The sequence below is a fragment of the Cryobacterium algoricola genome, assembly GCF_004402485.1.
Taxonomy (GTDB): domain Bacteria; phylum Actinomycetota; class Actinomycetes; order Actinomycetales; family Microbacteriaceae; genus Cryobacterium; species Cryobacterium algoricola.
Genome location: NZ_SOFG01000022.1, coordinates 57672 through 111416, shown reverse-complemented (window position 1 = coordinate 111416; position 53745 = coordinate 57672). Strand labels below are relative to the sequence as shown.

Below are 53745 nucleotides of genomic sequence, written 5' to 3'. Positions count from 1 at the left end.
GGCTGCGCGCTCCCGTCGGCGTCGGACGTGCCAACCGGTGCGCCCGAGCCGCCGGGGCCTCCGGGGCCGCCGTGAGCGCCTGGAGCGCCGGGAGTGCCGGGGCCGCCGGGAGTGCCGGGAGTGCCAGGAGTGCTGGGTGCGCCCGAGCTTCCGTGACCGTCGGGAGCATTCGGAGCGCCGGGGGCGCTCGAGCCGCCGTGACCGCCGGGAGCGCGCGGACTGCCGGCAGAATGCGGCGCACCCGGGGAGCTGGCGGGGAGGGCGCCGTCGGGGAACAGCAGCAGCACCGCGTCGAGGTCCGCATCGTCCTGCCGCAGCCGGGCCGTGAGGTCACCGAGTCGCCGTTCGCTCTCGACGAGGGACCCGTCCGGGCCGGGCCGCGCGTACACCGCAGCCTGCAACCGGGGCAGCTCCGCGGCGGGATCCGGCCGCCCGCCCGGGGTCGCGGTGAGCGGGTGCGCCCGCCACCACAGGGCGTCGAGAACGTCGTGCCTGCCCCGGTAGGCGGCGCGGAGATCGGAGGCGAGGGCGGCATCCGCCGCGGCTGCGGCGTGCAGCCGTTGTGCCACAGACTCCGATGTCATCCCGCAGCTCCCAGCGGTCGAGGTGTGTCCACTGTAACGAGTCGGGAACCACGCGCGCGCGGCTCCGCCGGTCCGGTTCGATCTTGCGGGGTCGGGGCACAATGGGACCATGCCGAATCGTCTCGCCGATGCGATCAGCCCGTACCTGCGCTCCCACGCCGACAACCCGGTCGACTGGCACGGCTGGGGCGAGGAGGCCTTCGCCGAGGCCCGGAAACGTGACCTGCCGCTGCTCGTGTCGATCGGATACTCGACCTGCCACTGGTGCCACGTGATGGCGCGGGAGAGCTTCAGCGACCCCGAACTCGCCGCCTACCTCAACGCGCACTTCGTGAGCATCAAGGTCGACCGGGAGGAGCATCCCGAGGTCGACGCGACCTACCTCGCCTCGGCAAGCGCCTTCGTCGACGGTCTCGGCTGGCCGCTCAACGTCTTCGTCACCCCCGAGGGGCGCGCCTTCTACGCGGGCACCTACTTCCCGCCGATCGCCGTTCCCGGCCGACCGGCATTCCGGCAGGTGCTCGAAGCCGTCACGGATGCCTGGACCGTCCGCCGCGCCGAGGTCACCGAGACCGGTGCTCTCGTCGCAGACGCGCTCGCCGCGGCCGCCCGGCAGCAGGAGCTCGCCGATGCCGCCGTCGACGGTTTCCGGGGCGACGACCATGACGGCGGCGGCCACGACGGGGACGACCATGACGGCAGCGGCCACGACGGCGATGGGCACGTTGGCGGGCACGGCGTCGGCGGGAACGACGTCGGGGACCGCACGCTACGACGGCTGCCGCAGAGCAGGGTGCTGGACGGCATCGTCGAGGGCCTTGCCGCGACCGAGGACACCCGGTACGGCGGTTTCGGCGGCGCACCGAAGTTCCCCGTCGCCCCGGCCCTCGGGTTCCTGCTCGACCGCCCGGCCGGCCGCAGCCTCGCCCTGCGCACCCTCAAGCGGATGGGCGCCTCCCCGCTGCGGGACCCCGTGGAGGGCGGATTCTTCCGCTACGCGGTCAACCGGGACTGGAGCGAACCGCACTTCGAACGGATGCTCTACGACAACGCCCAGCTCCTCGATCTCTACACCCGGGCCTGGAGACTGACCGGTGAACAGTGGGCGCGCACGGTCGCAGAGGGCGTCGCCGGCTTCCTCCTCTCCGTGCTGCAACTGCCCGACGGCGGTTTCGCGAGCGCCCAGGATTCCGAGAGCACCGTCGCCGGACGCCGCGTCGAGGGCGGCTACTACGCCCTCGACATCGACGCCCGGCGCACGCAGCCCCGTCCCGCCCTCGACGAGAAGGTGCTCACAGGCTGGAACGGCCTCGCCATCGCCGCGCTCGCCCGGGCCGGGTTCGTCTTCGACGAACCCCGGTACACGGATGCCGCGCTCCGCGCCGCCGATTACCTGCTGTCCCGGCACCTCACCATGCCGTCGGCGGGGGACAGGCCGGAGCTCGCACGCGCCTCCATCGCCGGCCGCATGTCGACGGCGCGGGCCACTCTGGAGGACTACGGGATGTTCGCACAGGGACTCCTCGAACTGGCACTCGTGACGGGAGAGGAACGCTACGCGTCCGCGGCGCGCCTCCTGGTGGACAGCACGCTAGCGTCGCCGACCGACACGGCGGCGACCGACACGGCGGCGACCGACACGGCGGCGACAGACGCGGCGGCGACACGGTTCCGGGTCCCGGCCGGCTCCGATCCCGTGCTGGTCGGCCAGGGGCTCGCCCTCGAAGTCGACCCCTCTGAGGGCGCGTACCCGTCCGGGCGCTCCGCCGCCGCGGGCGCCGCGCAGCTGCTGTACCTGACGACGGGGGTGGACGGGTACCGGGATGCGGCCGTCACCGCCGTCGTCCCGTTCCTCGCCCGCGCCACCGAACGCCCGCTCGCGTTCGGTGCCGTGCTGCAGCTCTGCTCCGCACTGCTCGCTCCCGTGGAACAGCTGGTGATCGTTTCGCCAGACCCCGACCCCGGCCGGCGGGGGCCCGGCGACCCTGGCGACCTCGACGAGCCGGGGGAGCCCGACTTCTCGGCTGCACCCTTCTTCTTCGATCTGCCCGCTGCCGTGAGCCCGACGGCGCTCATGGACAGCGCGAGGCGGTGGGCCACCGGCCTCGTCGCATCCGTCACCGCGGCCCAGGCCCGGACGCTCGCGGCGGCGGGATTCGAGCTCTTCGCCGGCCGGGTGCCGCTCCGCGACCTGCCGACGGCCTACCTCTGCCGTGAGTTCGTCTGCCGAGTTCCGGCGACCGACCCCGCGGAGTTAACGATCGGGGAGACATCCGGGGAGACCGCTCCCGACGGGCTCGCTTCGCTCTAACATCGGAGCCATCCCCTCCGCCGCCGGCGGAATCAGCGAGAGGATCCCCCATGGTTCCCGAGATCAACATCTGGGCCGTACTCCTGGCCACCGCGTCGAGCATGGCCGTCGGGTCGATCTGGTATTCGCGGCGCGTCTTCGGCGCGTACTGGATGCGCGCGGTCGGCCACGATGAGGAGAGCATGCGCGCCAACGCGGTCGCGCCCCTCGTCATCACCGTGCTCGTCAGCTTCGTGACCGCCTGGGTGCTCGCCGGCGCCATCGCGATCACGCAGAACTTCTACGGCGGCAGCTTCCTCGCCAATGCGCTGCTGACCGCGCTGATCCTCTGGGCCGGCTTCACCGCGGCCCGGATGGTCACCCACGACGTCTTCGACCGGCGCCCCGCGGGGCTCACCGTGCTGAACCTCGCCCACGAACTCGTCACCCTCGAGGTGATGGCCCTCATCATCGGCCTGATCGGCATCAGCGCGCGCTGAGCCGCCTCCGGGAGCGGCGGGCGCCATCGGGGCCGGTCGCCGGGCAACGTAGACTGGAAGGAACGCTACCGCTTGCTGTCGGCTGCCGGTTCCCGGCTCAGACCGGGTCGCGGCCGCCGGCACGTACCGGACGCACTCTCCCCGGCAACACACGGTTGCCTCGTGGATGAGCGTTCCCAATTTCCCGAGGAGGACCATGGTTACCGTCGATCGTTCAGCCGCAGAGCAGCCGATCGTCCCGGTGACCCCGGCCGTCCCGGTGCTCTCGCTGAGCCAGGAACCCGAACTCGTGCTGCTATCCCCGGACGCCCGCACCCGCCGCTTCGACCGCGAAGACGTCGTCGTGCGCAAGGGTGAAATCGCCCTGATCAACGGCCACTTCACCCCGCACGAGTCCATGGTCAGGGACCTGCTCGCCGTGGCGCACGCCCTCGACGCCGCCGGCATCGACTTCCTGCTCGTCCGCGGCGACCACGACCGCCCGGTGCTCGCCGTCGACCGCAAGCGCCGCAAGCACATCACCCGCGCGCTCGCCGAGGCGTTCTCGAACGACCCCTTCTACGCGAAGCCCCTCGACGGGCACCTCACCCAGCCGCTCCTCCTCGCCGACGGCGCCCTCACCACCCTGCGCAAGTCATCCGTCTTCCGGGTCTACCGCCCGCGCATCGAACCGATCGGCCGCCTCCGGTACGGTGCCGAGACCGCATTCCAGTTCGAACTCTGGTTCTTCGGAGAAGACGAGATCGTCGCCCCGGTCGAGAATTCGCTGATGCGCAGGCGGATGCCGCGTGGCGAGGCCCGCGAGACCACGATCACCCTGTTCGGGCGCACCTGGCGCACTCTGCAGCACATGTTCGACGATCTCGCGAGTGACGTGAGCTTCGACATCGACATGGTCTTCTCCTGGGTCGACGGCTCCTCGAGCGACTTCCAGCGCGAACGTGCCAAGCGGATGAAGGCATACGTCGTCGGCAGCGGCGACGAGTCCGACGCCCGGTTCCGGCAGATCGACGAGCTCAAGTACGCCCTGCGCAGCGTCTACATGTTCGCACCCTGGGTGCGCCGCATCTTCATCGCGACCGACTCCCCGGCACCCGAGTGGCTCGCCGAGCACCCGCGCGTCACGATCATGCGGAGCGAGGACTTCTTCCCGGACCCGAGCGTGCTGCCGACCCACAACTCGCACGCCGTGGAAAGCCAGCTGCACCACATCCCCGGGCTCGCCGAGCACTTCCTGTACTCCAACGACGACATGTTCTTCGGCCGTCCGATTGGCCCGGAACTGTTCTTCTCGCCCGGCGGCGTCACCAAATTCATCGAGGCGGCCACCCGGATCGGCCTCGGCGAGAACGACCCGAGCCGCAGCGGGTTCGAGAACGCCGCCCGGGTCAACCGGGCGCTGCTCCGCGAGCGCTTCGGCAAGGTCACCACCCGTCACCTCGAGCACACGGCGGTGCCGATGCGGAAGAGCGTGCTGTTCGAGCTCGAGGCCGAGTTCCCGGAGGACTTCGCCCGGACCGCGGCGAGCCAGTTCCGTTCGGCGACCGACATCTCCGTGACGAACTCGCTGTACCACTACTACGCGCTGACCACCGGGCGCGCGGTCGAGCAAACCCAGGCGAGGTCGCTCTACATCGAGACGACGCTCAAACTCGCCCTGCGCCAGATGAACAAGCTTCGCAAGCGCCGCGACCAGGACATGTTCTGCCTCAACGACGGTAGCTTCCCCGAGATCTCCGACGACGTGCGCCGCGCGGCCGTGACCGAGTTCCTCGAGCAGTACTTCCCGATCGTCGCACCGTGGGAGCGCGAGGCGCAGGTCACGACGAGCGTCGCGCCCGCCGCGGCCGCCGCGGGCGCGACCGCGGTCAACGGCGGGGTCGGTGACGCCGGCGGTGCGCCCCGGACCGGCCCGTTTAGCGCAGAACCGGGATCGGCGTGGTCATCGGCGGCTCGCGGAGCGCTGGCAGAGTACCCGCGTCCATGATCGTGATGCCCGACTCGGCGAGGCGGCGGGCGCTCTCCTCCGGGTCGATGTAGTCGAGCGGAGCGTAACTGCCGAGCGGCACGACCGAGTGCAGCACGGTGTCGGGGTAGACGTGCACGAGGTTGAACGCGCGGGCGCCGTCGCGGCCGCGGGTGCCGCCGACGGGCACGTTGAGGTCCTGCGTGTAGCACGTGGCCGAGGCCACCGACACGGGGATGCCGGCGAACATCGCGGTCGAGGAATAGTGCAGGTGCCCGGCGAGGATGCTGCGGACATCCGTGCCGCGGAGCACCCTGGCGAGGCGGTCCTGGCCGCGGAGCTCGACGGAGACGGCGAGGTCGAGCACGCTCGGGACGGGCGGGTGGTGCATCGCGAGGATGGTGCCGTCGGGCGCGGGAACGCTCAGTTCCCCGGTGAGCCAGGCGAGCTGGGCATCGGTGACTGTGCCGTAGTGGTGGTGGGGCACCGAGGTGTCGAGCGTGATGATTCTGAGGCCGCCGATGTAGTCGACGCGGTCGATCGGTGCCGTCGACGAGGGCTGGTCGAGGAGTTCCGCGCGGAAGGCCGGGCGGCTGTCGTGGTTGCCCATCACCCAGATGACGCGGGCGCCGAGGCGAGCGGCGGCCGGCTCGACGATGCTTCGGACCAGGGCATAGGCATCCGCTTCACCCTTGTCGGCCAGATCGCCGGTGATGATGATGGCATCGGGGCGGCCAGACGAGGCTTCGACCTCGGCGAAGAGTTCGGCCAGGTGCCGGGCGCTGTCGACCCGGTCGTAGAGCCTGCCGCCATTGGCCAGAACGTGAGTGTCGCTGAGATGGAGCAGGAAATAGTCCGGCCTGGGGTATTCGGCCGTTCGCAGGTTCAAATGAACTTTCCATTCGTCGGGACTGTGTGGCACTCATCGTTGAGTCGACTGACTCTACTCCGAATATTCGACCAGCCGTTCTTGAACGGCCGGTGTACTCCAGACGAACAGGCCTGCGGACCCGGAGAAAAACCTCCGGGTCCGCAGTAGGCCGCACCGGGGTGCGCAGCGAGCGTCAGCCTGAAGTGACTCTCAGGCCGCTCGCAGCCGCGCGTTCACTTGGTGTCGGCCGGGTGCTCTCCCTCGTTGACCTGCAGCACGCGCTCGGCCTGCTCGCCGGAGCTCGTCACGGCGATCTTGCGGGGCTTGGCGGCCTCGCTCACCGGGATCGTCACGCTCAGCACCCCGTTGTTGTACGTCGCGCTGATGCGGTCGACGTCGAGACCCTGGCCGAGGTTGAGCTGGCGCAGGAACGAACCGGCCACACGCTCGCGGGTCAGCCACTTCACGTTCTCGTGGTTCGCCATCGTGCGTTCGCCGCGGATCGTGAGCAGCTGGCCGTCGACGTCGATATCGACCGAGCCCGGGTCGATGCCGGGCATGTCGGCGTTCAGCACGTAGTGGTCACCCTCCCGGAAGAGGTCCATCGGCATGACCCGGGGTCCCCGGTTGTCGATGAGGGCCGATGCCATGCGGTCGAGTTCGCGGAACGGATCGTAATTCATTGCCATGGTGTGTCCTTCCCTGTGGTCCGGTTCCGGGGATGTTCATCCATCGGGACATCGACCCGGAAGTCCGGATGATTCTCAGTTGATTCTCAATAGTTGAGTCGAACTGGCTCAACTATTGACAATGTATTCCCGTCCGCCGGGTCCCGCAATCGCCCGGGAGAGGCGGGTTCGGGTCGTTCGAGGGCAGCGAAAGCGCCCCGGCGACGCCGCCGCATTCGAGGGATGCCGGGGGTTGCGCGCCCTGAATAGGCTGGGCACATGGCTCGTTACGTGCGCTTCTCCGAATTCGGCGGCCCGGAAGTCCTCAGGGTGATCACCGGTGATCCGCCTGCGCCCGGCCGCGGCCAGGTGCGCGTACGGGTGCACGCCGCCGGAGTCAATCCCGTCGACTGGAAGATCCTGCGCGGCGGCCCGGCGGCCGGCGCCCATGGCGTCGAGCTGCCGAGCGGCAACGGCAACGACTTCTCCGGCGTCATCGACGAACTCGGTGCCGGCGTGACGAGCTGGGCCGTCGGCGACGCCGTGCTCGGCGGCCGGCGCATGTTCGCGCAGGCAGACTGGCTCGTCGTCGACGCATCCGCGATCATCCGCAAGCCGGATGCCCTCGGTTTCCTCGCCGCCGGAGCCCTCGATATCGCGGGCCGCGCCGCGGCCGCCTCGGTGCGCTCGCTCGGGCTGACGCGCGAGGACACCGTACTCGTCAGCGCCGCCGCCGGGGGAGTGGGCGTTCTCGCCGTCCAGCTCGCCCTGCGCACCGGCGCGACCGTGGTCGGGACCGCGAGCCCCGCCAACCACGACTTCCTCCGCAGCCTCGGCGTGATCCCGGTCGCCTACGGTGCGGGCCTCGCCGAGCGGGTGCGGGCACTCGTGCCGCGGGTGACGGCCGTGCTCGACTACAACGGTCCCGCCACGATCGACGCCGCCCTCGAGCTCGGGGTGTCCGGCGCCCGCATCAATACGATCGCGGCGCGCGGCCACCGAGCGGATGCCGGCATCACCGGCATCGGAGGGCAGGCGGCCCGCCCGGGCGACCTGGCCGCCCTCGCCAACCGGGTCGCGAGCGGGGACGTGGTGCTGCCGATCGACCGGGTGTTCCCGCTCGAGGAGGTCGCGGACGCCTACCGGTACCTGATGCGCGGCCACGTGCGCGGCAAGGTCGTGCTCGGTCTGGTCTGAGCCCCGCGGTTGGTGCGGCCGACGCCGACCGGGCCGGACGCATCCGCTGCCTGGCAGGCTGGAACTCGGCGCCCAGCCCGCAGCGTCTGACCGGAGGGTCAGGGGTGGGTCAGGCCCTCGATGGTGCCGGGGAGGGTGGGCCGGGTCACGGTGTCCTGCTCGTAGGGCTCGGTGGGCTCGGCCGCGGCGTTCGCGGCCCTCCGGCGTTCCTCCTCGAAGTCGCCCTCGAGTCCGCTGAAACCCTCGACACCCGCCGCCCGGGCGCCCGGGGTCTTGCCTCCGCGCGCGGGATGGTCTTTGTCGGCGGCGTGCCGACCGTGGTGTGCAGCGAACATGCCAGTCACCGTACGCCGAGTGCCCGCCGAGTCAAGGGGTAGCGCGCGGAGGGAGCCGGTGCCGCGATGGTACGACGGGCCGCCGCGCACGGTGTAACTTCTACATCACAGCAGTTGAATTCTGCTCAGAAGGACCTCGGCGGCGTTCGGCCCCGGGGTCCTTTGCCTTGCCCCGGAGGTGGGGCGGCGGCGCTCAGTTCTGCTTGCGGTGCGCTGCTCCATGCGCGGTCCTGTCCGGCGTTTCGGCGGCCTCGCCCACGGTCTGTCCAGCCAGTCGTGCGAAGCTGGACTGTGCGCTCCCTTTCGACAACAGGATTCCCGCGATATCTCGGCGGCGCGGTCGTCGCATCGGCCGCCTTCGTCGCGCTCTATCTCTTCTTTGTGCGCACCCTGCACGGCCAGACGATGGACCAGCTCGCCTACGACGGCTCGATCTTCGGCCGGCGCAGCGTCACCGTCGTCACCCAGCAGGTGCTCGACCAGGTTCCGACCGTCTCCGTCGTGGCCGGCGCCGTCATCACCGGGATCATCACGGCCGTGCGCCGCGATCTCCGCACCCTCGTCGTCGCCCTCGTCGTCGCCCTGGGTGCCGTCGTCACCACCCAGGTCCTCAAGGACATGCTGCTCACCCGTCCCGATCTCGGTGTCGACGGGTACGCCGGCAATTCGTTCCCGTCCGGGCACACGACTGTCGCCGCGGCATCCGCTCTCGCCGTCTTCCTCGTCTCGAGCCCGCGCACCCGCTGGCTGGCCGCCCTGCTCGGCTCGGCGTTCGCTGCCCTGGCCGGAGTGTCGACCCTCGCAAACGGCTGGCACCGGCCGAGCGACGTCATCGCCGGGCTCCTCGTCGTGGCCGTCTGGGGCTGCGCGGGCGGCCTCGCGCTCGGGGTGTGGGGCGCATCGCCCAGCCGGTTGCGAGCGCGCCCTCGCGGGCAGCGGTTCGTGGCTGGGAATGCCGACCCGGAGACGGGCGGCGGCCCCCTGGCCCCGGTCCGCGGAACGCCGGCGATCGGCTACCGCACCCAGCTCTGGTTCGTCGTGCCGTTCTGCGTTGTCGCGGCCGCAGCGTTCCTCGTGACCTTCTTCGGCGCATCCGGCCCGAACAACGAGGCCGTCATCGCCTACGTCGGCGGGGTCGCGGCGATCTGCGCCGCCGGATCCCTCGTCGCGTTCGTCGCAACCCACCTCTTCGACCGCCTGCCCTGACCTGCGGCCCCCGGCTATCGTCGCCGGCCCTGTCGTGTCGCCGAGCGGATGCCGCCGCGCCGGTTTCGGCAGCCCGCGCCCCCTCGTACTCGCCGCCGCGCCGGTTTCGGCAGCCCGCACCCGTTTGCGTTCGCGCCCGCGCTGGTTTCGGCAGGCCGCGCCCTCCTGTCGTCGTGCCCGCGCCGGTTTCGGCAGCCCGCGCCCGCCGTTTCGGGCGCGCCCCGCGCAAACCGGCGCGAGCATCCGCTACCGGTCGCCCGCTCGCGTTGTTCCGAAGCAACTCGCCACACAGCGGTCAGGGCCTTGCGCCGGCGCCGATCGTGCCTGTCACCTCGAAGCGACCGTAGGAGAGCGTGACCGTTCGCGCGTCGGGGCTCGGCGCATCCCGCGTGGAGACCGCGATGCTCCCGGGGTAGCCGGCCTCTCCGCACACGGGACCCGGTTCAACGGTGAGGGGACCGACCTCGAACGGGAGCCCGTCGAACCGCACCTCGTCGGGGGTCGACCAGTGGATATCCGCGGTGGGATCCAGGACCTGCCCGTAGACCACTGCGTGGGTGGTCCAGATGTCGACGCCCGTGATCGTGAAGGGTGCGGGCGCGTCGGACTGCACCGTAACGGTGGCGTACGTGAGCAGGCGAGAGCCCGGACTCGGAGGGTGGGCCATGTCAGGAGCTTACGGCGAGCGGATGCGCCCACGCAGATTTAAGTGGCATGGTCAGGTAAAACGATTGTAGAGTGACGCCATGACCAACCGAAATGAGCAGGAGTTCACCCGGTCGACAGGTACTGCGTTCCTGTTCCTCTGCGGTGCAGTCGTTGTACTGATGCTGTCTCTTCTGACATTCGTCACCGCGTCGGAGTGGTTCCACAATGTATCCGGCACCGTCTTCCTGGCGCTGGCCGGGGTGCTTGCCTACCGAGGCTTTCGGCTGCTGTCTCACCGTCACGCCTGAGGGGACCCACTGTGACGGCACGTCGAAACATCGTGATCGACGGCGCCAGTGCCGCGTGCGGATTTCTCGGCGTGATCGCCTCGTTGATCGGGCTCGTCATCCTCGGGCACCGAGCCGACGCCGTCTGAGGCAGACGGTTTGCGGAAACCGGTGCGGGCATCCGCCGGCGCTCAGGCTCCGATCAGGACGAGCACGTGATACACGACGTAGACCGGCCAGACGATCGCCTGGAGCAGCCCGAGGATCACACCCCAGAACGTTCCGCTCGAGACCGAGACGAAGTAGATCGCCGCTCCGATGTACGCCAGAAAGAGGACGAACCCCCAGGGCCCGTCCCGCAGGATCACCCGTCCACGTCCGTCCATGGTCGTCAGCTCCTCTGAATCCGCACGCCCCGGCGACTGTCTTCTGGGCTTCAGGCTAGCCCCAGTATCGTCGGCGCGACACGGGTCGGCCGCGCCGGTTTCGGCAGAGCGCGCCCGCCGTTTCGGGTGCGGCCTGCGGAAACGGGCGCGGGCACGGTCGCGAACGGCGGCATCGGCCGACCGGACCCGAACGCGCGACCGAACCCGAGAGCGCGACGGGTTCCGCCTCCGCGACGGGCCCCGCGTGCGCGCCTAGAGCTTGTGGATGTTCGTGCGGGCGAGCTGCACGGCCTCGCCGACGCCGCCGTTGAGCACGACGCGGGAGAGGGCGAGCGCGAAGCCGCGCACCTGCGCGCCGGTGATCGTCGGCGGCATACTGAGGGCGAGCGGGTCGGTGACGAGGTCGACGAGGGCGGGCCCGTTGTGCTCGAAGGCGCGCTCCAGGGCGCCGCGGATGTCGGCGGGATCCTCGACCCGCTGGCCGTAGATACCGAGGGCGTTCGCGACGGCGGCATAGTCGACGGCCGGAACATCGACGCCGAAGTCGGGGTAGCCGTCGACGAGCATCTCCAGCTTGACCATGCCGAGGGTCGAGTTGTTGAACACGACGATCTTCACCGGCAGGTTCTGCGCGGCGACCGTGACGAGCTCGCCGAGGAGCATCGAGAGCCCGCCGTCGCCGGACAGGGTGACGACCTGGCGGCCCGGGTGGCTGGCCTGGGCGCCGATCGCCTGGGGGAGCGCGTTCGCCATCGATCCGTGCAGGAGCGAGGCGAGCATCCGCCTGCGCCCGTTCGGGTTGATGTAGCGGGCGGCCCAGACGTTGCACATGCCGGTGTCCGCGATGAAGACGGCGTCGTCGGCGGCGACCTCGTCGAGGATCGAGGCGGCGTACTCGGGGTGGATCGGCGTGCGCTTCTCGACGTTGCGCGGGTTGCCGTCGACCTTGTGCATGAGCTGCTCGTGGTGCTTGAGGGTCTTCTCGAGGAACCGGCGGTCGGCGGTGCGGGTGATCAGCGGGGTGACCGCGGCGAGCGTCGCCGCGACGTCCCCGTGCACCGGAACGGTGACGTTGGTGCGCCGGCCGATGTGTTCCGCACGGATGTCCACCTGCGCGATGACGACATCCGTGCCGTCGGGCAGGAATTGCGAATACGGGAAGTCGGTGCCGAGCAGGATGAGCAGGTCGGCGTCGTGCATGCCGTCGTGGGCGGCACCGTAGCCGATGAGGCCGGTCATGCCGACGTCGAAGGGGTTGTCGTACTGGATCCACTCCTTGCCGCGGAGGGAATGCCCCATCGGGGCGGCGAGCAGGTCGGCGAAGGCGACGACCTCGTCGTGGGCGCCGGCGACGCCGATCCCGGCGAAGATCGCGATCTGGCGGGCGTTGTTGATGGCGTCGGCGAGGCGCTGCACGTCGGCGGGAGAGGGCACGAGCGTGCCGGGCTTGGTCAGGGTGATCGTCGGGGCCGTGCCGACCGCGGGCAGCTCGGCGATGTCCCCCGGGAGGGTGACCACGGCGACGCCGCCGAGGCCGATCGCGTGACGCATGGCCATGCTCACGACGCGCGGGGCCTGGCCGGCCGAGCTGACGAGCTCGCAGTAGTTGGAGCACTCGACGAAGAGGCGGTCGGGGTGGGTCTCCTGGAAGAAGGAACTGCCGATCTGGGCGCTCGGGATGTGGCTCGCGATCGCGAGCACGGGAGCTCCCGAACGGTGGGCGTCGTAGAGGCCGTTGATCAGGTGCAGGTTGCCCGGTCCGCAGCTGCCGGCACAGACGGCGAGTTCGCCGGTGAGCTGGGCCTCGGCGCCGGCCGCGAACGCCGCGGCCTCTTCGTTGCGCACGTGCACCCAGTCGATGCCGCCCTTGGCCGATCCGCCGCTGCGCCGAACGGCGTCGACGATCGGGTTGAGGCTGTCGCCGACGATGCCGTAAATGCGGCGCACCCCGGCTTCGATGAGCTGGGCGATGATCTGGTCGGCGACGGTCGTGGCCACGGGACTCCCTCGGGTTGGCGGGCAGCGGCCCGCGGATGCGCGACGCGCGTCACCGTTGCCCCACGCCATATTCCAGCCTAGGCACCACTGCGCGGCTCGGAACCGTACCCAGCGGATTCACTGCCAGCGTCCAGTTACGGCGTGCCGGCATCCGCCGGCTGTTGTCGCAGCACGCGAAAAGAGGGGGGTGTGCCTCGCAGGGCGGCGTGTAACACTGGGGCTATGTCCGTCACTCTGAGAGCGTTGCAGACCGTCGTCCCGTCCACCGTGCTGATCCAAGATGAGGTGCGTGACGTGTTCGCGTCCCAGCCGGGACTGAGCAGGCTGGGGAAGAGGCTCGTGACGGCGTCCTTCAACCTGTCCGGGATCGAGCGCCGCCACACCGTCATCGAGGAATTGACCCTCGACTCGGAGAAGCCAGACCCGCAGTTCTTCGACGCGGCGACCCAGACCCTCCTGGTCCCGAGCACACGCGTGCGCAACGAGCTCTACATCACGGAGGCGACCAAGCTCTTCGTCGAGGCGGGGCGGCGCGCGCTTGCTGCGTGCCCGGGTGTCGAGGCCGCCGATGTGACGCACGTGGTGACCGTCTCCTGCACGGGCTTCTACGCGCCCGGCCCCGACTATATGCTCGTGCGGGAATTGGGCCTGAAGCCGACAACGCAGAGGTATCACCTGGGGTTCATGGGTTGCTACGCCTCGATGCCCGCGCTGCGCACCGCGAAGCAGTTCGTCGAAGCCGACCCGAACGCCGTCGTGCTCGTCGTCAGCGCCGAGCTGTGCTCACTGCACCTCCGTACCTCGGACGACCCCGACACGATCGTCGCGTCCTCACTGTTCTCGGATGGTGCGGCCGCGGGAATCGTGAGTTCACGCGCACCGGCTCCGGGCGAGAACGCCTTGAGCCTCGACCTCTTCGAGACCGTCATCACGCCGGTCGGCGAGGGAGACATGGCCTGGAAGATCGGTGACGAGGGCTTCGAGATGGTCCTCAGTAGCTACGTTCCGCACATCATCGACCAGCACATCGAGGGCGCGCTCGCGCCGCTCTTCGCAAAGGATCCCGGTCTTGCGGCAGCCATCGCCGCACTCGGTGAGACCATGCCGATCGAGGAATTTGCGTCTGAAGTCGCGGAGCTAGCAGAGGTCGCTGAGGTCTCCTCGGGCGGGTCTGTCGCCACGCTCACCGCCCCAGCCATCGTGATTGCGGCCACCGAGGCCGCGCGGGCGCCTCTCAGCACGGCGATCGCGCACTGGGCGATCCACCCGGGCGGGCGCAGCATCCTCGACAAGACCGAGGCCAAGCTCGGGCTGAGCGAAGCGCAGCTCGTGCCGTCGCGGGAGACCTTGCGTGATTACGGCAACATGAGCAGCGCGACGATCCTGTTCGTGCTGAAGGCGATCCTGGACGCTCCGGACACGGCGGACGGCGAGCGGCTCTGCGCCATGGCCTTCGGGCCGGGGCTCACGGTTGAGTCCGGCCTGATGACCGTGGTGCGCGGCTGACGCGGCTCGCGCGAGTGTCGGTGTTGCCTGCGTTGCCGTTCCTTCGCCGGCGGGCGACCGACGCGGTCGAGCTCATGGACGATCCCGACTGCGATCCCGACACGCTCGATCGCACCTACGGCTACTTCCGCTTCGTGAATGCCGCGGTGTCGGGCTGGCGCGGGGTGTATCGCCGCGACATCCGGCCGCTCCTCTCGACGAGCCGGGAGAGCACGCTGCTCGACATCGGCTCGGGCGGCGGCGACGTCGCCACGGCCCTCGCCCGCTGGGCGGCCCGCGACGGCCTGCTCCTCACGGTGACCGCGATCGACCCGGATGCCCGTGCCCACCGCTTCGCAACCGCCCGGCCGCCACTGCCCCGGCTTCAGTTCCGGCGGGCGCTCAGTTCCGAGCTCGCCGAGGAGGGCGCGCGCTTCGATTTCGTGGTCTCCAACCACGTGCTGCACCACCTGACCGGCGCCCAGCTCGGCGGCCTGCTCGCCGACTGCGAACGGCTCGCGGCGCCCCGCGGCCGGGTCCTGCTCGGGGACATCGAACGCAGCACCTTCGCCTACCTGGGCTTCGGCCTCGGCACCTGGCCGCTCTTCCGCGACTCCTACATCCGCGCGGACGGCCTCACCTCGATCCGCCGTAGCTTCACCGCACCGGAACTGCGCGCGGTCGTGCCTCCGGGCTGGGTCGTGGTGCGCGAGCATCCGTCGCGCCTGCTGCTGCGCTGGGACGGCCCGAGCGCGGGTACTGCGCCGCTGCGCGGGTGGCGCACCACCCGCGCAACGGCGCAAGACCCGCGCTCGGCGAGGCCGGGTGTGGCGAGCGGCGGCGGGCAGCGGATGCGGGACGTGATCGTGGTCGGCGGGGGTCCCGTCGGGATCCTGCTCGCGGGGCTCCTCGCTGTGCGCGGCCTCGACGTCGAGGTGCTCGAGCGGCGTGCAGAACCGTCGCGACGGTCGCGAGCCATCGGCATCCACCCGCCGTCGATGCGGGCCCTCGACGAGCTCGGTCTCGCCGACGCCGTCGTCGAACGCGCCGTCCGGATCCGCGGCGGCGAGGTGCGCTGCGACGGGCGTGCCCTGGGCCGCCTGACGTTCCGCGAGGCGGCCGGGCGGCATCCGTTCGTCGTCTCGCTGCCCCAGTACGAGACCGAGGCGCTGCTGCGCGCCCGTTTCGACGAGCTCAGCCCTGGCCGGTACCGCTCGGGCGTCACGGTCACGGGAGTGCGGGACCGCGGCGACCGCGTCGAGGTCGAGGTCGAGCACACCGGAACGCCCCCGGCACTCAGTGACGCCGGGGACGGTCCCGGATCGGCGGGAGAGTCCGGGATTGCACGGACCGTTCTCGAGGCCCGCTACGTTGTGGCCGCGGACGGCGCCCGCAGCATGGTTCGCGCACTCGCGGGTATCCGCGGGATCGAGCGCGGCGGCGGCGACACCTACCTGATGAGCGACTACCCGGCGGGCGCGCTCGGTTTGGCGGGGGAGTCCGGGCCGGTTGGCGACGACCCCGCGGCCGACTCGGCGGGCGATCCGGCGGCTGACTCGGCGGGCGATCCGGCGGCTGACCCCGTGGCCGACTCGGCGGACGATCCGGCGGCTGACCCCGTGGCGACTAACTCCGCGGCCACTCACCCCGCGGCCACCGACCCCGCGGCCGAGCATGCGGTGCTGTATTTCGAGCGCGGCGGCGTCGTCGAGTCGTTCCCGCTCCCCGGCGGGCGGCGGCGCTGGGTTGCTATGACGTCGTCCCTGCAACCGGATGCCTCCAGCCGTGACCTCGCCGCGATCGTCCAGTCCCGCACGGGCGTGGTTCTGCCCTCGTCCGGGGCGGCGGTGAGCGCGTTCGCGGTGCAGCAGCGGCTGGCCGAACGTCTCGTCAGCGGACGGATCGTGCTCGTCGGCGACGCCGCGCACCAGATCAGCCCGATCGGCGGCCAGGGCATGAACCTGGGCTGGCTCGACGGACTCCAGCTCGCCCCGGCACTCGCGCGCGCCATCGCCGAACCGGATGCTGCGGCATCCGTGCTCGAGGACTACGACCGCCGCCGCCGCCGCAGCGCCCGGATGGCGGCCCGGCAGGCCGGCTTCAACATGATGATGGGTCGGCCGGCCACGGGCCTACGTTTGCGGCTGCGCAACGGTCTCGCGCGCACCCTCGCCGTGCCGCCGGCGAGTGGCGTGCTCGCGAGCGCCTTCACCATGCGCTGGCTCTAGCCCGCCTCCTTCAGCCCACCCAGCCCGCTTCACCCCACCCCAGCCCGCACCACCCAGCCCGCAGGACGACGCATAACTCCTGCAAATTCTGCGGCTGGCCGGCGACTGGCGCGGAATTCCGAGGCAGCCGCCGGAGCCGGCCGGAATCTGCAGGAGTTATGCCCGGGGCTGGCGGGGGAGGATCGTGACCTGGCCGAGGAGGGCCGGGGCGATCGGGGTCGAGGTGACCAACCCGGTCTCCCGGTCGGGGGAGACGCCGAGCACGGTCCCGAGCACGGAGATCGCCGCGGCCGCAGACCAGGCCTGCGGGCGGCACGCCGCGGGGTAGGGCACCGGCGCCGACACGTCCGTCGCGGAGTCCCCAGAGTGGAGCTCCGGCATCCGGTACCCGAAGGATTCGGCGGCCGCGAGCAACCCGTCGATCAGGATGCCGGCCTCGGCGCCGAATCCGGCGCGCCCGAGCCCGTTGATCGCGATCGCGGTGTCATGGGTCCAGACCGAGCCGCCGTGGTAGCTCAGCGGCCAGTATCCGGTCGAGTCGGTCGACATCGTCCGCAGTCCGAAGCCGGAGTTGAGCTCGGGGGAGACGAGCCGGGCGGCGACGAGCGCCGATTCCTCGGCGTTGAGCAGGCCGGTGCCGAGCAGATGGCCGATGTTGCTCGTGACGGTGTCGACCGGGCGCTTGTGCGCGTCGAGCGCGACCGCGGGATACCGGCCGGAGGGCGAGTCGATCCAGAAGGATGCCCGGAACCGGTCCTGCAGCGCGGCGGCCCAGTCGCGCCACTCGGCCGCGCCGGGGCGACCGAAGGCCTCGAGCAGCTCGGCGCCGCCGATCGCCGCCTGGTAGGCGTACGCCTGCACCTCACAGAGCGCGATCGGCCCCTCGGCGAGGGTGCCGTCGCGCCACTGGATCGAGTCGCCGGAGTCCTTCCAGCCCTGGTTGGCGAGGCCGTGCCCGGTCGCGTCGACATAGGAGAGGAAGCCGTCGTCGTGGCTGTCGCCGGAGTCGCGCATCCAGGCGAGTGCCGCCTCGAGGTGGGGCAGCAGGGCCTCGACCTCGGCGTCGGGGAGGCCCCAGCGCCAGGCGTCGTTCAGCAGGCAGATCCAGAGCGGCGTGGCGTCGACCGTCCCGTAGTAGAGCGGCGGCAGGTTCAGGCTCTCGCCGGGCATCGAGAACGCGCCCGGCCGCAGCTCGTGCATGATCTTGCCCGGCTGCTCGGCCGTTTCGGGGTCCGAGACGGTGCCCTGCAGGCTCGCGAGCAATCGCAGTGTCGAGCCGGCGATGTCCGTGCCGAGCGGCAGCAGGAACCGCGCCGCCCACAGCGAGTCACGCCCGAACAGGGTGAAGAACCACGGCGCCCCCGCGGCGAGGAAGGGCTCATCGGGCTGCGCCGTCGTCGCCATCCGCAGCCCGGAGAGGTCGTCGAGGGCGCGCTGCACCCAGCGGCCGAGCCGGGCGTCGCCGGAGTGCACGGTCACGCCGTCCCACTCGGGCAGGCCGCCGGCCGCCTGGACCACGGTTGCCGAGTGCTCGATGTCGACGGTCCATTCCACGGTCGCGGTGCCGTGCGCGGGCACCTCGACCGCCCAGCTCGCCGCGACGATCGGTGCGGCGGCATCCGCCCCGGCCCGGTGCGCCCCGCCGGCGGCCGACGCGGGGGTCTGGGCGAGCGTCGCGTCGCTGCCGAACCGCAGCAGCGCCGTCACGCTCGGCGTCGACAAGCGGATGCCGTCGGCCACGGTCTCGAGGTCGACGACGGGCGTATCCGGCAGGTCCGCAGCCGGGAAGGCGCGTCTGCTCTCGGGGTCGGCGAGCCCCGCCTTGACCGTCTGCATGTCCGAGAAGTCGGGGTGGACCCGCAGCGCGATCGTGGTCGAGACCGGGTGGCCCAGGCCGGAACGGATCGTGATGCGTTCCCGCATCCGCCCGGCGCTCACGGCGCGCGTCACCTCGAGCCGCAGCCGCGGGTCGGCGGTGGCGTCGTCGAGGTGCCGCAGCAGCGACGTGAAGGTCACTTCGCCCGAACCGCGCCCGGCCTGCGCGATCGCCTCGCCGGGTGCCCCGCCGACCGAGACATCCCAGCCCGAGAGCACGCGGGTGTCCGCGTGGTACAGGCCGTGGATCGGCAGTTCGGTGCGCCCGTCAGGACGTGACCACGCCTGCGTGGGTGCGGCGAGGACGATGGTCGAATCGTGGAGCAGCGGCTGGACCGGGTGGTCGCCGGCGGGCTGAATGGGCACGGGCGTCGAGATGAGGGACTGGGAGAGCATGAGGAAGGAACGACTCCTGGATTGAAGCGGATGTCCACAGGGGGACGGGGAAGGTGGGCCGGCCGGCCGGGACTTACTCCTTGACGGCGCCGTCGGTGGTGTTCATGATCCGTTTCTGGAAGATGAAGAACATCACCGCGACCGGGATGGTCATGATCGCCGCGGCGGCGAGTTTGAGCGGGTACTGGGTGCCCTGGCTGAGCTCTCCGGAGGCGAGCGACGCGACGCCCTTGGTGAGCGTGGTCAGCTCGGGCGACTGGGTCGCCACGATGAAGTGCGAGAGCTCGTTCCACGATCCCTGGAATGACAGGATGACGATCGTGATCAGTGCGGGCCGCGCCATCGGCAGCACGATCGACCAGAACACCCGGAAGGTGCCTGCGCCGTCGATGCGGGCCTGTTCCTCGACGCTCGCGGGGATCGATTCGAAGAAGTTCTTCATGATGAAGACCCCGGCGGCGTCGGTGAGGAGCGGCACGATCATCCCGACGTAGGTGTCGTAGATGCCGATCTGGTTGATCACGAGGAACTTCGGGATCAGGAGCACGACGCCGGGAACGCTCATCACGGCGATCAGGCCGGCGAAGATGACCGTCCGGCCGCGGAACTGCAACCGGGCGAGGGCGTAGCCGGCGAGCGAGTTGAAGAACACCCGCCCGAGGGTGACGAAGATCGTGACGATGGCGGAGTTCTTGAACCAGACCGGGAAGTCCGAGTTGAGGAACAGCTTCTCGTACGCCGCGGTGGACCAGGTCTGCGGGATCAGCGAGATGGGATTGCTCGCCGCCTCGACATCCGTCTTGAACGAGGTCGCGACCTGCACCAGGAACGGCGCGATGTAGATGATCGCGAGCACGGTGAGGATCGCGTACATCAGCGAGCGGCCCGCGACGGCGCGGGTGGGCAGCTGCGGCCTGCTCAGTGAGCGCAGCCGACGCGAGGGCGACGGCGGGGTGGGTGTCTTCGTCGAGACCGTGGCGGTCATCGGGTGCCTCCGGTCGTGTCGGGCGCGTGGGAATCGGGGTCGGAACCGGAACCGGGCGAGTCGGTGCCGGGGGATCCGGAGCCGGCCCCGGTGAGGGCGGATGCGGCGACGACGTTCGCGGTCGCACCGTTCGCCACCGACAGGTACGGTCGCATCCGCCGGTTCGAGACGGAGCGTTCCCGCAGCACCCAGCGCTGGAAGAGGGTGAAGAACACGATGATCACAAACAGGATGAACGCGATCGCGGCGCCCTGGCCCCATTCCTGGTTGTTGAACGCCGACTGGTAGGACAGGAAGGCGGGAGTGAGGGTGGTCTTGCCGGGTGCACCCTTGGTGCCGGTATAGATCTGGTCGAAGACCTGCCAGCTGCCGATGAGGCCGAGGGTGAGCACGGTGAACAGCGTCGGGCGCAGCTGGGGGAGGGTGACCTTCCAGAATCGCTGCCAGCCGTTGGCGCCGTCCATCATCGCGGCCTCGGTGACCTCACCGCTGAGGTTCTGCAGCGCCGCGATGAAGAGCAGCATGAACGTGCCGCTCGTGGTGAACACGGCCATCAGGATGAAGGCCGTCATGGCGACGGAGGGGCCCGCGAGCCAGTCCCACCAGGAGACGCCGAGAAAGGACCCGTCCGTGAGCGCGGCGGGGCCCTGGGTCACGCCGAAGAGCTGCAGGAAGTTGTGCAGGATGCCGCTCGGGTCGTTGAACCAGTTCGGCCCGGTGATGCCGATGAACGAGAGCAGCTTGTTCACCGCGCCGGTCGAACTGAACAGGAACAGCCAGAGCACGGTGATCGCAACCGAGCTCGTCACCGAGGGAAAGTAGAACGAGGTGCGGAAGAAGCCGCGGCCGCGGAGGATCTGCCGGTTGACGAGCACGGCGAGCAGGAGGGAGAGGGCGGTCTGGATCGGGACGACGAGCACGACGTACCACGCGTTATTGCGCAGCGCCGTGCCGAAGTCCTGTTCGGCCAGGCCGCCCCCGCTCAGGAGGGTGGAGTAATTGTCAAAGCCGACGAACTTCACGTTGCCGCCGAAGGGGCTGCCGCGGCCGCCCCAGTCGGAGAAGCTGACCCAGAGAGCCATGAGCACCGGGATGACGAGGAACATCCCGAGCAGGATGATCATCGGGGCGGTGAAGAGCCACCCCGAGGCGGCCTCGCCGCCCCGGATTCCGGAGCGGCGAGACGTGCGTGCGGGCTTCGACATGTCGAACTACTTCAGCAGCGCTTCGAGGTTCTTCTGGGCGGCGTCGAGGATCTGCTGGGGATCGCCCGTCTTGAGGGACTCGAGCTTGGAGTTGAGCTCGGTCACGACATCCGCTGCGCCCTTCGCGGTGGGCGTGCCGACGGCGTAGTCAGCACCGTTCAGGAACGGGACGAGCACCGGGTTGGCGGCCTTCCAGTCGGATGCGGCGGACTTGATCGACGGCATCGGGCCGAAGGCTGTGGAGAAGGCCAGCTGGGAGTCCTTGCTGGTCAGCTGCTCGACGAGCTTGAGCGCTGCGGCCTGGTTGGGGCTGTCCGTGGCGATGCCCCAGCAGTTGGTGAACTGCATGGTGCCCTTGCCGGCGGGGCCGGCGGGCAGTTCGGCGATCGTGTACTTCACACTCGGGTAGTCACTGGACATGGCGCCGGTGATCCAGTTGCCCTCGATCGTCATGGCCGAGAGCTGCTTGCCGAATGCCTCGCCGCCCCAGCCTGCTCCCACGTCCTTGGCGTACTTCAGCACGCCGTCGTTCAGGAGCTTCTTGACCTCGGTGAGACCGGCGACGGCCTCTGCGCTGTTCGCGGTGGCCTTCGAGCTGTCCTCGTTCATGAGGTTGCCGCCGGCCTGCGCCATGAAGGCGCCGGCGCGGGCGTACTCGCCGCCGATGGCCAGGCCGACCTGGTCGGGCGTGGTCAGCTTCTTGGCCACGGTTTCGAGCTGGTCCCAGGTCGTGGGGATGTCCGCGTCGGTGAGTCCGGCCTTCGCCCAGGCATCCGTGTTGATCACGAGGCCCAGCGTGGAGAAGTCCTTCGGCGCGCAGTAGAACTGGCCGTCGTAGGTGAACGACTTCACGAGGCTCGGGTAGAAGTCGTCCTTGTTGGCGAGGCTGTCGCCGTAGGCGAGCAGGGAACCATTGGACGCGTAGCCGGCGAGGGCATCCGTCGAGAGGTAGAACACGTCGGCCGGCTTCTTGGCCGCGAAGCCCTGGGCGAGCTGCTGGTTGAGGTCGCTCGCGACGGAGACCGTGGCCTTCGTGCCGCTCGAGGACGACCAGGATGCGACGGCCGCGTTGACGGCCTTCGTCTCGGCGTCGCCGCTCGAACCGATCAGGACGGTGAGGGTCTTGCTCGAGTCGCTGGTGAGGTCCCCGGCCGAGCCGGTCGAGCCGGACGTGGTGCCGCCGAAGCTCGAGCTGCAGCCCGTGAGGGCAAGCGCTCCGGCCATGGTCAGGCCGGCCCCGATCATCCAACGGGAAGTGCGTCGTTGCATTTTCTTCTCCTAAAGTCGCGCCGCAGTGCGCGTTTGCTTGTGTGAGAACGACGATAGCCGGTATTATTTGATCGATCAAACTTTTTCTTTGATCGATCTAATTTGGGGAGCGAAGGGACGCGCTAGTCTGTTTTTGTCGTTCCACCCACGAAGCCGTGCTCGTGGTACGACCGGGAGGGAGACATCATGGGGGAGTTCCCCACCGTGACCGACGTGGCACGCGTGGCCGGGGTCTCCCGGCAGACCGTCTCCAATGTGATGAACACCCCGGGAATCGTGAAGGCCGACACGCGCGCCCGGGTCGAGGCGGCCATCACCGCGCTCGGCTACCGCCCGCACGCCTCGGCCAGGCGGCTGCGCACCCGGCGCAGCTCGACGATCGGCATCCGCCTGGACCCGATGATCGACGGCATCTCCGGTTCGGTGCTCGACCGGTTCCTGCACGCCCTCACTGAGCAGGCCGACGCCCGCGGGTTGAGGGTGCTGCTGTTCACGGCGACGAGCCCCGAGGATGAGATCGACCAGTTCCGCCGCCTGAACGACGGGGCGGATGTCGACGGTTTCGTCTTGACGTCGACGACCGCCGACGACCCGCGCACCGCGTGGCTGCTCGAGCACGACATCGCTTTCGTGACCTTCGGCCGACCCTGGCAGGAGAACGATTTCACCGACCCGAGCCACCTCTGGGTCGACGTCGACGGTCACGCCGGCCTCTACGCCGCGACCCGGGCCCAGCAGGACGCGGGCGCGCGACGCATCGCCTACATCGGCTGGCCGAGCCCGTCCGGAACGGGCGACGACCGCCGCCGCGGCTGGCACGAGGCCATGCTCGAGCGGGGCGACGTCTCCGCGGAGGAGCTCGCCCGCCTCGAGGTTATCACGACCGACGGAGTCGACCAGGGCGCCGCGGCCATGCGGCAGCTCGCCCGCACGGCCGGCGGCATCGACGCGGTGCTGTGTGCGAGCGATGCGCTCGCGCTCGGGGCGATGATCGCCAACCCCGCCCGGGTGTCGGTCACCGGCTATGACAACACACCCATCGCGGCGGCGATCGGACTCTCGAGCGTGGACCAGCCCGTCGACGAGGTCGCCGCGGGCGTGCTCGAACTGCTCACCGGCGAGTTCGAGGGGCAGGTGTCCCACGCGCCCGATTCCGCGTCGCCGCGCTACCGGATGGTCACCCCGCGGCTCGTCACTCGGCAGTTCGAGGCCATTCCCCGGGATTCGGTGCCCGCGAACGCCCTCGTCGACGAGGTCTCGCGCTGAGGAGCGGCCTCAACACCTTCGCGCGGCCGGGAAACGTGTTTTGTCCTCAACTCAATCCGATCCGGCCGCACACATCGCCGGGCATTCACCTCGGCGCTAGCATGACGCCATGACCTTGCCGATCGCCGACCCGCCCCTCCCCACGGTTATGCCGACCGGCATCCCCGCTGCCTGGAACCTCAGCGGCCGCACCGCCCTCATCACCGGGGCGGGCAGTCCGAGCGGCATCGGCTTCGCCGCCGCACGGATGCTGGGCGAGCTTGGCGCCCGGGTCGTGGTCACCGCCACGACGGAGCGCGCCCACGACCGCGCCCGCGAACTCGTCCGTCTCGGAATCCCGGCGACGGGTATCGTGTGCACCCTCGACACGGAGGCCGGTGCCGCCGTGCTCGCCGCCGGGCTTGCCGCGTCCCGGCTGACCCCCACGATCCTGGTGAACAACGCCGGCATGATCGCCGTCGGGGACGCCGAGATGCTGCAGGGCGATATCACCAGCACCCCGGCCGACGAGTGGGAGCGGAGCCTCGCGATCAACCTCTCGACCGCCTTCCATGCCACCCGCACCGTGATCGAGTTCATGCGGGAGACAGGCTGGGGGCGCATCGTCACCGTCTCGAGCGTGACCGGCCCGGTGATGGCGGCCCGCGGCGACCTCGCATACGCAACGGCCAAGGCGGGCCTCGCCGGCCTGACGCGCGCGCTCGCCGTGGACGAGGCCTGGCTCGGCATCACCGCGAACGCGGTTGCTCCCGGCTGGATCGAGACCGGTTCCCAGCTGCCGAGCGAGGCCACCGAAGGCGCCCTCGTCCCGGCCGGACGCAGCGGAACGGCCGCTGAGGTCGCATCCGCCATTGCGTGGCTGGCTTCACCCGGCGCGTCGTACGTCACCGGCCAGACGATCGTCGTCGACGGGGGCAACAGCGTGGCGGAGGAGCGGCGCTGACGGGCACAGTGCCGATGACCGTGCGGCGCCGGTAAGCCACGGAACCCAGACGAACCGCGCAGTGCAGTTGAATGGGGGAGTGACTCCTGCACCGAATCCCGCCGCCCTCCCCGTACAGAGCCTCGTCCTCATCCCCCTCCTCCGGGCGGACCTCGAGGCCGCGAACTACTCCGTTGCGACGCTGAGCGGACTCTGGGGTCCCGAAGCGGATGCCGCACTCCGCCGCAACCAGCGGGTTCCCGCCCTGCGGGCACTCGCGGCCCTCCGCGGCAGGCTCGGTCGCGACGAACCCTCGGCGACCCTCGCGCAGCTCTTCGTGCTCGGACTCCCGGTCACCCGTGGCGCACTGTCGAAGGCCCTCCCGAACCTCGGGGCGGCCGGTGCCGTCACGCTCGGGCTCGTCGCCCCGGTCGGCGATGACGACGACGCCGCTGCCAATGCCGGCGATGATGCCGGCGAGAACGCCCTGCTCCGCCCGCTCGTCGAACTCCGCCCGTACAGCTTCGTGGACGCCCACGGCGCCGGCAGCTGGTGGATTACCTCCGACCTGGGCGAACTCGTACTCGGTCACGCGCTCGGCGAGAGCCATGTGCTCGGCGTCGGCGGGGCATCCCTCACCCTGAGCGGGCTGCTGCTGCCGAGCCCGGTCGACACCGCGCTCGACCTCGGCACCGGCTGCGGAATCCAGGCCCTGCACGCCTCCCGCCACGCGCGTCGCGTCGTCGCGACCGACATCTCCGTGCGTGCGCTCGAGCTCGCGGCCCTGAACGCCGCGCTCAACGGCGTGACGAACATCGAGTTCCGGCTTGGCAGCCTGTTCGAGCCCGTCGCGGGGGAGCGCTTCGACCACATCATCTCCAACCCGCCCTTCGTGATCACACCCCGCGCCGAGGGCGTGCCGAGCTACGAGTACCGCGACGGCGGCCTCGTCGGCGACGCCCTCGTCGAGTCCGTCGTGCGCGGCGCCGCGGCGCACCTCACCCCCAACGGCGTCGCCCAGCTCCTCGGCAACTGGGAGTACCGCGCCGGCCAGGACGCCTTCGACCGCCTCGCCGGCTGGCTCGAGCCCGAGTCGGGCGCGGAGACCGGGTCCGCGGCGGCAGGGTCCGCGGCGACAGGGCCAGCGTCAGCGGATGCCCCGGGCCGGGATGACCTGGCCGGTGCGGTCTCCGGTGCCGCGGCATCCACCGCGCTCGACGCCTGGATCATCGAGCGCGAGGTGCAGTCACCCGAGCTCTACGCCGAGACGTGGATCCGTGACGGCGGCACCCGGCCGGGCACGGCCGACTTCGACCGCCTCTACGACGCCTGGCTCGACGACTTCGCGGTCCGCGGCGTGACGCAGGTCGGCTTCGGCTACCTGCTGCTCCGCCGCCCGGACGCCGACCGGCCCGCGTCGATCCCCGCCCTGCGGCGCCTCGAACGCCTGCACGGCGGACTCGGCCACAACCCCGACGGAATCGGCAGCCACCTCGCGGCCTGCCTCGCTGCCCACGACTGGCACGCGGCCCTCCCGGATGACGACCTGGTCTACGCGACCCTGACCGTTGCCTCCGACGTCACCGAGGAACGGCACTTCTGGCCCGGCCAGGAGGACCCGACCCTGCTCACCCTGCACCAGGGCGGCGGATTCGGCCGGTCGGTGTCGCTCGACACCGCGCTCGCCGCGCTCGTCGGCGCCTGCGACGGTGAACTCGCCGTCGGCGCGATCTCCGGCGCGCTCGCCGAGCTGCTCGAGGTCTCCGAGCGCGACCTCACCGCCGAACTCCTGCCGCGCGTGCGCGAGCTCCTCGACGACGGTTTTCTGCTCCCGCCCGAACTGCGCGCCTGACCCCGCCCGACTCGCCCGCGCCGGTTTCCGCAGCCCTCGCTCGTGCCCGCGCCGGTTTCCGCAGCCCGCGCCCGAAACGGCGGGAGCGGCCCGCCGAAACCGGCGCGGCGGCGGCGCACGACCGCCCGAACCGACCCCTGCGGTAGTTTGGGAGGTACCGGATTCGTTCGGGGAGGAGGATCTGGATGACACCCGACGCGCGGAACGCCATGAAACGCCGCACCTTCCTCATCGGCGTCACCGGTCTCTCGACCCTCGTTCTCACCGCGTGCGTGTCCCCGGCCCCGCGGCCGAGCGCATCCGCCACCGCCACGCCGACCCCCGAACCGAAGCCCACCGTCTCGCCCGTGCCGAAACCCGCGCAGATGCGCCGCACCTCGTGGTCGGCCGACCCCTTCGCCCGCGGCTCGTACAGCTTCGCCGCCGTCGACTCCACGCCGGAGCAGCGCACCGCGCTCGCCCAGCCCGTGCTCGACCGGGTCTTCTTCGCCGGTGAGGCCACCTCGCCCGACGCGCCGGGAACCGTGCAGGGCGGCCGCGACACCGGCCTCCGCGCGGCCCGCGAGGTCATCTCCGCAGCAGCGCCCGGCGAACGCATCGCCGTGATCGGGGCGGGCATCGCCGGGCTCAGCGCCGCGCGGTTCCTCAAGGACGCCGGCTTCGAGGTGGTCCTCGTCGAGGCCCGCGACCGCATCGGCGGCCGCATCGACACGGTCAGCGACAAGAACTGGCCGTTCCCGATCGAGCTCGGCCCCTCCTTCGTGAGCCACAGCGGCACCACCTCCCTCGACGAGGAGTTCACCCGCCTCGGAATCGCGACCGCCCCCTTCCCGAGCGCGAGCGAGACCCGCACCGACGCCGGAACCGTCGTCGCCGTGCCCGACACCGGCCAGAAGGCCGTCGCAACCGCCCTCGCCTGGGCCACGCAACAGGCCAGCGACATGTCCGTGCAGTCGGCGCTCGACGGCTCCGGCGCGAGCAAGCTGTCCACAGCGGATGCCGGTGGCGGCGTTTCCGAGGCCGACTGGCTCGCGTTCCGGGTCGCGACCGTTCTCGACATCGACGCCGGCGCATCCGTCGACCACCAGTCGGGCTGGTACACGAGCGCGGACGCCGGCGCGGACGACGAGCGGATCGTGCTCGGCGGATATGCCGGCCTGCTCACCAAGGCGGCCGAGGGGATCGACCTGCTCGACTCGAGCGTCGTCACCAAACTTGCATACCGGGACACCGGGGTGAGCCTGCGCCTCGGCACGGGGGAGTCGCTTTCCGCCGACCGGGTCATCGTCACGGTTCCGCTCGGGGTGCTCAAGTCCGGGGTGCTCGAATTCGACCCCGCACTGCCGTTCGCGCACCGCGGCGCGATCGCCGACCTCGGCATGGGAACCCTCGACAAGGTCTGGCTGCAGTTCGACGAACCGTTCTGGAGTACCGCGGCACCGCTGTGGACCACCGTCGGCGGGGACGAGGACTTCCGGGTCTGGATCAACATGATGCCGCTCACCGGAGAGCCGGTGCTGGTTGGACTCGTCGCCGGGGACACGGCGCTCAGGCTCGCCGGGGCCGACGACGCCACGGTGCTCGCCGCCGCGCTGCGCGGGCTCACCCCGTTCTACGTGCCTCCGACGCCGACCCCCACCCCGACCCCCACCGTGTAACACCGACTGCAGCGCCCGGATCAAACCCATAAAGTCAATCCCGAGCATTTCTCAGTAAACGGTGTAAGCTATGCCCAATGTCTAGTCGCTGAAGATTCCCGGAGCGAGCCGGGGTTTCATGCAGGTGCGGTCCGCCGTTGTGCAGCTCCCCAAGGTTTAGTCGTTTCCGGGTTGACGTTGCCGATGGCCGCCACTCGGATGGGTTGCGTACAGCGGTGGTCACACCCAGCAATGTACACATTTCGTGCCGTCGGCCACCCGAGCGCGGTCGCGGCTTCGGTGCCCCGACCACAGTCGCGACTGCAGTTCCCCTGCTTGAACGCGTGATTGATCGTGCCCCATGGAAACCCTTCTGGACCAAGAGCTGGACAGCCTGCTCGACTTCGACTCCGACCTCGCCTGCGAGGGTTCCCACCATGGCCGCGGCCTGAGCGGCCACCATCCGACCGCGCCGGGGGCGTACATGGTCATCTCGCCGTGCTGCGGCCCGAAGGTCGTGCAGTGCTCCCCGCGGGTCGTCGCCATGCAGCACTCCGGGGTGCTCTACTGCGGGGCCTGCCGCAGCGAACACCTCACCGTCGAATACACCTTCATTCCGCTCTAGCCAGTTCCGGGCTCATGCTCGTCCCGCGCCGGGAGGGGCGGGAGCGGGGGCTTGAGGCCCCGCCAGCCGCGGGAAGACCAGGTCAGCAGGGCCGCGATCCCGGTGAAGAGCGCGACGGCGACCACGCAGTACAGCACCGTCTCGAGCGGGCCGCTGACCTGCTTCGGGTCGAGGAAGAAGTACGGATACCAGCGCACCAGGGCGCCCCGGATCAGGGTGAACGCGCCCCAGATGCTCGGCACGAGCATGACCCAGGCGAGCGTCGTCCACGGCAGCCGGGCCTTGCCGGTGTCCGTGAGCCAGTCGACGAGGGCGATCCCGGGGATCCAGAAGTGCAGCAGCTGCGTCGACCACGGCACCTCCATCGTGTACGCCCGCGACGAGGACTGGATCACGATCGCGAGGAACACGATGCCCGAGACGATCATGTAGGTCGTCACGAGCAGCCGGATCCAGTCGAGCCAGGGCGGGTCGACCTCCCGGCGCAGGGCGATGATCCCGGCGGCGATGAAGACCCCGACCGCGGCGATGGCGCTCTGCACGGTGAAATAGCTGAAGTAGTTGTAGACGATGAAGCTCTTGAAACCCAGGATGTAGCCGAAGTACCCGAGCAACGCGAGCACTTCGGCGCCGGCGAGCACGAGCCGGCCGATCCCGATGACCCGCCGCCGGGGGAAGCGACCGGGGGAGAGGTTCGGGGAGCGCCGCGCGGTGCGGCTCAGGGGGCGTCGGGGTGAGCCCGGGCGCGCCAGGAGAACCGCGGCGAGCGACCCGGCCGGGTCGTCGGTGCGGGCGGGACGATCTGCACGCGCGCACATGCCTCAACGCTACGCCAGCGGGCAGGTCACTCGATCCGGAAGCCGTCGTCCCCACGGTCCGGCAGGTCCTCGACGTGCACGGTGTCGACCTGCGCAGAGGGCGGCCCGCGTCGCAGCCAGTCGAGCATCCGGTCGACGGATGCTGCCGGCCCCTCCACCTGCACCTCGACCGAGCCATCCCTGTGGTTGCGCACGAATCCCGCGAGGCCGAGGCGCCGCGCTTCGGCCTGCGCGTAGTACCGGAACCCCACGGCCTGCACGATCCCGCGCACCACCGCCTGTTTGCGAACCATTCCTCCAGTGTGCCCCCGATCTCCTGTTCCCACCGCTGAGGTGGCGCACATCCTCGCGTTTCCGCCCCTGAGGTGTCGCAGATCGAGGTTCCTGAACACCGCGGAGGTCGATATACGACACCTCACGGGGCTGCGGGTCGGCGCTCCCGTCTGTTCGGGCCGGGCCGGCCGCATCCGCTGCCCGACGCGCCCACGGATGCCGACGGCCTAGACGAGGGGGACGGGTGCGGTTATCGTGCCCAGGTGACCGGCGGCCGCCGGTCGAGCAGACCAGAACCCGAAACGGAGCCGATATGGACGCACTGACCGCACCGGAACGAGCCGAGGTCGAACGGGCGAACGAATCCGGGCGGCGTCCGGTCGTGTTCGTGCACGGGCTGTGGCTGCTCTCGAGCAGCTGGGACCGCTGGCGCGGCCGCTTCGAGGCCGCCGGCTACACGACCATCGCCCCCGGCTGGCCCGACGACCCCGAGAGCATCGAGGAAGCCAAGCGGGACCCCGAGGTGTTCGCCCACAAGATGATCGCCCAGGTCACCGACCACTACCTCGACGCCATCAACGACCTCCAGATCATGCCCGCGATCGTCGGGCATTCCTTCGGCGGCCTGATCGCCCAGCGCCTGGCCGGTGAGGGCGTCTCCGACGTCACCGTCGCGATCGACTCCGCACCGTTTCGCGGCGTGTTGCCGCTGCCGGCATCCGCCCTCAAATCGGCGTCGCCGGTGCTGCTCAACCCGGCGAACGCCGGGCGGGCCGTCTCGCTCACCTTCGAGCAGTTCAGCTTCGGCTGGGCCAACGCCCTCGACACCGACGAGGCCCGCGCCCTCTACGACACCTATCACGTGGCCGCGTCGGGGGTGCCGCTGTTCCAGGCTGCGACGGCGAACCTGAACCCGTTCACCGAAGCGCGGGTCGACACGAAGAACCCCGAGCGCGGGCCGCTGCTCATCATCGCCGGGGAGGACGACAACACCGTGCCGCTCGCGATCTCGCACGCGATCTACAAGCAGCAGAAGAAGAACCCGGGGCTGACCGAGATCGTCGAGGTGCCGAACCGCGGCCACTCGCTCACGATCGACCACGGCTGGGAGGAGGTCGCCGACCTCGCCATCGACTTCGTCCAGAAGCACGAGTAGAGCGGCCAGGGGCGACAGCACAAACGGGGTGGGGCAGCGGATGCCCCGGCTCGCTAGGATCAATCCGGGGGAGCAATCACATGGTCGGAAAAAGCACAATCGATCCGGACAGTATCGGCGACGGCCGCGTCGAAAACGAGGGCATGCGCCGCCGGTTCGCCGCCCAGGCCATCATCGACAAACTGCTCCGCCAACAGGGCGCCCACCCGCGCCGTACCCGTCTCGCCCGCTTCCTCGGCCGGTCCCCGCTCGGCGGCAATGCCCTCGGCTGGTATCGCGGCGCGCAGGGCGAACTCGCCGTCGGCGCCCTCCTCGCCCAGCTGCCGCCGGAGTGGGCGGTCTTCCACGGGCTTCCCGTCGGGGTGAACGGCTGGGACATCGACCATGTTGTCGTCGGCCCCTGCGGCGTCGTCACCATCAACACCAAGCAGCACCGCGGCCTGCCGGTGCGGGTGGCCGGCGAGGCCGTCACCGTCGGGGACCGCGCGGTGCCCTACCTCGAACACGCCGCCTTCGAGGGCGAGCGCATCGACACGCTCCTGCGGGCATACCTCGGCTTCACCGTCCCGATCCACCCGGTGCTCGCGTTCGTCGGGCCGAAGGGCGTCGTCCACGACGGCCCGACGAACGCGGTCACCGTGCTCGACGCCGCCGACCTCGTGTCGTGGCTCACGGCCCTGCCGCGCGTCCTCGCGCCCCTCGAACGCTTCGAAGTGATCGCGCTGCTCGACAACCCCGCGAGTTGGGCCGAAACCGTGCCGGTCGGCGCGGGAGAAGGCCTGATGGAGCGGTTCACCGTGCTCGACAACCAGATGCGCTCGGCGAGGCTGCAGCGCCTCGTCCTCGCCCCCCTCGAAGTCGTCGTCGGTCTCGGGGTCTTCGCCTATCTGGCCGCGAACCTCGGAATCGCCCTGGTCGGGGCTTTCCCCGGAGCCGGTCGCTGACTCCGCAACCTGCGAAACCGGCGGTGACCGGCCCGGAAGCGCCGCCGCCCCCGTCTGAGGTGCATCCTGCGTCATAGCGTGAGTCCCGGGTAGGCAACTCGCACACAATGCTTCATATACACCCTGTAACTTAACGAATGGAGCAATCCGCCTAGAATACTGGCGTAGCCTTATTCCCACGGCCTATCCACGGGCCCGGGGAGGAGACAGCCGTGTATACCCGCGTTGAGACCAGCTCCGCGGTGCAGCAGCTTGCGATCGGCCTTCACGACCCTGCCCGTGATCGACCCTGGGTCGTCGTCTCCTCGCCGTTCGGAACGGCCGTCCCCGAGATCGGCATCGACCAGCTCGCCACCCAGATCGGCGACGTCGCGCGCGTGTTCCTGGTGCAGACCGGCGAACTCACCCGACAGCTCGGTGACCTGCTCCCGGCCCAGTTCCAGGTCTACGGCAGCGCCGGCCGCTCGTACCCCACCGGGCCGAACCCCTTCGCCGACCTGGCCAGGTCCCGGCTGCGCTTCACCCACGGCGATCCCCAGCACGCGACCGACCAGCTCGTCACGGATGCCCTCGCGCACGCCCACCACGCGGGTCTCTTCGCGCTCGCCCCGGCATCCGTCATCACCGTCACCGGAACCGTCAAGGGCTTCATGCTGCACGGTTCCCGCGCCCTCGTCGAACTCGACGGCGGCGGCATGGCGACCATCTGGCAGGAACTCACCTACCCGCCGGTCCCGCTGGACTGGACCCTCTCTCCGGGCCAGCGCATCCAGGGCGCCCTCGACGCCCCGACCCACCGGCTGAACGTCGAGCTCAAACCGCCGACCACCGAGGTGATCGCCGAGCGGTACCCGCACGGCAGCGTCACCCTTGCGCTGGTGCAGAAGGTCAGCGCGCAGAAGGCCGTCCTCGCCCTGCACCCGCACCTCACCTTCACCATCACCCGCGCCGACATCTCGGCCAACCCGCGCGACCTCGTCGACACGCTCCTCTCCGAAGGCGACGTCGTCGCCGCGCGGGTCATGCACCTGCCGAGCGGCGCCCTGCACCTCGTGCTCAGCGACGTCGACGACGACGAGCCGGTGTTGCCTCCGCTCGCCGCCGTGCTCAACGGGCCGCCGTGGCTGCGCGAGAACCGCCCGCTGCTCGCGCTCGTCGAGGACGACGAGACCGCAGGGGCAGACGACCTCGTCTTCGACCCGGCCATGTCCGCAACGGGGCTGGCCGGCTTCGCCCGTGCGGCCGGTGCCGGCCTTGCGGCGGACGACCTGCATGGCGAGACCGGTCCGGCTGATGCCGGTGCCGGCGCCATGCGGCCATCGCCCGCCGACTTCGCCACTCCCCGTCCGACCCTGCCGCGCCCGTTCCCCGGACCCGGCCGCGTGCACGCCGTGCGCCGGCCGACGCCCGCGACCGCCGGCGCGATCCCGTTCCGGGTCGGCCCGACCCCGGCGCCGTGCGCACCGACGTCGGTGTCCGCTCTGCAGTCGACCCAGCTCTCCCTCGCCGAGGCGAAGGCGAAGATCACCCGGCTCGAGGCGCAACTCGTCGAGGCCGGAAGCACAGAGTCCGACCTCGCCCGCCTGCGCGAGCAGGCCCGTTCCGCCCAGCTGCAGCTCCGCGACGCGCTCGTCGAACTCGGCACCCTGCGCCACACCGTCGCCGAGCTCCGCGACGAGCAGCGCACCCAGAAGCGGATGCTGCGCGAGTCCCGCCGGACCGTCGTCGCCCCCGCCCCCAGCAGCGAATACGAAACCCGCCGCGCCCTCTGGGAGGATGCCACCAGCTGGGTCCGCCACGAGATCGCCCTCGCCTGGGTCGACCGGGTTCCGGAATCCGACCGCGAGGAATGGCCGCTGCCGCACAGCTACGGGCTGTCCGACCGGTTCGCGGAGTCCCTGAGCGGGCTCGACGACGGCCAGCTCGCGAAGGCGTTCAAGGCATCCGTCGACGTGCTGACCGGCCGCGTCAAGACCCTGCAGGGCCGGCACCTGCACGCCCTGCGCCAAGGCGCAGGACCCGCGGACCCGCACCTGCTGCGCTGGGACGGAGCCCGCTGCATGCGGGTGTCGATCGAGCAGAACACGCCGGCCGCGCGCCGGATGCACTTCTGGCAGAAGCCCGACGGCAGCGTCGAGCTGATCCGCATCGTCACCCACGACGACATGGAAGCCTGACCGGTCCCAGCGGATGCGCCGGGCCGGGTCAGCCGGCGCGGCGCGGGGGAGTCGGCGGGAGCGCGTTCTCCACGTAGGGGATCCAGGCCTGCGCGTCCCGGGCGAGCACGAAGTCGGCGAAGGACATCGGACTGGCCTGCGGGTCGGCGCCCGGGAGCCCGACGGTGCCAACGGTCGGCGGCGCCGGGACGCCGGGCGTCGTCGCGGGCATCGACCCCGTCGGGGCGGAGCCGACCGGCACGAAGCCAGGAGGGACGAACGAGGCCGGCCGCTTCCGGCGCTCCTCGTGGGCCGGCGGCCGCTGCCGCTGGTCCGGCTGAACCGGAGGTCCCTGCTGTGACGACTGCGGGTCGGGCTGCTGTGACGGGGAGGGGGCCTGCGGCCCGGTGCTGTGCCGCGGCCGGGCCGGGGGAACCTCGCTGCCGGGGGCGCCCAGCTCCTGCTGCGGGTCGGCTCGGTAGAAGGCGTCGGGGTGCGGGCTGCGGCGGTTCTCCGGGAAGTTGTCGGCGTTCCGCGGGTCCCTCCGGTCCGCCGGCGCCCGGCGTCGGTCGTTCGGGTACGGCAAGCCGGCCCGGTCCGGGTCGCGGCGGTCGACGAAGGCCCGGCGCCGGTCGATCGGCAACGGCAGCGGAGCCCCGTACTGCGGGTTCGGGCGTGCGGCCGGGTTCTGCGGGTCCGGGGCCTGCGGATGCTGCTGCACCGGCGGGTACTGGAAGCTCGACGGATCGAGCGGGTTCGACGGTGTGCCCGGGGCCTGGCGGGGAATCCTGCTGTCGCGCGGATCCATCGGGGTCCGCCGGACCGGGGAGGGCGGCGGCGGCACGGGTCCGCGGCGGATGTACGGGTCATCGGGTCCCCGGGTGGTCCAGCCGGCACGGGGACCGAACTGGGCCTGCGGGTTCTCGGCCGGCCGCTGTTGCTGCGGCTCGCGTGCCTCGGCGCCGCGCGGGTCGGCGGCGGCAGCGGGGCTCCCGCCGGGAGTGCCCGGCGCGGTGGACCCGGCACGGCTGGACGGAGGACCGGTCTGGCCGGACGGTGCCGCGGTGCTCGTGGGAGCGGGGTTCTGGGCCGGCGCCTGCCGGGCCGCAGCGGGTGCGCGTGGCGGCCTCGGGGCATCCGTCTTCTGGATGAGCGCGGCCACCCGGTCGAGTTCGCCGTAGAGCACGTCGCGCGCGGTGGACATCCGCACGAATTCGGTGGTCGCGGCCGCGAGGGTCTCCGCGGAGGCCCCGGCGAGGAGGTCGGGGTGGTGCGCGCGCGCCTGCTTGCGGAACTGCTTGTCGATCTCGCTGCGGCTCGCGCCGGCCGGAACGTTGAGGATCCCGGCGGCGATCTCCGGGGTCATGACAGCGGGCCGAACGAGCGGAGGTACTTGTTGTAGGCGAGGCGCTGCAGGGTGTGCTTGTACTGGGGCGCGAGGGCGCGCACCCGGTCCAGCAGGCCGTCGTCGATCTCCTTGAGCCGCGAGCCCGCGCGGATCGTCAGGATCGGACCCGCGACGATCGCCGCAACGAAGACGAGGAAAAGGGCATTGTGGGTGGCCGCCAGGCCGAGGACGGTCAGAAGCAGGCCGGCGACGAAGACTCCGACGCCGATCCAGAGGGACCGTTTCGCCGGGGCGAGGTTCTCCTCCGCGAAGCGCGCCCAGCCCTCCTCCGAGCGGGTCCAGAACACCCAGCCGGGAGGCGCGGGGGAGCACCCCGGGACCGGCGTCCATCCGGAGGGCGGCTCCCAGCCCTGGTTCCCTGCGACCCAGTCGAGGGTCGGCGTGGGCCACCGCGGCGGACGCTGGAACTCCAGCGGCAACGGATCGGGGAGCGGGGGGGCGTCGGCCATAGACCCAGATTAGTGGCATCGGAGTGGGCTTCGGTCCCCTGAACGGGTGGGCTCCCGGGGGACACAACCGGATAACATCCGGGAATCGGTCCCCTAAAAAGGGGACACGGGTGTCCCGGGTATGCCACTATGTGTTCAGCATATTAATGCAGACGGCTACCCGACCCGAAAGTTCCACCATGTCCCGCTGGCTTACCCGAATTGCTGCCGTCACCGGCGTCGCCATTCTGTCCCTTACCCTCACCTCATGCACGAGCGTCGCGGCCCTCGTCGGCTTCGCGCCGATCGATCAGGCCAGCCAGGTCTCGGCAACGGCCGCACCCACGGCCACCGCGGCCCCGCTCGTCTTCGACTCCGTGTTCACCGACATGGGCTCGATCCACCCGACGATCCAGCTCGCGCCCCAGCTGGAACTCCAGCTCGACATGTGGACGGAGCAGAAGACCCACGAATGGTACACGGACAGCGACAAGCGTTTCTCGTTCGTGATCAGCGTCTTCGACCGTGCGCAGGCACCGGAGGCCCCGTTCGGCACCAAGCGTCACGTCTACATGTCCAACATCACGGTCACCGCGACGACGACCACGGCGAGCGGTGCGAGCACCACCCCGTTCGTGCTCAACGTGAACCCGATCGCCGCGACCCTCGACCCCGAGGCGCTCACCGGTCCCGGCGGGCTGCTCGTCACCTCGCCCAAGGGCGGCTTCCAGCTCGAGTCGAACCCCATCGGTATCCTGACGCCGGACACCTACGGCCTGACCCTCGACTTCGCGATGACGATCGCCGGTGAGGCCACGGCCGGCGGCGGCGCGACGGTCACCCAGATCGTGCACCAGGCGATCCCGGTGGCGATCTTCAAGCGCATGTAACAACTGGATTAACAAACGCCGGCGATGCACGCCGGCGCATGGAAAGGCCCGGAACTGCGAGATCGCTGTTCCGGGCTTTTCGTATGTGCACCCGGTGAGCGGATGCCGCGGCGTCCGCCTACAGGGCGGGCTCGGTGACCGTGTTCTTCTGCAGGGTGACCGCGGTCTGCGACAGCAGGCGCCCGTCGACTGTCGCGCCGGTCTTCAGGGCGACGAGGGACTTGCCGAGGACGGTGCCCTCGAAGTGCGCGGTGGTGCCGACCGCGACGGAGCCGGCGGCCTGCCAGAACACGTTCTTCGCGAGCGCCCCGCCGGTGAGGGTGACCCGGGTGGCGGAGGCCTGGGTGATGTTGCCCGAGATCTGGAAGATGAACACGTCGGACGGGCCGCCGTTGAGGGTGACGTCGCTCGTGATCGTCACGCCGGTGTTCCACTTGTAGAGCCCGGGAGCCAGGGTGAGGCCGCCGATCTCGCCGGCGCCCAGGTCGATCGCGTCGGGCAGGGTGCGCCCGGCGGCATCGGTGTACGCGGTGCCCATGTCGCCGATGGCGGTCGTGAGCATGCTCGGGGCGGTGATCTCGCACGCGGGACCTGCTGCGTCCACGGAGTAGACCAGGCCGGTCACCTCCGGGCAGCTCAGGTGGATGGCGGCACCGGTGATGGGGCTCGCGCCGACGTTTCCGGTGATGGCCGAGGCGTAGACATCCGTCACGCCCGTCTTGGAGAGGATCGCGAAGGTGCCGGCGAGGCCGAGCGCGACGGGCGCGCGCACGGAGCCGACCGGTACGGCGGCCGAGGCGGAGCTGGCTCCGGCGGTCGTGGCGCCGACCGTGCCGACCGCCGCGAGGGCGATCGCGACGAGGAGGACGGGCAGCCACTTCCTGGCCGGGGTGCTGGTGCTGGTTTCGGTGGTTGTCTGGACGAATTCGGTCATGGTGATTCCCTTTGTTCCCGTCAACCCGGGTCCGCGAGTACGGAGCCGGGGCAGGGCCGTCGCGAGCGGCGGTCCCCGGAGCTCCATCCGGGTTACGCTCGCTGGCGGAAGTGTGCCGGGAATGCACCTCTCCAGCCGCCGGGGCAGACGGGTACCGCACCTGGAACAGGTGCCCTCAGCAGCTGGAATCCAACGATCGAATCTGTCTAACCCCCAGACTAGGGCCAAAATCCATCGGCCCTCGCCCGGGGGACGCCTCCCGGATGAACTTCCGGGGAACACCCGGCGCCGGGTGCCTCCCCGGTCGCGGGCACTAGCCGCGGCCCGTGCGCAGCAGTAGGTTGCGAAGAACGGATGCCGTCGGCGCCACGGGACGCCGGGTCGCGGCTTCCTACAGGAGCGGTGGGAGTCATCATGTCAGAGCGTCATGTGGTCTGGTTCGAAGAGATCGGCCTCGCCGACATCCCCCAGGTCGGCGGGAAGAACGCCTCCCTCGGTGAGATGGTCGGCTCCCTCGCCGGCCAGGGCGTGCGGGTGCCCGACGGGTTCGCCACGACAGCGGATGCCTACCGCGCGTTCATCACGGAGAACGGCATCGAATCCGCCCTGCGGACCGCCCTCGACCGCTACCACGCCGGGGAGGCGACGCTGCGGGTCACGGGTGAGGCCCTGCGCGATCTGTTCCTGAACGGGGAGTTCCCCGAGGACACGGCGGCGGGCATCCGCTCGGCGTACCGGCAGCTGTCGGAGCGCTCCGGCCAGCCGAACCTCGCCGTCGCCGTGCGGAGCAGCGCGACCGCGGAGGACCTGCCGGACGCGAGCTTCGCCGGGCAGCAGGAGACCTTCCTGAACGTGACGGGGGAGCGGGATCTGCTCGCCGCCTGCCGCCGCTGTTATGCGAGCCTCTTCACCGACCGGGCGATCAGCTACCGCGAGGTGAAGGGCTTCGACCACCTCGACGTGGCGCTCTCGATCGGGGTGCAGCGGATGATCCGCTCCGACCTGGGCGGGTCCGGGGTGATGTTCTCGATCGACACCGACACCGGCTTCCCGGGCGCCGCCGTGATCAGCGCGGCCTGGGGGCTCGGCGAGACTGTGGTGCAGGGCGCCGTCGACCCGGACAAGTACCTCGTGTTCAAGTCGCTGCTCTCCGACCCCGGACTGACCCCGATCATCGAGAAGACCCTCGGCGCCAAGGCGACCAAGATGGTCTACGCCGCGGGCGGCAGCGCCCGCACCCGGGTGATCGACACCCCGCTGCGGGAGCGGAACTCGTTCGTGCTGAGCGACCTCGAGATCGTGCAGCTCGCCCGCTGGGCGGTGATCGTGGAAGACCACTACGGCCGGCCGATGGACATGGAGTGGGCCAGGGATGGCGTCACCCACGAGCTGTACATGGTGCAGGCGCGGCCGGAGACGGTGCAGTCGCAGGCGAGCGGCACCGTCTTCACGGTGAGCCGGCTGCTCGAGAGCGGGCCGTTGATCGTCTCCGGCGTCGCGATCGGCGACAGCATCGCGACCGGGACCGCGTGCGTGATCCGCGACCCCGCCGACATCGACAACTTCATCGACGGCGCGATCCTCGTCACCGAGATGACCGACCCCGACTGGGTGCCGATCATGACCCGGGCCTCCGGGATCGTGACCGACCACGGCGGGCCGACCAGCCACGCCGCGATCGTCAGCCGGGAACTCGGCGTGCCCGCGGTCGTGGGCACCGGCACCGGAACCGACCTGATCCACAACGGCGCCGCGATCACGCTCTCCTGCGCCGAGGGCGACGAGGGCTTCGTCTACGCCGGAACCCTCGCCTTCGAGACCGAGGAGGTGGACCTCGGCACGGTGCCGTCGACCCGCACCAAGCTGATGGTGAACATCGCGAGCCCCGCCGCCGCGTTCGAGTGGTGGCGGCTGCCGGCCGCCGGCGTCGGCCTGGCCCGGATGGAGTTCATCATCAACAACCTGATCACCATCCACCCGATGGCGCTCGTGCACCCGGAGCGGGTCACCGACCGGGCCGCGCTCCGGCGCATCCACGAGCGCACCCGCGGCTTCGCCGACCCGAAGGAGTACTTCGTGCAGACGCTCGCGCTCGGCATCGCGAAGCTCACCGCGCCGTACTACCCCGACCCGGTGATCGTGCGGATGAGCGACTTCAAAACCAACGAGTACGCGCACCTGCTCGGTGGCAGCGCCTTCGAGCATACCGAGGAGAACCCGATGATCGGCTTCCGCGGCGCCTCCCGCTACTATGACGACCGCTACCGGGAGGGGTTCGCGCTCGAGTGCCGGGCGATCAAGCGGGTGCGCGAGGAGATCGGCTTCGCCAACGTGATCGTGATGGTGCCGTTCTGCCGCACCGTGGCCGAGGCGGACAAGGTGCTCGCCGTGATGGCCGCGAACGGGCTGACCCGCGGCGAGAACGGCCTGCAGGTCTACATGATGTGCGAGATCCCCGCGAACGTGATCCTCGCCGAAGAGTTCGCGACCCGGTTCGACGGGTTCTCGATCGGCTCGAACGACCTCACCCAGCTCGTGCTCGGCGTCGACAGGGACGCCGGCGACCTCGCCGGCCTCTTCGACGAGCGCGACGACGCGGTGAAGCGGATGATCAGCGAGGCCATTCGCAAGGCGCACGCCGCCGGGATCAAGATCGGCATCTGCGGGCAGGCGCCGAGCAACTACCCGGACTTCGCGGCCTTCCTGGTGCGCGAAGGCATCGACTCGATCTCGCTCAACCCGGACAGCTTCCTGAAGACGGCGGGCATCGTCGCCGAGGCCGAGGGCACGCTCGACACCGTGTGACGGCTGGCTCCGGCGGTACGGCGTCAGCCCTTGCTGTCGTCGTACTGCTCGAGCACGGCCTGTTCGTATTCGTACTCGGCGGCGTCGGCCGCGGCCTTCGCCTTGGCGACCCGCTGGCTGATCGCGTGCTCGGACTTCTCCAGCCGGCGCGCCTCGAGCGGGCTGGCGTTCTCGAGGAGGTCCTCGAGGGTGTCCGGGTCGAGGTGCATGGCCTCGATCGCATCGGCCTCCGACCGGGAGACCGCCGCCTTGCTGCGGAGCAGCCGCACCCGGGCATCCTTCGCGTCCTGCCGCTTCGCCGCCTCGGCGTTCGCAATGTCCTCGTCGCTGCCGAAGCGCTCGATGCGCTTGTCCTGGCCAGTGTCACCCATGATGCCTCCCCGTTTCCGTGGCATCGTAGCGCGGCTACGCCGTCGGGGAAACGGCCCCGTGCGGGTGACGCGGGAGCGGGAGTTGCCGGGCCGGGTGGGGCCGGGCGTCAGCGGCGCGGGTTGCCGCGTCCGCTGGTCCAGAGCCAGCGGGCCCTGGCGGTCGCGATGCCGCCGGCGGCGAGGGCGACGATCGCCACCGGGACCGCAACGCCCACGAAGGCGTTGTGGTTCACCGCGTTGAAGTAGAGGGTGCCGAGCGCGATCGCACAGCAGACGAAACCGGCGATCCCGCACATCTGGAAGGTCCAGTCCTTAAGGCTGCGCACGGCTCAGGCCTCCACGGAGAACTGCGCGAGTTTGGCGCGCAGGTCGGCGTCGCTCGGCTCGACGAGGTGGCTCGCGTCGGGGAACACGATCACGGGGATCCGGGTGCGTCCGCTGATCGCGTGGGCGCGGTCCGCGCCGTCCGCCACGGCCTCGAGGTCGACGTAGTCGTAGTCGATGTCCAGGCCGTCGAGCACCTTCTTCGAGCGGCGGCAGTCGCTGCACCACTCCGCGCCGAACAGGGTGATGCGCGGGTCGGTGGGCACGGATGCTGTTGCTGCGGTCATCCGCCGATCTTACGGGGCCGCGCTGGGCATCCGCCTGCAGGGATGGTCAGGGGAGGGTCACAGGTCCGCCCTTTCGGGGGCTGTTTTCCGGCTGAATTCGGCCCGGTGCGGTGTTAGGTTCGAATGAGCGACAGACAGTCGGGGGGCTGAAGGTGGACTCGAAGGCGGCAGCACCAGACGTGCGTGGAGATCCGGCAGCGCCCGGTACCACGGTCCCGGAGCACGCTTCGTATTCGACGGCGGCACTGCTCGCCGCGTGCGAACGCTCGCGCGCCGACGGCCGGCACCTCGACGGGGCCGCCCAAGCCGAGCAGGTGCTCGCGACCTTCGGGATCGCCCCCGGTGACGAGGCCCAGGCCCGCGAACTCCTGTCACTGCACCGGTTGCGGCTCGGCGATGTTGAGGCATCCGTTCGTCACGGGCTGCTCGCGCTCGAATACCTGGTCGACACGGGTGAACTGCTGCGGCAGTCGCAGCTGCACTGCACCCTGGCGCTGGCTTTCCACGAGACGGGCCTGCACGAGCCCGCGCTGCGGCACGTGCTCGGCGCGCTCGCGGCCGCTCGGGCCAGCGGCAGCCGGCTCGCCGAATTCTGGGCGCTCAGCCGATCCTCGATGGTGCACGTGGGCACGGGCGACTCGCCACGCGCCCTCGAACTGGGCCGGCAGGCGCTTGCCCTGTCGAGCGAGCTCGACGACGCCGAGGCCCGATTCGCCGGCCTCAACAACCTCGGTGACACCTGCCTGGAGTTCGCCCTGGCCCAGAAAGCCCTCGGTCTCGACCAGGCGGAGGCGCTGGCCGAGGCCCTGGACAACCTGCAGCAGGCCGCAGCACTCGCCAACGGCCAGGGGCACACCTTCTGGGAGACGATCGCGCGCACCAATCTCGCCAATATCCTGATCGAGCTGGGCCGGTACGACGAGGCGCGCGAGCAGGTCGAGCTGTCCAGGAGCCTCGCGACGGCCAACGGGTACCGCAACCTCAGGCTCGACAACGAGGTGCAACTCGCCGAGATCGTGCGGTCGGAGGGACGCATCGACGAGGCGACCGCCATGATGGTCGCCCAGCTGGGGGCGCCCTTCGTCGAGGACGACCCGGCGCGGCTCACCCGGTTGCATCGGGCCCTCGTGCAGATGTGCAAGGAGAGCGGCCGGTTCGAGCTCGCGCTCGGCCATTCCGAGGCGCTACACGCGTTGACCCTGCGCCTCACAACGCAGACGGCCGGTCTGCAATCCCGGATGCTGATCAACACTCTCGAGATCGAACACGCCCGCCACGAGACCGAGCGGTCGCAGCTCGAGGCGCAGGTGCTGCGCATTCGTGCGGAAAAACTGGACCACCAGGCGCACACCGATCCGCTCACGATGCTGCCGAACCGGCGCGCACTCGAGCGGCAACTGCCGGCACTGATGCGCCGGGCGAAGGACCGCGCGCAGCCGCTCTGCGCGGCGATGGTCGACCTCGACCACTTCAAACGCGTCAACGATGCCCACGGCCACGCCACCGGCGACCGGGTGCTGGCCGAGATGGGCACGATCCTGACCGCGGCCATCCGGGACAGCGACCTCGCGGTGCGGCTCGGCGGCGAGGAATTCCTCCTGGTCTTCGGCGACGCGACCCCGGGGGCCGCGACCAAGGCCTGCGAGCGCCTGCTCGAGGCCGTGCGCTCCTTCGCCTGGGACGAGATCGGCCCCGGGCTGGTCTGCACGGTGAGCATCGGCCTGGCGGTGCGGAACGCCGGCGAACGCACCGCGCACTGGCTCGCCCGCGCGGACTCGGCCCTGTACCAGGCAAAGAGCGACGGTCGCGACCGCGTCGCGATGGCCCCGCAGTAGCCGAGCCGTTAGGTGATGGCCCGCTCGGCGCTCGCGCGAATGTCGCCGAGAGTCAGGAACAGGGTTCGGTCGTCGAGCGGCGACGTCACGAACCCGAAGTGCCGGTACCAACTCGTTGCGGTGTCGTCGATGGCGTGCACCAGCAGTGCCCGCGCCCCCACGGATGCCGCGGCTCCGGCCGCTCGCATGACCGCGTCCCTGAGCAGTGAAGCACCGAGGCCGACGCCCTGGTGACCCGAGTCGACCGCCAGGCGGCCGAGCAGGATGACGGGGATCGGGTCGGGCATGTTCCTCCGCACGCGGCCTGGTGCCTGATCGACGTCGACCGAGGACGCGGCAAGCGTGTAGTAGCCCACCACCGTGCTGTTGGTGGTTGGGCAGGTCACGAAGGTGCGCGAGGCGCCGGAGACCTCGTTTTTGAGCGCCCGCGTGCGGAGCCAGTCGTCCAAGACCGTGTTGCCGCTGGCGAAACTCTCTCGCACGTGCTTGGGCGTCAGCGGAACCGGAGGCCGGTACCGGGTCATTCGTCGAAGACGGACGGTCGCCTCAGAAGCGCCACCAGCTCGGCCACTGGCCGGGCGGGTGCATCGAGGCGTTCCTGGAATTCGTCCCACGCGGCCGGCGAGACGGCGAACACCCGTCGATCGGAGAGGACCTCCTCCGCGCGCGCGGTGAGGGCGTCGACCGAGAACTCCGTGACAGTGCTGCCGACGGCGGCGGCGGCGCGTTCGATCGTTGTCTTCTCGCGCGGGGACATCCGCATGGCCAGTCGTGCGCTCTTTGCCGTGGATTCAGTCATGCCCAGAATGTACGCCGCATAGGCGTACATAACAACAAGTGTCCGGGAATCACCTCAACGGCAAGGTCCCGCCCCGCCGCGCGCCCGTCGCCGGTGTCGGGACTGTTTGGCGTGCTCGCCGATCACGGAGGCCGGAGGGTACCTGTCCTTTTCGGGTGCCGGGCATCCGGCTGACGACGAATCACACCATAATGGGGCGACTTGAGTTGGCGCGCGAAAGGAGCCATCTTTGGGTATTTTCGATCGAGGTCGACATCATCGAAGCACCCCGCCGCTATCGGAAGAAGAAAGTACCGGCCAAAAACCCGTCGGCTCAGTCCGGCTGGCTACGACTGGCTACGTTGCCATGCTGATGTTCATCTCCGGCATATTCCTCGTATTGGCGATGTCACCGACCGTCCAGCAACACTTCCTGCATTGTTCCGGATTGTCCTGCGCTGATGGTTGGTTGGGTGACGCTTACGACCATTTCTTGTGGGCGGTGAGGATTCTTGCGTTGGGCTTGCTTCTGTCCGGCGTCATGCTTGCATTGATCTGGTTGACTTGGCGTGCGAATCTTCGCAGACGCCCAAGGCGTTGGCTGATTCTGCTGTTTTGGAGCTGGCCAGTGGTCTTCGCCCTCTTCTCGATCCAGGGGTTCGGTACCTTGGCGTTCTCGCCTCGCGACCCGAGCTTTAACCTGTTGCAGTTCTCAACAGGCCTTATTTATGGGTCGTCGGCCCTGGCGGGAATAGGTCTGGCTAGAAGGGCAGGACGCATCCGCGAGGCTAACAAATCCATATGGATAGCCGGCACACAGACCGAGCGGGAAGTCCTCGTCGTGCTGCTCCTCTACATCGCGGCATCGTCCGGGGCCGGTCGATTCAACAACGAGTTCGGCAAACTCATCTCTGAGTCGATGTCGGCAGGCACCAGCTTTTTAGCGCTGGGACTTTGGTTTTTGGTCGTCGGGCCCGGGTGGACTTCCTCTGAGTTGGCTAGGCGCGAATTGCGGGCGATTAGCGTCGAATCAGGACTTCCGCGATCTGTCGGTTCGTCCACGAGAGTGCGTGGCACTGACGGAATGGTTCTGTTACTCCTCGTGTGCCTAATCATGGACGGGACCCTGGCTCTCGCGTTCTGGCTGCTCGTCAATCTCACGGAGCCCGCCGTCTCCTGGTTCGTGCTACTGGGCATGTTTGTTTCTGCGATCGTCCTCATTCGGCGCATGGAGAAACTGTCGACCGTCACCGAAGCAGAGTGGCCCAAATGCACTGAGGTTTCGCGGCAGCTTTGTCTCCTACACGCGGTATTTTTCGTGGGTAACATGGGCCAATTGTTGACTCCGGCGTATACGGAGTTATTCGCAACACTTTCCGGAGTGGTGGGAGTCCTGTTCTCGGTCGCCATCTGGGTTCTCATCTTCGGACCCGATCGTACGTCCTACATCGAAACTTTGGAAAAGATCCGCGAACGCGACAAGATCTCGCAAATACAGAGGAACGGCGATATACCCACGGCAACGTAATACCGGGAAACGCGCACCAGCCGCACCTTTGAGTTGCGGATCACGTCGGCACGGTACGCCTCCGTCGCAGGAACGAACGTGGGAGCATCCAGGCGCCCTGTGCGCGGCTGATGGAGGCCAGTTACCGGGGGCCGGGGAGGAGGAGGCCGGCGGGGGTGCGGGTGAGGCGGGCGGTGTCCAGGGCCAGGGCGAGGGCCGCGTCGAGGCGGACGCCGACGGTTCCGCGGGTGCTGCGCCCGCCGAAGAAGGCGAGGGCCTCACGCTTGAGCTCGGCGTCGTCGATGCCGGCCGCGGCCTCGGCCGCGAGCCGCATCGCGGTGGCGATCTCCACGAGCGGAACCTGCTCCAGGGATCGGGTGACCCCGGGCGGGGTCCGCCGGGCGCCGTGCCAGCCGGATGGGTCGATCGACTCCGGCCAGTAGAACGGCTCGTCGGTGCCGAGCGGCAGCTCAGCGGGCACACACCGCACGATGGATGCCGCCCGCGCCTGGTTCACCCGGTCGAGACCGAACGCCGCCGCCACGAGCTTGATCAGCCGGGCGCTATGGATCGGACCCTCGGCCTCGACCGCCGCCCGAATCGCGGATTGCACCTTCGCCGTGGCCGCGGTCCGCGGCAGGGCATCGAGCACGTCGACCACCCCGAGACGTCCGGGGGACCACTCGGCGTAGTCCGTGCTCAGCTCCGGCGCGGATGACGTCGCGCTGGTCCTGGCCAGCTTCCCGGCGGATGCCGCGACGCCGTTCGACGCGATCGCCGCGGCCGGCTCCTGTCGTACGGACCGCTCGGCGGTCGCGTCGGCGCTCGAGAGCCCGGCGGAAGCGGCCGCGGGCACACGAGCGGTTGCCGCTGTTGCTGTCGCATTCGGTAGACCCGGTGCGCCCACGGCCCCAACAGCGCCAGCCCCAACAGCGCCAGCCCCAACAGCGCCAGCCGCAACCGCGGCGGCGGCAGCCTCGACCGCGGCGCCGAGCCGGGCGATGGTCTCGTCGCGGTGGTGCAGCCACTCGGGCATCCAGACCCGTTCGACGCCGGGCCAGCGCATGATGCCCTGGAGCACGTCCACGGGCAGGCCGTCGCGGTCGGAGACCGTGCGCCGCGCGCGCCAGTTCGGCCCGTCGAGCAGCACCGCGACAAGAGGCCGCGACGGGTCCGCAGCCGAGGCCAGGCTCAGGTCCACCCGGAAGTCGGAGAGGCCCACGTCGGTCTGCACGACGTGCCCCGCGGTGCGGAGCGCGGCCGCGATGTCGTCGCGGTGCCGGTCCACGGTGGACTGGCGGCGGACATCCGTGCTCAGGGCGTCGGCGCCCGCTGCGGCCATCTCAAGGTAGGCCTTGAGGTGCTTGATGCCGATGGAGCTGGTGTCCTGCGCGCGCAGGACCGCCGGGTCGAAGCTCGCGTAGAGCACCACCTGCCGCCGGGCACGGGTGATCGCCACGTTCAGGCGGCGCTCACCGCCCGCCCGGGAGAGCGGCCCGAAGTTAAGCGGCACGACGCCCTTCTCGTTGGCGCTGAACGCGATCGAGAAGAGGATGCTGTCGCGCTCGTCGCCCTGCACATTCTCGAGGTTCTTGACGAAGAGGCCGTCGACCTCGTCCAGGGCGAGGGCGATGCGTTCGTCCTCGCTGTCGCGGAGCAGGTTCTCGATGAGGTCCCGCTGCTGGGCGTTGAAGGTGATCACGCCCACGGAGGGCGAGACCCCCGGCGAGGCTGTGAAGCGGCGCTCGATGTCGTCGACGATCGCACGGGCCTCGACGGGGTTGGTGCGGAGCGCCTTGCCGCGACCGGAGCGCTCGAACTGGCCGTCCACCCGCACGAGGGAGACGCCGTGGTCGCTGAGTACGCTGGCAGCGGGCGCCGGGAACGACGACAGCCGGCTCTCGTAGTAGTAGTGGTTGCTGAACGCGATGAGCGACTCGTCCTGGCTGCGGTAGTGCCACGAGAGCCACTTGCTGGGCACCCGCGCCTGCACGCACTCGGTGAGGATCGACTCCTCGTCCGCGACGGCGCCGAGCACACCGTCGGTACCGAGGCCGTCGAGGCCGGCGTCCTCGTCGTCGATGTTCGCGCTCACCTCGGCGAAGCTCGTCGGCGGCATCTGCTTGCTGTCGCCCACCACGACCACGGACGCCGCCCGGCCCATCGCCCCGATCGCATCCGCCACCCGGATCTGCGAGGCCTCGTCGAACACCACGATGTCGAACAGGGCCGCGGATGCGGGGAAGAACCGGGCCACGGATTCCGGGCTCATCAGGGTGCACGGCATCACCTGGGTGATCAGCTCGCCGTAGTTCTCGAGCAGGGCGCGCACGCTCATACCACCGCGCTGCCGGTCGAGCTGGCGGCGCAGGCCACCGACCTGCCCGGAGGCGAGGTTCGTGTCGAAGCGGCGGAGCCCGAGCACCTCGGCCGGGATCGCCCGGGGGAGTTCGCCGCGCACCGCACGGGTGCTCGCCGTGAACCGGGTGATGGTCTTGCTGTGCGCCACGAGGTTGAAGTCGCCGAGGGCGGTGGCGTCTTCGCGTTCGGTGATCGAGGCGAGGGCGAGGCCCCTGTCGAAGGCGAGCGCGGCGTCCTCGGCCGGGATGCTGCCGGCCAGCAGTGCTGCGCGGGCGTCGGTGAGTCCGTGCCGGCGGAGCGGCTCGAGGTGCCGCACGAGGGCGAGCCAGCGTTCGAGCACGACCGGTTGGGCGGAATCGACCGAGCGGGCGGCCCGGGTCGCCCACCAGCGGGACACGAAGCCGAGCTCGCCGGCCCAGCGGGCGCGGTCGGCGGGCTGCACGTCGGCGGCGGTGTCGAGGGTTTGCCAGGCCGCGGCGAGGTCCGTGAGCGGCTCCTGGCCCTCGCCGAGCGGGGTGGAGGCGTAGTAGGCGCGTAGGTCGGCGGTGTGGGTGGGGGAGTCTGCTGCGGCAGCCGCGGGAGCGGGCCGGTTGAGCGCGTCGCCCAGCCAGCCGAGCCAGGCCAGACCGGTGGCGAGGTCCTCGGCGTCGGACGCGACGAACGGGTTCCACCGCGCGTCGACGAGCGGCACCGGCAGGGTGAGCGCGGCCTCGCGCAGCCCCTGCGCCTCGGCGTGCGCGGCGGCGAGGGCCGCGGTCAGGGTGGAGAGCATCTTGAGCGGCACGGCCTTCTCTGGCACGGATGCCGCGTCGCCGGTGAGTGCGTCGGCGATCTGCGCGAGCACCGCGCGGCGCTTCTTCTTGCGGCCGAAGAACCCGGCGGCGTCTGCGTCGAGGGCCGCCGCGTGGATCCCGGGCACATCACGGTCGAGCACGGTCGGCGCGACCCGGGTCAGCCAGTCCGGACGCGACGCCCGCAGCGCCGCGAGGTGCTTCTCGAGGCCGGCGATGAACGCGCGCCACTCGGCGGTGTGCAGGGTGTCGACCGCGCTGACGGAATGCCGGGGTGCGGCGGCGAGGTCGCGCCATTCCCCGGCGAGGGCGGCCGAGGGCATCCGGTTCAGGGTGTCGAGGTCGAAGCCGGCGGCCTGCGCCGCCACGAGGGCGTCGTCGAAGGAGCGCCCGGCCGCGTGGATCGCGGCCGTGCGCAGCGCGATCGCGATGCCGGTCGACGGCGACGAGCCTGCGGCCAGGGACGCGGCAGTATTGGCACCGACACTGGCCCCGGCGTCGGAGGTCCCGGTGGAGGCCGTACCCGCGTAGGTCGCCCCAACGGACACCGTGCCGACCGCTCGGGCGGCCCGCACCGCCTCGGCGGCGGACTCGGCCGACGCCGATCCCGCACCGGCGCCGCGCCCGAGTCGTTCGTCGACGAAGCCCCAGGGGTGCGCGGCGCTCGGGCGGGCCAGGTCGGACACTTCAGGCAACTGACGCAGCACGTGCCGGAGCTCGTCGAACACGGGGGCGGGGGAGCCGCCCACGAGCGGGCCGGGGATGGCGAGCGGCTCGACCGAGGCGTCCGCGGCGAGGGCGTGGGTGCGGGCGGAGTAGAGGGAGAGGCCGGCCGCGTTGGCCTCGTGCAGCCGGTCGGCGTAGCGGGCGAGGGTGCCACGGCTGGCGGCGGCGGCCTCGCGGTTCGCGGCGAGGGCGGGCAGGTCGGGGTCGATGCGCAGCTCGAGGGCCGCCTTGATCTGGGCGCGCACGGCGGCGGGCCGAGCGGCCTTGTCGTGCAGGTCGAGGGAGAAGTCGCCGAGTCCGACGCTTTCGAGGCGTTTCTTCACGACGTCGAGGGCGGCGCGCTTCTCGGCGACGAAGAGCACCCGCTTGCCGTCGGCGAGGGCGCGGGCGAGCAGGTTGGTGATGGTCTGCGACTTGCCGGTTCCGGGCGGGCCTTCGAGCACGAAGGTGCGGCCGGCCGTGGCCTCGGCCACCGCCTCGAGCTGGGAGGAGTCCGCCGGCACCGGCACCGAGCCGCCGAGCGCGTCGAGGTCCACGGACGGAACGCCCGAGGCGGGAGCCGTCGGGGACTCGGCCGGCTGGGCCAGGCTCCACGCCCCACCCCCGCCGGCGCCGGCCGCGGCGACCGGGTCGGCATAGGCATCCAGTGGCGTGTTGATCAGGTGTGCGACGAGGCTGTTCTGCGACAGGGCCTCCCAGTTCTCGTCGAGATCCTTCCAGAGCCGGAACTTCACGAACTGCAGAATGGACAGCTCCACGGTCTCCTCGACCCGGAACGGCAGCCCGGCCGCCGCGATCGCCTCGCGCACCGCGGTGAAGGCTGCGCCGAGGTCGATGCCCGAGGCATCCTCCCCGGGGGTCGCGAGCCCGGCGATCTCCAGCCCGAAGCTCGCCCGCAGCTTCTCGAGCAGGCAGTAGTTCGGCGTGGACGCCCCGGCCTCGTCGATCGTCAGCCGGTACGAGGAGCCGCGGCTCGCGCTCGTCATGTTCACCGGGATCAGCACGAGCGGCGACCGCAGCTCGCGGTCGTTGAAGCGCCAGTGCAGCATCCCGAAGGTGAGGTAGAGGTTATTCGCGCCGGTCTCCTCCACGATCGTGCGAGCCTTGTTGGCGAGGTAGCGCAGCTTGCTCGTGTACGACGCCTCCGTGATGTCCACGAACGCGCCCTTCTTGTCGGCGAGCATCAGCTCGCGGGTCTGTTCCGGCAGATCCTTCCCGAAGCGGATGCCCCGGGCCCGGTCCACGTTCGGCACCGCGTCGCTGGGCACGAGGGTGATCGGGGTGCCGGCGTTGATGGCGTCCTCGAGGCGGGCGACGGCCGGGCCGGGCACGAAAAGCGGGTAGCCGGAGCGGTCGGTGTAGTTGATCAGCTTGTTACGCAGGCTCAGGTCGAGCAGCGCGTTCTTCCACTGGGTAACCCGCGGCGGCACCGGGGTCGCCTCGGGAGCGGTCGAAGCCCCAGACCCGTCGGCCCCGCCCCGCGCATAGTACGGAGCAATCACCGGCCCGGCGCCCGCCTGGTACACCGTCACCGTGACCGCGCCGTCGGACCCGACCGAGCGGCTCGGCAGCGGCCAGATCCGCGACTGCCGGGCGGTGCGCACGTCGGTCACGCCCAGGAACTTCTCCAGTCCCGCGGCAAGGTACTGCGTGTGCGGGCTCCGCCGCGCTTCGGCGAACGGCATCGAGGTCGACCCGCCCGTGGCACCGGTCGTTTCAATGAGCCCGATCGAACCGAGGTCGACGAGGTTGACGATGTCGGCGACATCCGTGTGGGCGACCGCGCCGAGCGCCGAGTTGACCCGCCAGTAGCCGAGGAAGATGTGCCCCTCGAGCAGCCAGAGCGTGGAGTTGAGGCCGGCCTGTTCGAGGGCGGCGGCGAGGGTGACGGTGGTGTCGAGGCAGGTGCCGAGCCGGCCCTCGAGCACCTCGGCGGGCGTGCGCACCTTCTGCCCGCTGGTGCCCCAGCTCGCCGGGCCGACCGCGTAACGGATGTCCCGGGCGCGCATCGCGTCGAAGATCGCCTCGACCGTGGCGTCGACCCGCTCGGGGCTCTCGGACTGGTACCCGCTGAGCGCGGAGTCGCCCGTGCGCTGCTGCAGCAAGTCGCTCGCCTCGACGAGCAGCGGCGCGATGGCGGCGGCGTTGGGCTGCACGTGCGCGGCGAGGAGTTCGAGGCCGAGGTGCAGGGGAGTGGCGATCCACTGGCTGGACGCGAGGATCTGCACGGCCGCGCTCGTCTCGGCGAGCAGGGTGCCGGCGGCGTCGCGCAGGGTGGCGCGGATCGAGCCCGGCCGCTGCTCCTCGACGGCGAGCATGAGCGCCGGGTCGAGCACGAGCTCGACCGTGCGCAGGGTGGTGCTCTGCCCCGCGCCGAGGTCGACGATGACCACCTGCGGGGCGCCGAGCGACCCGGCGGCGCTTGTGACCTCGACCTCGAGGGTCGCAGCGCGCTGCTCGCCGCCGAGGTTCTCGATCACAATCTCGTCGACGACCGGCACCCGGCAGTGCGCCATCGCATAGGAGAGGAACGGTACCGAGCTGATCCCGATGCGGGCGGATGCCGCTGCTGCGGCAACTGGGGCACCTGCGGTCACGGCCGCGGCAGCAACGCCGTCGGTCTCGGTCTCAGAGTCAATCTGGTCCACGGATTCCCCTTCGTGCGGCGACATGTCACGGCGACCCGGACAGCCGCCGGATCACGTCGAAGCGCTGCCCCCGATTCTAAGATGCGCCTCCGACATAACCCAGCCCAGATCATCCCGGTCGGGGTCATGGCAGCGACGGGCGAGTCAGGAAAGGCCGCCGTTTTCTGGAATCCGGCCGGGTGGGGTGAACACCTCGTCGGCGGGTCGCTCGATCCGAACCGATTGGTCGAATTACGTTTTGAGTCTCTTCGTAAGCCGGTGCCGCATGAACATCTGGGTGCATTGGCAGTGACCCTGTCGTCGGCCTGCGGACGCAGCCGTCAGCGTCAGCAAACGTGGGGGTGTCCCGGCCTTCCAGAATGCCCCGAGATTCACTGTCGCCTGTCCACTAACGTGATTTCGGCCGGGCGGGGTCCCAACCCGACTTCCAACACCCTGGTTAGATTTCCGGTTGGCAAGGTTCATCCCGCAATCGACGGGGACATTCGCGTCGTCGTTTGCGCAGCGGCGGTGCCTCTTGACGGTCGTGGGCGGTGGGTGGGAGCGACACCATTTTCGGCCAAGTCGAAGGCGGTATTGATAGCGGCAATGCGGCTGCTTACGTGCGGCGTGGAGACAGTTAACCGCGATACGCTGAATTCCAGTGCGGCTTGTCTGAATTTTCTACTGACGTGGGGGAACACTGTTGGAACTGACGAACGTATTCAAGCCTGGTCTGCGCGATCTATGGGGCCAAGCCACGGGAGGGGGAGACGTCGCGGCCCAGCCAGATCTGCGGAGCTCAGTCTGGGCTGTTGCGCCGCGTCCTGCGGGCATGCAGGCGGGCCTCGATTGGTTTCGAGAGGGACTCAAGACGTCCACGCAGCCCCGAATGCTCTACCTCGTGGGTGGGCCAGGCGCTGGAAAATCTCATGCTGCAGCCTATGTGGTCTCCGATCTGGAGGAGCAATCGCCGTTGAAGGATGGGCTGGCACACCGAACCTATAGATATGAGACGCCTACGCGTCCCCTGACCGTCGTCAATGACGCGACAATAGGGGACCGTCTGCACTCGCGCGGCGCACTGGGTCGAGACATTGATACGGCGACCAGAGATCAAACACACTTCTTCGCCTGTGTAAATAGGGGGATCCTCGTGGATGAGTCGGCGGTTTTCCCCCTTCTGGGGAGGGAGTCAGATGGCCCGCAGGGGGCGGTAATCGATTGGCTACTTCGCGAGGACAACTTGAAGGCACCTGAATGCCCCTCAGGGTGGGAAGTTCGAACTAACGAAACTAAGACCGACTATTTGCGATCGGGGCGCCTCTTTAGCGCCGGTGCACATCTTGCTGATGTATTGGTCGTGTTCGTGGACGTGTGTTCTCTGTTCGAAGAATCTCCGAGCGCCACCGTTTCACAGCTCAGCTCGGTAGGTCCAAGCGTGAACGGGGAGTCGTATCGCATCGCCAGATTCCACAGGCGTCGCGATTCAGATCCCCGCAAGTTCCCTGCTGGGGAGCTCGTCGCCGGCGTAGTCAAAGCCTTACAAGTCGACAGCGAAGAGCGAGATCCGGCTTTTCTGAATCCATTTCAAGCCAATCTTGATTCCTTATCTTCAGACGCCGTTCTAAGTGGTTTTCTCTCG

General features: G+C 70.1%; 42 protein-coding genes and 1 pseudogene (1 of these 43 cut by a window edge). 21 read left to right on the top strand and 22 right to left on the bottom strand.

Going from position 1 to position 53745, the window contains the following annotated elements; all coding sequences use genetic code 11:
• Positions 1–584: pseudogene (locus tag E3O44_RS19310) on the bottom strand (hypothetical protein); the annotation flags it as partial.
• A gap of 109 nt (positions 585–693) precedes the next feature.
• Here E3O44_RS19310 and E3O44_RS19690 point away from each other — a divergent pair.
• The 3 genes from E3O44_RS19690 (at position 694) to E3O44_RS16010 (ending at position 5361) form a co-directional block, all read left to right on the top strand.
• Positions 694–2895 carry a thioredoxin domain-containing protein gene (locus E3O44_RS19690; RefSeq protein WP_241976380.1) on the top strand — a complete coding sequence of 734 codons (2202 nt, stop codon included), beginning with the start codon at positions 694–696 and terminating at the stop codon, positions 2893–2895.
• A gap of 50 nt (positions 2896–2945) precedes the next feature.
• Positions 2946–3374, top strand: coding sequence for a DUF1761 domain-containing protein (locus E3O44_RS16015; protein WP_134535773.1), 429 nt, complete (start codon positions 2946–2948; stop codon positions 3372–3374).
• 196 nt (positions 3375–3570) lie between these two features.
• A complete protein-coding gene (locus E3O44_RS16010) occupies positions 3571–5361 on the top strand; it encodes a stealth family protein (protein ID WP_134535772.1) in 1791 nt (596 codons plus the stop codon).
• Here the strand turns inward: E3O44_RS16010 and E3O44_RS16005 are convergent.
• The gene (locus E3O44_RS16005) at positions 5291–6229 is read right to left on the bottom strand and encodes a phosphodiesterase (RefSeq protein WP_174775094.1); all 939 of its coding nucleotides are present in this window, start codon (positions 6227–6229) and stop codon (positions 5291–5293) included. The two genes, E3O44_RS16010 and E3O44_RS16005, sit on opposite strands and share 71 nt — an antisense overlap.
• Before the next feature lie 215 nt (positions 6230–6444).
• The gene (locus tag E3O44_RS16000) at positions 6445–6900 is read right to left on the bottom strand and encodes an Hsp20/alpha crystallin family protein (protein WP_134535771.1); all 456 of its coding nucleotides are present in this window, start codon (positions 6898–6900) and stop codon (positions 6445–6447) included.
• Positions 6901–7158: 258 nt separating this feature from the next.
• On the opposite strand from E3O44_RS16000, the gene E3O44_RS15995 reads away from it, so the two are divergent.
• Positions 7159–8076 carry an NADP-dependent oxidoreductase gene (locus tag E3O44_RS15995; RefSeq protein WP_134535770.1) on the top strand — a complete coding sequence of 306 codons (918 nt, stop codon included), beginning with the start codon at positions 7159–7161 and terminating at the stop codon, positions 8074–8076.
• Positions 8077–8174: 98 nt separating this feature from the next.
• Here the strand turns inward: E3O44_RS15995 and E3O44_RS15990 are convergent, their stop codons facing one another.
• Positions 8175–8411 carry a hypothetical protein gene (locus E3O44_RS15990; protein ID WP_134535769.1) on the bottom strand — a complete coding sequence of 79 codons (237 nt, stop codon included), beginning with the start codon at positions 8409–8411 and terminating at the stop codon, positions 8175–8177.
• A 291-nt stretch (positions 8412–8702) separates the two neighbouring features.
• On the opposite strand from E3O44_RS15990, the gene E3O44_RS15985 reads away from it, so the two are divergent.
• Positions 8703–9617: a phosphatase PAP2 family protein gene (locus tag E3O44_RS15985; protein WP_166792688.1), complete on the top strand. Its 915-nt coding sequence runs from the start codon at positions 8703–8705 to the stop codon at positions 9615–9617.
• A 295-nt stretch (positions 9618–9912) separates the two neighbouring features.
• Here E3O44_RS15985 and E3O44_RS15980 read toward each other — a convergent pair whose 3' ends face one another.
• Positions 9913–10284: a hypothetical protein gene (locus E3O44_RS15980; protein WP_134535767.1), complete on the bottom strand. Its 372-nt coding sequence runs from the start codon at positions 10282–10284 to the stop codon at positions 9913–9915.
• Positions 10285–10363: 79 nt separating this feature from the next.
• Between E3O44_RS15980 and E3O44_RS15975 the strand changes: the two genes are divergently transcribed.
• Positions 10364–10573 (top strand): hypothetical protein, encoded by a 210-nt coding sequence (locus E3O44_RS15975; protein WP_134535766.1) that lies wholly within the window; start codon positions 10364–10366, stop codon positions 10571–10573.
• Between the two features lie 170 nt (positions 10574–10743).
• Here E3O44_RS15975 and E3O44_RS15970 read toward each other — a convergent pair whose 3' ends face one another.
• A complete protein-coding gene (locus E3O44_RS15970; protein WP_134535765.1) occupies positions 10744–10938 on the bottom strand; it encodes a hypothetical protein in 195 nt (64 codons plus the stop codon).
• A 252-nt stretch (positions 10939–11190) separates the two neighbouring features.
• Entirely contained in the window at positions 11191–12936 is a 1746-nt protein-coding gene (locus E3O44_RS15965) for a pyruvate dehydrogenase (protein WP_134535764.1), read from the bottom strand.
• 189 nt (positions 12937–13125) lie between these two features.
• On the opposite strand from E3O44_RS15965, the gene E3O44_RS15960 reads away from it, so the two are divergent.
• Positions 13126–14442: a type III polyketide synthase gene (locus E3O44_RS15960; RefSeq protein ID WP_255454409.1), complete on the top strand. Its 1317-nt coding sequence runs from the start codon at positions 13126–13128 to the stop codon at positions 14440–14442.
• Between the two features lie 14 nt (positions 14443–14456).
• Positions 14457–16649 carry an FAD-dependent monooxygenase gene (locus E3O44_RS19910; protein WP_134535763.1) on the top strand — a complete coding sequence of 731 codons (2193 nt, stop codon included), beginning with the start codon at positions 14457–14459 and terminating at the stop codon, positions 16647–16649.
• 156 nt (positions 16650–16805) lie between these two features.
• On the opposite strand, the gene E3O44_RS15950 is transcribed toward E3O44_RS19910, so the two are convergent.
• The 4 genes from E3O44_RS15950 to E3O44_RS15935 form a co-directional block, all read right to left on the bottom strand.
• Positions 16806–18920, bottom strand: a complete 2115-nt coding sequence (locus tag E3O44_RS15950; protein ID WP_134535762.1) for a glycogen debranching N-terminal domain-containing protein — start codon at positions 18918–18920, stop codon at positions 16806–16808.
• A 73-nt stretch (positions 18921–18993) separates the two neighbouring features.
• Positions 18994–19905 carry a carbohydrate ABC transporter permease gene (locus tag E3O44_RS15945; RefSeq protein WP_134535761.1) on the bottom strand — a complete coding sequence of 304 codons (912 nt, stop codon included), beginning with the start codon at positions 19903–19905 and terminating at the stop codon, positions 18994–18996.
• Positions 19902–21110, bottom strand: coding sequence for a carbohydrate ABC transporter permease (locus tag E3O44_RS15940; RefSeq protein ID WP_134535760.1), 1209 nt, complete (start codon positions 21108–21110; stop codon positions 19902–19904). The genes E3O44_RS15945 and E3O44_RS15940 overlap by 4 nt, the downstream gene beginning before the upstream one ends.
• Positions 21111–21116: 6 nt before the next feature.
• Positions 21117–22379, bottom strand: a complete 1263-nt coding sequence (locus tag E3O44_RS15935) for a sugar ABC transporter substrate-binding protein (protein ID WP_134535759.1) — start codon at positions 22377–22379, stop codon at positions 21117–21119.
• Positions 22380–22565: 186 nt separating this feature from the next.
• Between E3O44_RS15935 and E3O44_RS15930 the strand changes: the two genes are divergently transcribed.
• From E3O44_RS15930 to E3O44_RS15910, 5 genes are all read left to right on the top strand, one after another.
• Positions 22566–23645 (top strand): LacI family DNA-binding transcriptional regulator, encoded by a 1080-nt coding sequence (locus E3O44_RS15930; RefSeq protein ID WP_134535758.1) that lies wholly within the window; start codon positions 22566–22568, stop codon positions 23643–23645.
• Between the two features lie 109 nt (positions 23646–23754).
• Complete coding sequence (locus tag E3O44_RS15925; RefSeq protein ID WP_241976378.1) at positions 23755–24588, top strand: SDR family NAD(P)-dependent oxidoreductase; 834 nt, start codon at positions 23755–23757, stop codon at positions 24586–24588.
• A 79-nt stretch (positions 24589–24667) separates the two neighbouring features.
• Positions 24668–26419: a DUF7059 domain-containing protein gene (locus E3O44_RS15920; RefSeq protein WP_241976377.1), complete on the top strand. Its 1752-nt coding sequence runs from the start codon at positions 24668–24670 to the stop codon at positions 26417–26419.
• A 185-nt stretch (positions 26420–26604) separates the two neighbouring features.
• The gene (locus E3O44_RS15915; RefSeq protein WP_134535757.1) at positions 26605–28077 is read left to right on the top strand and encodes a flavin monoamine oxidase family protein; all 1473 of its coding nucleotides are present in this window, start codon (positions 26605–26607) and stop codon (positions 28075–28077) included.
• A gap of 340 nt (positions 28078–28417) precedes the next feature.
• Entirely contained in the window at positions 28418–28681 is a 264-nt protein-coding gene (locus E3O44_RS15910; RefSeq protein ID WP_134535756.1) for a hypothetical protein, read from the top strand.
• Here E3O44_RS15910 and E3O44_RS15905 read toward each other — a convergent pair.
• Together E3O44_RS15905 and E3O44_RS15900 are read right to left on the bottom strand one after the other, a co-directional pair.
• Positions 28678–29499 carry a Pr6Pr family membrane protein gene (locus E3O44_RS15905; protein ID WP_134535755.1) on the bottom strand — a complete coding sequence of 274 codons (822 nt, stop codon included), beginning with the start codon at positions 29497–29499 and terminating at the stop codon, positions 28678–28680. The two genes, E3O44_RS15910 and E3O44_RS15905, sit on opposite strands and share 4 nt — an antisense overlap.
• A gap of 26 nt (positions 29500–29525) precedes the next feature.
• Positions 29526–29792 (bottom strand): acylphosphatase, encoded by a 267-nt coding sequence (locus E3O44_RS15900; RefSeq protein WP_134535754.1) that lies wholly within the window; start codon positions 29790–29792, stop codon positions 29526–29528.
• Between the two features lie 293 nt (positions 29793–30085).
• Between E3O44_RS15900 and E3O44_RS15895 the strand changes: the two genes are divergently transcribed.
• From E3O44_RS15895 to E3O44_RS15885, 3 genes are all read left to right on the top strand, one after another.
• A complete protein-coding gene (locus tag E3O44_RS15895) occupies positions 30086–30928 on the top strand; it encodes an alpha/beta hydrolase (protein ID WP_134535753.1) in 843 nt (280 codons plus the stop codon).
• Positions 30929–31008: 80 nt separating this feature from the next.
• Positions 31009–31872: a nuclease-related domain-containing protein gene (locus E3O44_RS15890; protein WP_134535752.1), complete on the top strand. Its 864-nt coding sequence runs from the start codon at positions 31009–31011 to the stop codon at positions 31870–31872.
• A gap of 212 nt (positions 31873–32084) precedes the next feature.
• Positions 32085–34049 carry a hypothetical protein gene (locus tag E3O44_RS15885; RefSeq protein WP_134535751.1) on the top strand — a complete coding sequence of 655 codons (1965 nt, stop codon included), beginning with the start codon at positions 32085–32087 and terminating at the stop codon, positions 34047–34049.
• A gap of 28 nt (positions 34050–34077) precedes the next feature.
• Here the strand turns inward: E3O44_RS15885 and E3O44_RS15880 are convergent, their stop codons facing one another.
• Both E3O44_RS15880 and E3O44_RS19290 read right to left on the bottom strand, forming a co-directional pair.
• Positions 34078–35394, bottom strand: coding sequence for a J domain-containing protein (locus E3O44_RS15880; RefSeq protein ID WP_166792686.1), 1317 nt, complete (start codon positions 35392–35394; stop codon positions 34078–34080).
• The gene (locus E3O44_RS19290; RefSeq protein ID WP_166792685.1) at positions 35391–35885 is read right to left on the bottom strand and encodes a hypothetical protein; all 495 of its coding nucleotides are present in this window, start codon (positions 35883–35885) and stop codon (positions 35391–35393) included. The genes E3O44_RS15880 and E3O44_RS19290 overlap by 4 nt, the downstream gene beginning before the upstream one ends.
• A 179-nt stretch (positions 35886–36064) precedes the next feature.
• Here E3O44_RS19290 and E3O44_RS15875 point away from each other — a divergent pair, with 179 nt between their 5' ends.
• Entirely contained in the window at positions 36065–36754 is a 690-nt protein-coding gene (locus tag E3O44_RS15875) for a hypothetical protein (RefSeq protein WP_134535749.1), read from the top strand.
• A gap of 118 nt (positions 36755–36872) precedes the next feature.
• On the opposite strand, the gene E3O44_RS15870 is transcribed toward E3O44_RS15875, so the two are convergent.
• The gene (locus E3O44_RS15870; RefSeq protein ID WP_134535748.1) at positions 36873–37688 is read right to left on the bottom strand and encodes an ice-binding family protein; all 816 of its coding nucleotides are present in this window, start codon (positions 37686–37688) and stop codon (positions 36873–36875) included.
• A 414-nt stretch (positions 37689–38102) separates the two neighbouring features.
• Here E3O44_RS15870 and ppsA point away from each other — a divergent pair, with 414 nt between their 5' ends.
• Positions 38103–40493, top strand: coding sequence for a phosphoenolpyruvate synthase (gene ppsA, locus E3O44_RS15865; RefSeq protein WP_134535747.1), 2391 nt, complete (start codon positions 38103–38105; stop codon positions 40491–40493).
• Between the two features lie 23 nt (positions 40494–40516).
• Here the strand turns inward: ppsA and E3O44_RS15860 are convergent, their stop codons facing one another.
• The 3 genes from E3O44_RS15860 to E3O44_RS15850 all read right to left on the bottom strand — a co-directional run bounded on the left by E3O44_RS15860 (position 40517) and on the right by E3O44_RS15850 (position 41475).
• A complete protein-coding gene (locus E3O44_RS15860) occupies positions 40517–40864 on the bottom strand; it encodes a hypothetical protein (protein WP_134535746.1) in 348 nt (115 codons plus the stop codon).
• Positions 40865–40971: 107 nt separating this feature from the next.
• Positions 40972–41190 carry a hypothetical protein gene (locus E3O44_RS15855; RefSeq protein ID WP_134535745.1) on the bottom strand — a complete coding sequence of 73 codons (219 nt, stop codon included), beginning with the start codon at positions 41188–41190 and terminating at the stop codon, positions 40972–40974.
• Between the two features lie 3 nt (positions 41191–41193).
• Positions 41194–41475: a glutaredoxin family protein gene (locus E3O44_RS15850; protein WP_134535744.1), complete on the bottom strand. Its 282-nt coding sequence runs from the start codon at positions 41473–41475 to the stop codon at positions 41194–41196.
• A gap of 152 nt (positions 41476–41627) precedes the next feature.
• On the opposite strand from E3O44_RS15850, the gene E3O44_RS15845 reads away from it, so the two are divergent.
• The gene (locus E3O44_RS15845) at positions 41628–43310 is read left to right on the top strand and encodes a tetratricopeptide repeat-containing diguanylate cyclase (RefSeq protein WP_134535743.1); all 1683 of its coding nucleotides are present in this window, start codon (positions 41628–41630) and stop codon (positions 43308–43310) included.
• A gap of 8 nt (positions 43311–43318) precedes the next feature.
• On the opposite strand, the gene E3O44_RS15840 is transcribed toward E3O44_RS15845, so the two are convergent.
• Both E3O44_RS15840 and E3O44_RS15835 read right to left on the bottom strand, forming a co-directional pair.
• Entirely contained in the window at positions 43319–43834 is a 516-nt protein-coding gene (locus tag E3O44_RS15840; protein ID WP_134535742.1) for a GNAT family N-acetyltransferase, read from the bottom strand.
• Complete coding sequence (locus E3O44_RS15835; protein WP_166792684.1) at positions 43831–44109, bottom strand: type II toxin-antitoxin system TacA family antitoxin; 279 nt, start codon at positions 44107–44109, stop codon at positions 43831–43833. The genes E3O44_RS15840 and E3O44_RS15835 overlap by 4 nt, the downstream gene beginning before the upstream one ends.
• A 229-nt stretch (positions 44110–44338) precedes the next feature.
• Between E3O44_RS15835 and E3O44_RS15830 the strand changes: the two genes are divergently transcribed.
• Positions 44339–45616, top strand: coding sequence for a hypothetical protein (locus E3O44_RS15830; protein WP_134535740.1), 1278 nt, complete (start codon positions 44339–44341; stop codon positions 45614–45616).
• A 121-nt stretch (positions 45617–45737) separates the two neighbouring features.
• Here the strand turns inward: E3O44_RS15830 and E3O44_RS19440 are convergent, their stop codons facing one another.
• Positions 45738–52121: a DUF3320 domain-containing protein gene (locus E3O44_RS19440; protein ID WP_241976376.1), complete on the bottom strand. Its 6384-nt coding sequence runs from the start codon at positions 52119–52121 to the stop codon at positions 45738–45740.
• 871 nt (positions 52122–52992) lie between these two features.
• Between E3O44_RS19440 and E3O44_RS15815 the strand changes: the two genes are divergently transcribed.
• On the top strand, positions 52993–53745 hold the 5' end (the start) of the coding sequence (locus tag E3O44_RS15815; protein WP_134535739.1) for a hypothetical protein. Its footprint extends 1077 nt past the window's final position; only the first 753 of its 1830 coding nucleotides appear in the window; its start codon is at positions 52993–52995; its stop codon lies beyond the right edge, outside the window.

Bases quoted from the DNA above. Each gene is read 5' to 3' on its own strand.
- E3O44_RS19690 (WP_241976380.1), top strand. From the start codon at position 694: ATGCCGAATCGTCTCGCCGATGCGATCAGCCCGTACCTGCGCTCCCAC.
- E3O44_RS16015 (WP_134535773.1), top strand. From the start codon at position 2,946: ATGGTTCCCGAGATCAACATCTGGGCCGTACTCCTGGCCACCGCGTCG.
- E3O44_RS16010 (WP_134535772.1), top strand. From the start codon at position 3,571: ATGGTTACCGTCGATCGTTCAGCCGCAGAGCAGCCGATCGTCCCGGTG.
- E3O44_RS16000 (WP_134535771.1), bottom strand. From the start codon at position 6,900: ATGGCAATGAATTACGATCCGTTCCGCGAACTCGACCGCATGGCATCG.
- E3O44_RS15995 (WP_134535770.1), top strand. From the start codon at position 7,159: ATGGCTCGTTACGTGCGCTTCTCCGAATTCGGCGGCCCGGAAGTCCTC.
- E3O44_RS15990 (WP_134535769.1), bottom strand. From the start codon at position 8,411: ATGTTCGCTGCACACCACGGTCGGCACGCCGCCGACAAAGACCATCCC.
- E3O44_RS15980 (WP_134535767.1), bottom strand. From the start codon at position 10,284: ATGGCCCACCCTCCGAGTCCGGGCTCTCGCCTGCTCACGTACGCCACC.
- E3O44_RS15975 (WP_134535766.1), top strand. From the start codon at position 10,364: ATGACCAACCGAAATGAGCAGGAGTTCACCCGGTCGACAGGTACTGCG.
- E3O44_RS15970 (WP_134535765.1), bottom strand. From the start codon at position 10,938: ATGGACGGACGTGGACGGGTGATCCTGCGGGACGGGCCCTGGGGGTTC.
- E3O44_RS15950 (WP_134535762.1), bottom strand. From the start codon at position 18,920: ATGCTCTCCCAGTCCCTCATCTCGACGCCCGTGCCCATTCAGCCCGCC.
- E3O44_RS15945 (WP_134535761.1), bottom strand. From the start codon at position 19,905: ATGACCGCCACGGTCTCGACGAAGACACCCACCCCGCCGTCGCCCTCG.
- E3O44_RS15940 (WP_134535760.1), bottom strand. From the start codon at position 21,110: ATGTCGAAGCCCGCACGCACGTCTCGCCGCTCCGGAATCCGGGGCGGC.
- E3O44_RS15935 (WP_134535759.1), bottom strand. From the start codon at position 22,379: ATGCAACGACGCACTTCCCGTTGGATGATCGGGGCCGGCCTGACCATG.
- E3O44_RS15930 (WP_134535758.1), top strand. From the start codon at position 22,566: ATGGGGGAGTTCCCCACCGTGACCGACGTGGCACGCGTGGCCGGGGTC.
- E3O44_RS15925 (WP_241976378.1), top strand. From the start codon at position 23,755: ATGACCTTGCCGATCGCCGACCCGCCCCTCCCCACGGTTATGCCGACC.
- E3O44_RS15915 (WP_134535757.1), top strand. From the start codon at position 26,605: ATGACACCCGACGCGCGGAACGCCATGAAACGCCGCACCTTCCTCATC.
- E3O44_RS15910 (WP_134535756.1), top strand. From the start codon at position 28,418: ATGGAAACCCTTCTGGACCAAGAGCTGGACAGCCTGCTCGACTTCGAC.
- E3O44_RS15905 (WP_134535755.1), bottom strand. From the start codon at position 29,499: ATGTGCGCGCGTGCAGATCGTCCCGCCCGCACCGACGACCCGGCCGGG.
- E3O44_RS15900 (WP_134535754.1), bottom strand. From the start codon at position 29,792: ATGGTTCGCAAACAGGCGGTGGTGCGCGGGATCGTGCAGGCCGTGGGG.
- E3O44_RS15895 (WP_134535753.1), top strand. From the start codon at position 30,086: ATGGACGCACTGACCGCACCGGAACGAGCCGAGGTCGAACGGGCGAAC.
- E3O44_RS15890 (WP_134535752.1), top strand. From the start codon at position 31,009: ATGGTCGGAAAAAGCACAATCGATCCGGACAGTATCGGCGACGGCCGC.
- E3O44_RS15880 (WP_166792686.1), bottom strand. From the start codon at position 35,394: ATGACCCCGGAGATCGCCGCCGGGATCCTCAACGTTCCGGCCGGCGCG.
- E3O44_RS19290 (WP_166792685.1), bottom strand. From the start codon at position 35,885: ATGGCCGACGCCCCCCCGCTCCCCGATCCGTTGCCGCTGGAGTTCCAG.
- E3O44_RS15875 (WP_134535749.1), top strand. From the start codon at position 36,065: ATGTCCCGCTGGCTTACCCGAATTGCTGCCGTCACCGGCGTCGCCATT.
- E3O44_RS15870 (WP_134535748.1), bottom strand. From the start codon at position 37,688: ATGACCGAATTCGTCCAGACAACCACCGAAACCAGCACCAGCACCCCG.
- ppsA (WP_134535747.1), top strand. From the start codon at position 38,103: ATGTCAGAGCGTCATGTGGTCTGGTTCGAAGAGATCGGCCTCGCCGAC.
- E3O44_RS15860 (WP_134535746.1), bottom strand. From the start codon at position 40,864: ATGGGTGACACTGGCCAGGACAAGCGCATCGAGCGCTTCGGCAGCGAC.
- E3O44_RS15850 (WP_134535744.1), bottom strand. From the start codon at position 41,475: ATGACCGCAGCAACAGCATCCGTGCCCACCGACCCGCGCATCACCCTG.
- E3O44_RS15840 (WP_134535742.1), bottom strand. From the start codon at position 43,834: ATGACCCGGTACCGGCCTCCGGTTCCGCTGACGCCCAAGCACGTGCGA.
- E3O44_RS15835 (WP_166792684.1), bottom strand. From the start codon at position 44,109: ATGACTGAATCCACGGCAAAGAGCGCACGACTGGCCATGCGGATGTCC.